Source organism: Sphingobacterium sp. B29 (assembly GCF_001952815.1).
Taxonomy (GTDB): domain Bacteria; phylum Bacteroidota; class Bacteroidia; order Sphingobacteriales; family Sphingobacteriaceae; genus Sphingobacterium; species Sphingobacterium siyangense.
In genome coordinates, this window is record NZ_CP019158.1 from 2,595,214 (window position 1) to 2,652,884 (window position 57,671).

Consider the following 57,671-nt stretch of genomic DNA (forward strand, 5'->3'; position numbering starts at 1 on the left):
ATTTAGGGACTTTTCTGGAAGGTAGTCTGGAGCCGCTAGCCAATCGATATTTTTGGATTAAACCCAATAAGCTACAGCCCAAAATTGCCGTCATTCAACCCGATGGTAATATTTTGGATGAAGGAATTGATCGGATTATAGTCTTGGATGGCTATCAAAGTATTGCCTATCTCAAAAATAAAAGATGGCAGATTTACTCGCTTGAACAGGGGGTATTTCGACTGATGGATAGCCTGATAGATAAAGTAGCTGTAGATAGCATACAGCAATACCGCAAAGATATTTTTGTCGTAAGCTGTGTTCAAGGACAGGGGATTTATGATGCTCATCGGGGGGAATGGTTACTTGAACCTGCTATTACCCATCAAAAAATCGAACATTGCTTTTTGGATTTTATGCGCATACACTGTCCTGTGGGAATGCGCTATTTCGATACGAAGCTTAACTTTTGCAGTGAGCTTTACGATTATATTTGTTCGCCTTTTCATTATCCAGCACCTGAGGCAATCTCAGGCGAACTCCTGTTGCTTTTTAAGGGAGAGAAGATCTTTCATCTCGACCTAAACCGGAATGTGATAGAGATACCCGAAACAGCATTCGGGCATTTATATACAGAACGTTATCAGCTACAGGGGCGTGATCAAAGCTATTTTGTGCAGTTTTATCAAGCCTGGACGAAACGCAAGGGTGATGGATATGAACAGTATTTCGATAATGACACACTGCTTGAAAGGGGGAAGAAGCTCGATGCTGAAGGGAAGGTCTCCGAAGCCATTCGGCTGCTCAAAATCGCGGCCGATCGGGGCAGTGCAGACTGCCAATATTTCCTTGGAAATATATATACAGATGCAGGCTACGATGGAATGGATATCGCAAAGGGAAAGTTCTTCTATGAACAGGCAATGGCGCAGAACCATGCTCAGGCATGGAATAACTGGGCCTTTCTATATGCGACAGCGCATGGTGTTGAATTGGATATTTCGAAGGCCTTAAAAGGGTATCAGCAAGCTGTTGCGCTTGGAGAGGCGCAAGCCATGACCAACTTAGGGAATTGGTATTACGAAGGAGCCTATGTGGAACAGGACTATGCCTTAGCCTTAGATTACTTTAAACAAGCTGAAAAAGCGGGTATCCCCAACGATGCGCAAATGGCAGAAATCTATTATCAAAAACAAGATTACGCGAACTTATTGCGTTATTTAAAAAGGGATACCACAAATCAATTTGCCGCTATTTATTATGGGATTTTGTATGAGGAAGGACTGGGCGTTAAACAAAGTTTGCCAAAAGCGATCCGTTACTATGAGCAAGCCAATGAAGAAAACGTGTATGCCTATGCTGTCAATCGTTTGCTGCAGCTGTATGCTGCGCATGGAGCTGCAGCAAACGTGGATAAATACGAGTTTTGGTTAAATTTTGCTAAAGAAAATGCTGTTGAAATTGATCAATAGTAAGAGAATTATTATCGCATAGAAAATGGCTCATCGCATATATATTTACAATACAGATAAGAAGGATCAAGATTACTTTCCGCATTATTTAGGGGAATGGAACTATGTGATTCCGCCGCTTTTTTTACCCTTATTTGCTGCTAATCCGAAGGCAAAAGGTACCTTAGTTTATTCCGAAAAGGAGCCTGGAATCCGTAAGCTTCGCGCTTTTTATGATTTGCTCATTCGTGAATATAGGTTAAATTCAGATGCGTTGGCCATGGCAGCTATCGGGAAACTGTTCGATTTTTTGGACGGTTTGCCCTTTGATTACTTCCAGCTGAACGCGAGTGATGTATTTAACATGAGCGATGTTAAACATAGTCAACAGGCAAAAGATTTTGCATTTGAAGTCTATGAGAAGAATTTGCCCTATGAAAAAGCAATCGAAAAACAGTCCATAGCTGAGCTCGAATATATTTTGCTTCCCGCTGGTTATACTTCTTTTTTAGCGATGCTCGAGCTGGAATGGGGCAACTATGGCTTGGGCTGGTGGAATAGCGAAGCGATTGATAGTCTGGATAATCAATTTTTTGAAGACCAGGGGCTTTGGGGGATACGCAATGCAAAAGGGGAGGTGAAGGTCGAAGCAAGCTATCAGGAAATTGGTGATTTTGACTATGAAGGGATCGCTGTCATAAAGAAAAATGACCTGTTCGGTTATTTGAATAGGGGCGGAGAAGAAACTATTCCCTGTATTTATTCATCGGCAGCACCAGCCCAATATGGAGTTGGATCAACCGTTGGTAAGGTGAGCTTAGCTAAAAAATACGGATTGATCAACGTCGGGAACGGAGAAATAATCATACCACTTGAATATGATGAACTCGAAGATTTTGCTTTCGGTTATTACCAGGGAAAGAAAGATCAGCAATACTACATTATCGACGCCCAAGGTCAGTTCTTCAATGTTTTTGGTACAGACAAGCCGTTTGACATAGATTATGATGGATTTATCTATCAAGATATTCCCGAAAATAAACTGCGTCATTATTATTCCAGCAGAGGCATTTTACTTGGTGCTTTTGCCAGTGGTACACTGAGCGAACTGCTGTTTGATTTTTATGCGGTCAATTTGAATAGCAAAAAGAAAAAATCTGTTTTGTCTCCCGATGGAACTTTCTTGGTCAAAGATGTTGATATACTCAATGCTGGAAACGGTCGAGCTGCATTGTTCTTTGCCAATTCCGGTAGCATTCGTTTGTTTGATCTGGAAGCCCGGGCCTATGTACTGCAAGACTTGGTAATGCAATCCATTCAAGGGGGGACTGATTTCGGTAATGGTGCCTGGGATTGCTATATCATCGAAACAGCTGCCGGAAGTGGGATCTATCAGGCCGCTGAAAAGGCCTGGCTGATCCCGATCTCAACGCACTATGTGAAGATTGTTTATGCTGCGGTGATGGATTATTTTATTCTGAAAGACCATGCGGGAAGATATTACTATTTTGACGCAGTGCAAAGGGCCGTCAGCTCCGCCTATGATTATGTCTGTGCAAGCGTTAATCACTATCAGGATCTGATGTTATTGCAAGGTGACCGCTTGTATAAAAAAGGCTACGATGGTGTGGAAGTAATTCAGGAAGAACAATATGGCCAATTTCTGAAGAAGCTGGATCAATTGTCAGGAGAAGATTTTGATGTATGTAGTCGTTTTTTTGAACGATGGAAGACTGCAAAGGGCGATAATTTTGAATCCAGCTATGATAGTTATACCTTGTATCATATGGCCTTAGACTGCTACCGGCAGGGCGATGTTGAAAAGGCGATGCGCTATTTTACCTTTTCTGCCGACCAGGGAAATGAAAGCAGCATGCATGAACTTGGGAATATCTTTACGGATACCGATAGCGAAGACAATCGTTTTTTAGATTTGGACAGGGGAATTCAATATTATGAACAGGCCGCCCAAAAAGAATATGCCCCTGCCTGGAATGCAATTGGCTACCTCTTTCAGTATGGAATCGGCTATAACAAAGACTTGAAAAAGTCATTTGATGCTTACATGAAAGGAGCCGAGTTGGGGAATGGCTATGCTTTGTCCAATTTAGGTTACTTTTATTCAAGTGGGATCTATGTTGAAGAAGATCTGGAAAAAGCCCTCACTTATTATCAGAAAGCGGAATTAAAATTAGTTGAAAACAACAGCAATATGGCCTCTATCTATTACAGTTTGGAAGATTACGATCGTCTATTGGTTTACTTGAAAAGAGATAAGGAAAATAGTTATTCCAATATTTATTATGGATTGCTCTATGATCAGGGACTGAAATTTAAAAAGGACAGTAAAAAAGCGATCCACTATTTTGAGCGTGCCAATGACTACGGCGTTTACGAAAGTGCCACAGCGCGCTTATTGGATTATTACAAGAATGATCCTACATTTAGAAATCAGGAAAAATTTGTCCATTGGTTAGGTTTTGCAAAAATCAATGAACTGGATATCGAACAGGATTTATTGCAATGGGATAATCAGTCCGATGATTCAAATGCAAGTTCTTCCTTTTTTAGTAAACTATTTAAAAAGAAAAAGTAAATCATGTTATCATCAGCAAATATAGATTTTAGTGGCATTCTGATCGACTTGATCATGATTGTTTTTTTTGGATTTGGAACGATTTATACGTTAACGGTAGGTATTGTTCATATCGTAAAGAAAAAAACACGAACCGCGGGGTATTATTTTCTGTCGTTTTTTCTGTCGGGTTTTATTGGACTCCTGATTGCAGGATTGCTAGCCTTTTTTTGGGCGATGTCATTGTCGTAAAGTGAAGGCAATAAAGTGAATTTAGCACAATGATCTTTTGACTGGCAGTCAAAAGATCATTATGCTATGTAATTCCATCAATGGTTTTTGGCGTTGACAATATGCATGAGGTGGTGGTTACAATGCCATGCATACAGGCCTATATTGACCTTTAAAGAAATTAGTCTTTTGGTAACGGGGTGAATAAAACCCCTTTCAAGTTGTTCGGCTGAAAGGCTTTTCAGCAGTATGACCCAACGTTCATGTAGACCTTCAAGCAATTTTACCGAACTTTCTATGGGAATTATTTTGGCGTCGGGAAGTTCGGCCCACAATTTTTCTTCATATAATTTGATGGTTGGATCTTCTTCCGTTAGGGCCAATTTGAACCGGACAAAGCTATTCATATGGCTGTCGGCACAATGGTGAACGACCTGACGTATAGTCCATCCGTCAGGACGGTAACGCTTCTCTAGCGCACTGTCCGTAAGGTCGCCGACTTCGGATTTTAACCGAGCCGGAAAATCTGCAATTGTCTTGATCCAGTCATTCAACAGGGAGCTGTCAATTACATCGGGTATCGCGAAACGACCTATGGGGTATCTGAGTTTTTCTAATTCATGTTGCATAACCTAAAATTACTTAAAATAGATGCAAGGTTCCTAATCTTTATGTTCATGTTTTCGATGAATATTTTTTTTCGATACGTTCTTGTGCAAGCTGTAATTTGGATGCGATAAAGAATTGTGTTAATTTCGGCAAAAATGCTAATATCAATGATCCTCCCGTTTTTGTGGAGGATCATTGATATTAGCATATAAAAGCACAAGAAATGAAAAGTCTAAAAGAACTGATTGATACAAGTAATTCGGGATGGAAGCTGGTTGAGGGCTGGTTGAAGGAAGCGACAAATTCATATGAAGTGCTTCCTCAAAACCCTAAGCGGGCTGATGAGGAACTTTTAAGGGCACAAATTACGACGAAATCTCCGATGGGGGCCATTATTCATCAAAGCGGTGGTATACTGATCGATGGTGGCTGGTTGCGAATTTTAGGCTCCGGTTCGCCAAAGCTGAACCGCGGAATTATGGAGTGGAATAAGGGCAAAAGTTTTGACAAGGAAGGCGAAAAAGGAGGATTTCTTCTTATAGCTGACGATGTTTTGGGTGGTTATTTTGCCATCAATGCCGGCGCTCTGGGAGATGCTATTGGACAGGTCTATTATTTTGCTCAAGATACCTTGCAATGGGAAAGTTTGGAATGTGGCTATTCGGACTTTGTTTTTTGGGCTTTGAAAGGGGATATCAGACAGTTTTATGAAACATTTAAATGGAAAGACTGGAGTGAAGACGTCAAATCGTTGAATGGTAATCAAGTTTTTTCGTTTTATCCTTTTCTATGGACTGAAGAAGCACGGGATTTTCGTAAAGTAGATCGCAAGCCAATGGCAATCGATGAGAACTACCATTTTACGATGGAATTTGCTGGCAGACGCTAATCGTTATTTTAATACGACAAACCCTTCAGCTTAATGCTTTAATAGGGTGATAGGACAATATGTATATTGTCCTATCACCCTATTAAAGCGAGAAAAATAACCCTGAATAAGATTTAAACGGATTTATTTTGAAGGCTAAAGCTAACTTCATTCAGTTTGATCAGTTGTATTTGTATTCCTTCTGCAAGACCAAGCTGCGTAGCGGCTTCTTTTCCCAGTTTAAGTACATGAAATCCTCTGCCTCGGTAGGTAAAATTGCATTCATATTCTCCGGCATTGATCATAATCCTTAATTTTTGGGATTTAGTGGGAAATAAAGGTTTAAATTCTTTTGTAATCCTTATTTGCGATTTCTTAACGTCATCTGCAGTAATCTTGTTGCCCTCCGAAGGAAAAAGCATGTTTGTCGGTGGTGTCTGTACTGCGGAGGCTTGGGACTCGGCGTTTTGCTCCTGAATTTCCTGAGCTTTTGGAGACTCATTTTGTATCGGTTCAGAACTTGTTTTATCCTGACGTTTCTTCTCTTGGCGCCCTTTCTTTCTATTGTTTTGATTTGCAGTTTTTGCCGCAGTTTCTGTAGGAGGTACGGAAGGAGTAGGAGTAGAAGGAGTTTTGTGCTCGGTTTCCGCTGCTGTAGCCGGACTAGTCATTGCTAAAGGCCGTTTAATGATATTGCGGATGTAGTAGTGTTTTATGCGCGATTTGTCGGTGTTCCGCTCTTCAATTTCAAAATCTTCCTTGTAGGCTTTAAAAAGGTGGGACATCTTGTCGTATCCGTAATTTCGCGCATCAAAATCAGGTTTCCTTTTATTGAAAAGACTTCCGATTTCACCTAGGAAAGCCCAGCCATTTTCATCAGCTGTATCATCGACAGTGTCTTTTAAAAGTTCCAGGGTTTCTTCATCTAGTACTGCTATACTTGCCGGGTTTTCAACCGGGGCAGGTTTGGGTTGATTTTGCTGTTTTTTCTTTGTGACTGTTTCTTTCTTTTGATTTTTCTCGAAAATTTCCACATAGATAAACTTGTCACAGGAGGCGATAAAAGGCTTAGGTGTCTTTTTCTCACCAATACCGATTACGAGTTTGCCTGATTCCCGGAGGCGCGTGGCCAAGCGGGTGAAGTCGCTGTCGCTCGATACAATACAAAATCCGTCCACTCTGTCCGAATGCAGAATATCCATGGCGTCAATAATTAATGCGGAATCAGTAGAATTTTTGCCTTGGGTATAACTGTATTGTTGTATGGGGGTAATCGCGTGGGTAAGAAGTTTGTCCTTCCATTTTTCAACATAAGGGTTGGTCCAGTCTCCGTAGATGCGTTTGATGGTTGGAATCCCGTATCTTTTGACTTCATTCAAAATCTCTTCGATCTTTCGATAAGATACATTATCCGCATCGATTAGTATTGCGATTTGCAAATCCCCATGTTCTGCCATATATGTTTAGATTATTTTTTCAATATTTGAACTCTTTTCTATTCGTGTGACCTTTCTGATCTGAATATATTCGTTAAAAATACAGTATTGTTAAAGAATTTCTTGAATTTTTTAGAATTAATTTGAATGCTATTTTTTTAGAACATGCGATCAGCTGCTTTTGTTTGGGTGTAGGGGGGGATTTATTATGTTTGTGGAGCGGTGAAATGATTTGAGGGACGGTGAAAATAAAAAAAGGTTTTCAAACGGGGAGAATGAAAACCTTAAATAACCAATTATAAACCTAAATTATGATGATACAAAGGTAGTGTAAATATTACACCTGTGCAACTATTCATTACTATTTTTTTTAACGTTCTGAATTTTGTAGCTGTTCAGCTACAAGTTGTCTGTAGCTGTGCTGAAACTAGTCCATCATGAAGCTCGAAGGTCTATATTTCATCACAGCATAAAAGCTATTGGTGAACGCTTGTACGCTTTTATAACCGACTTTATATGCAATTTGGGAGATGGTGAATTGTTTTGTGCTAAGAAGTTCCAAACTCTTGATAATGCGGAGTAACTGCTGATATTTCGCAAGTGTCATTCCGGTTTCCTTTTTAAAAAGGCGCTCAATAGTTCGGAGCGAAAGATTGGACAATAGGGCGATCTCGTCTAAGGTGCAGGCTTCTGTGTAATGGTCATGGAGGTGATTTAAGACGGCTTTAAGTCTATTTTCCTGAGGAAGGGTGATCCCAAGTTGGAGCAATTGTGCGGCGAAATAGGGGAGTTCATGGAGTAAAGCACCCAGGAAAACTTTTTCATGTTTATCTTCTTCAATCAATTTCGACCATTTTTCACAATACAAAATCATTTCCCGTAATACTTTAGGCGCCGAAAATAGCTGCACCTGACTGAAAAACAACTGGTCTTGTGCGCTGTCGAATTGTGGAGTATCAAAAAAAAGCACCATAAGCTTGATGCGCTCAGAGTGGGAGTTGGTCTTATGTAATGCACCAGAGGGAATCCAGGCAACGTGATTTTGGGGGAGTAAATACATTTTTCCTGCGACGGTAAGGTATTGGAAACCCTGTTCGACATAAATCAACTGGCCTTTGCGATGACTGTGCAGCTCGTTGTCGTGTATCCAGTTTTCTTCAAACCAGACAAAGGTTGATTTCTGGATGCGTTCAATTGTCAATGTATGATTTGTTTGATCCATGTCGTTTTAAATTAAATTAATGGCAAATTTAATTAAAATTTCAGGTATATCTTTGCAGGCGATCATTACATGTATAGCGCGATTTTATTATGAAAGAAAATATAAAAGTATCCACAGCTGTTTCTTGGACCTGGTTATCCATATTGGTTGTTGTTATGGTCTCAACCAATCTGCGGTCGCCAATTACAGCCGTTGGCCCGGTACTGGGGCAAATCAGTGAAGATTTACAATTAAATAGTTTTCAAAGCAGCCTATTGACGGCAATTCCCCTTTTTATGTTTGCGAGCTGTTCTGTCGCAGTAAGTCGATATTCGCATAAACTGGGCATGCATCGTTTTTTATTGTTTGGTTTAATGCTGTTGAGTGTAGGGATTGTGCTTCGGGTCTGGGGCAATATGCCAACGCTGTTTGTGGGATCTTTTTTAATTGGACTTGGGATCTGTGTGGGCAATGTCGTTACACCTGGCTATATAAAAACCAGTTTTCCAAAGCAGATTGGGCTGATGACAGGGATTTTTGCGGTAGCAATGAACCTGACTGCGGCTTTTGCTTCGGGTTTTAGTTTACGATTGGGTGAATGGACTGGTCTTGGGTGGCAAGGCTCACTGGGTGTTTGGGTGATTTTAGCCTTGTTATCACTTATAGTTGTTTTTTTTTGATGGTTTAGGCCGAAAGAAGGCTCCAGGTATTACTGAAAATAGACAAGCGACAAGTGGAATCGGGTATATCTTTAGGTCAAGATTGGCCTGGTATATCAGCCTATTCATGGGTATTCAGTCCCTGATTTACTACAGCTTGATTTCTTGGTTGCCCAACGTATTGGTCGATTATGGTATGCCAAAGGAGAATACGGGCTGGTTGCTGTTTTTGATCCAAATTGCCATGATTCCCATTATGTTCATTGGACCTATTTTGGCTCATCGGATGAAGGATCAACGTTTAATGGCAACTGCTGTTGCGATAGGCATGCTTGGAAGTATCTTTATATTTTGGCATTACAAGCTTCAGGGAATTTATGTTGCCGCCGTATTGTTGGGACTTTCCAATGGACTGTCTTTCAGTTTGTCTATTCTCTTCTTTACCCTGCGGGCTAGATCAACGGCAAATGCAATCAAAATATCGGGCATGGCGCAGTCTGTTGGCTATTTTATTGCGGCTTTTGGTCCGCCGGTCTTTGGTAGGCTGCACGAAATAGATGCTACCTGGAATTACTCGTTCTACTTTTTGGCGGGGAGTATCGTACTTTTATTATTTGCGGGATGGAAGGCCGGAGAAGCTACGTATGTAGCGGAAGATTAAAGATAAGGCTACATCAGGCATAGGTGTTTAGCTGATGTAGCCTTATTCAATTAGCTCTTAAGCGCTGGCTTTCGAATTGACCTGTTAATCTTTGAGGACAGAAAATTCGATGTATGTGGCATTGTTCACATCGTGAAAAATACGTTGGGTAGCTTTACGGAAGTCAGCTTTGGTGGCTGTATAAGACGGTAAAAATACCTGTGGATTTCGTTCTGCCAACGGAAACCATGAGTTTTGTACCTGAACCATAATGCGATGTCCTTTTTTGAAGGTATGCGCAACGTCTGGCATTTCAAAATTAACCTTTTCGACCATACCTGGAGTCAAGGCCTGTGCTTTATCAAAACCATTTCGGTATTTCCCCGCCATGATCTCACCACGTACCATCATTTGATATCCAGCCATTGTTTTTCCTTGATAACTTGCAGCATCGTTCGGGTATACATCAATCAGTTTGACAACATAGTCCGCGTCTGTTCCTGTTGAGGAGACTTTGAGGAAGTTTTTGATTGGGCCTACTATCGTCAGATCCTCCGTCAACGGTTCCGTTTGATAAACCATGACATCAGGGCGACTAGCTGCGAAACGCTGATCATCTACCATATACTCCCGTGTTCGGTTTTGAATTAACCCACCTTGATGCGGAACAGGTTTATTAGGGTCTGTTACATATTCATCCCAGGAATCTGTACGTTGAACTTTGTCAAATCCAAGTTTCCCCTGAGGTTGGAAGTATAGTTTTTTTGTCTCTACATTTTTTGGCGGCCATTGTTCGAAATGTTTCCATTCGTTGCTGCCTGAGACAAAAATGTTAGCTTCGGAAGGGGCGAAGTTTCCTTCATCTTTTAGGTAATATTTGAAAAACGGTTGTTCAAATTGCTCCTGATAAGTAATACTGGTTTTTTTCTCAAATTGGATATCACCTAAATAGTTTCCTTCTGCACGAACCCAGCCGCCATGATACCAAGGTCCCGCGACTAAAATCGAGTTGTTTTTTTTGCTTTTATCCTCAATCGATTGGTAAGTCTTAAATGTTCCATAAGCATCTTCCGCGTCAAAGAAACCACCAACCACCATCACAGCTGGTTTTACCTCCTGTAAAGAATTGGTGATCACACGCGATTTCCAAAAATCATCATAGTCGGGATGTTTAAACAGGTCATTCCAAAATTGTACGGAGTCACCAAAATACTTTTCTTTGAGTTCCCGCGCTGTTCCTGCTTCTGCAAAAAAGTTATATTTATCGGCTTCTTTGATTTGAATTTTGCCCTTAAATTGATCTGGTGTGATGGGTTTTGGACGTGGGACACCAAAGGTTGACATGAATGTAAATGCATCCTGAAGAAACAATACGCCATTATGGTGGAAGTCGTCGCCGATAAACCAGTCTGTTACGGGAGCCTGTGGGGAGACTGCCTTCAAGCTCGGGTGTGTTTTGACCAATCCGACGGTAGAATAGAAGCCTGGATAGGAAATCCCATAGAGCCCGGCTTTGCCATTATAGTTTTTGAGATTTTTCTGTAACCATTCAAGCGCATCATAGGTATCCGTACTTTCATCGATTGCTTTTTTATCTTTGCTGTAGGTGGTCGGACGAATATCTTCAAAATCACCTTCGCTCATCCACTTGCCACGGACATCCTGATAAACGAAAATATAACCTTCACGCATCATTTGGGGAAAGTTTCCCAAGCTTTTTTTGTATTCGTTCTGCCCATAAGGAGAAACCGTGTAGGGTGTTCTATTGAGTAAAACTGGATATTTCTTGGATTTGTCTTTTGGACTGTAGATCGCAGTAAATAATTTCTTCCCATCTCGCATGGGGATTGCTACTTCGGTCTTTTCATAATGATCTCTAACATAAGCCGAGTCGGCAGCTGTTTGAGCATGTAACTGGCTTGCGCTTAAAAGCGCTAAAGTTAGGCACGAAATTGTATTTTTCATTCAGATAATTATTTGTTCAGTACATTCTTTGGTGTAAATTATAATTTTACACTTGGGTTCATTTTTTGCAATGCTATGGATACTCTTATGCACCTTGGGCGCTATGCGATACAGTTAAATTCGTCATCGCGTTATCGTTTGGCAGACCATTTCTCCAGCTACAATGAGCGGATCAACAGCTGCTGGTTTATAAATTGAACGATAGATTCATTGCGTGTATTTAAATTTTAGGCTAAAGTTAGTGCTACTAAAACCATTTTCCAATTTTATTGTCATATTTATAGCGAATAGAAAAAGAAAAATTGACCAATTTTTGAGAAAGAAAAACTTTTTTTGGATTGAATTTGGATTAGTTTTCGAATCTTAATATATTGAGTAAAATTAAGGAGAATTATTTTTTGGGTTAACAGCTTTAGCTAAAAACGTTAAATTTCAATCAGATGGATTAGTAGAACACTAAATAATAATTCATTTTCAGATTATTTTTTTAGGTTTCGAATGGGGTTTGTATTGGTATTTGTCACGATTTTATAAATTAAGTGGGCAGTGGTATGAAATATGTTTTTTTAAGCTAATTTTAAGAATTATTTTATCATAATACATCAATTAAATAACAATTTAAGTATATAGAATTAATATGGGACAACAAGTGAAAGATGCCAATGGAAAATTGGGTATTCTTATTCCGGGATTAGGTGCTGTGGCTACAACATTAATCGCTGGTGTGGCATCTATAAACAAAGGTTTTTCAAAACCAATCGGATCTGTTTCTCAATTGAGCAGAATCCGTCTGGGTAAACGCACTGAGAACAGAAATCCATTAATTAAAGATTTCGTCCCTTTAGCAAAATTGGAAGATGTTGTTTTTGGTGGATGGGACGTATATGAGGATAACGTATACGAGGCTGCATCAAATGCACAGGTATTGGAGCAAGGCCAATTGGATGCTGTTAAGGCTGAATTGGAGGCAATCCAACCGATGAAGGCTGTGTTTGACCGTAATTTTGTGAAAAATTTGGACGGAACGCACATCAAATCTGAAAAAACTCGCCGTGAATTGGCAGATGCCGTACAACGTGATATTCGTGAATTTAAAGAGAAAAACGGATTAGACCGTGTTGTATTGGTATGGTGTGGATCTACTGAGCGTTATATTGAAACAAACGAAGCTTTTTCAACTTTAGCTAAATTAGAGGAAGCATTAGACAATGATGATCAACGTATTCCACCAAGTATGATCTATTGTTATGCGGCATTGAAAGAGGGAGCTCCTTATGTAAATGGTGCACCAAATTTAACATGTGACGTTCCTGCTATTGTTGAGTTGGCGCATGAAAACGGTGTGGCAATTGCAGGTAAAGATTTTAAAACAGGCCAAACATTGATGAAAACAATTGTGGCACCTGGTCTTCAAGCGAGAGCTTTGGGTGTTGAAGGTTGGTTTTCGACGAATATCTTAGGTAACCGGGATGGATTAGTATTAGATGATCCTGAAAATTTCAAAACAAAAGAGGTCTCTAAATTATCGGTATTGGAAGAAATTCTGGATGCGAAAAAGAACCCTGAGTTATACGGTGATCTTTATCATAAAGTACGTATCAACTATTATCCTCCACACGGCGATAATAAAGAATCTTGGGATAACATCGATATCTTCGGTTGGTTGGGTTACAAAATGCAGATTAAGATCAATTTCTTGTGTCGCGATTCAATTTTAGCAGCTCCGGTTGCGTTGGATTTGGCTTTGTTTATTGATTTGGCTCAACGTGCGGGTATGTCGGGTATTCAAGAGTGGTTATCATTTTACTTGAAATCTCCTCAAACAGCTCCGGGGTTACCTCCTGAACACGATATCTTCAAACAATTGATGAAATTGCAAAATACATTGCGCCACATTATGGGTGAAGATTTAATCACACATTTGGGATTGGATTATTACCAGGAGCTAGTAGATAGTATTCAATAAACTACCTTAATAAGAGAGGGGAAACAATTGTTTAAAAACAGTTTTTCCCCTTTTTCTTCAAAATCTTTACGATATTGAAGATTTGTGATATAACCCTCTGTAGACTTTTGCGCTTACGAACGCTGAGATAGTGACGGGGGTTTTGCTTTTTTATAAATGATTTTATTTTGCAATTAAAAGAAATGGAATTTGCAATTATAGCGGCGGGAGAAGGTTCTCGATTGCGAAAAGAGGGATTTAATTTACCGAAACCCTTGCTACCATTACATGGAGTTCCATTAATTGAGCGATTGATTCGCGTGTTTGTTAAAGAAGGGGCGCAAAGAGTTCATGTTATCATCAATAAACAATCTCCGGAACTGAAATTGTTTTTGGAAAAAACAACGTTTGAATTACCTATTGTACTTATAGAGGAAGATACTGCAAGTTCATTGCATAGTTTTGCCTTGCTTGTCAAAAATAACCCCGATTGGTCGTCCTGTTGTCTGACAACAACAGATACGGTTTTTAGACCACATGAATTTCATGCCTATTTGGAGGCATTCCAGCAACATCAACATGCCGATGCTTTTATGGCAGTCACTCCTTTTGTCGACGATGAGAGTCCGCTCTATGTGAACACAAATTCACAGCTTCGGGTGGAAGCTTTTCTGGATACAGCGACCGCAGAAACGAAGTATGTTTCTGGCGGAATTTATTGCTTCCGAAAAGCAGCTATGAATTGTGCATTAAGCTCCGTTGAAGCAGGTAATTCCAGAATGCGTAATTTTCAGCGTGCTTTATTGGAAAACGATTTACAAGTAGAAGCATTTGTATTTGACAAGGTGGTCGATATTGATCATTTAAAAGATCGTGTCGTCGCAGAACAATTTTTGAGTGAGGAGGTTAGTTAGTAAAATGAGCGATATGATTTCTATTTTAGGCGTAACTCGAAAAAATCGCTTTTCACCCAACCATGTGGGGAATGATGCCGCTATATTTAATGAAGTAGTTTTAAAACTGACTGAAAAAGGTGCTTCGGTGGAGGTGTGTAATGAAGATGAATTTTTGTCTTCACCATCCCTGAAGCAGGATAATATTCTGACTATGGGGAGAACAAAGACTTTAGTTAAAAAGTTGCAATCTCTTCAAAATAATGGGATCAATGTTTTGAATTCAGGATTTGGAATTGAAAATTGTTTTCGGAAAAACATGACCCTTAAGCTTTTAGAAGGTGGAGTCCCTTATCCGAAGAGTATCGTGATCTCTACCGTTGCAGATATTCAATCTATTTTCGAAAAACTGAAAGGAAAGGGTGTATGGATCAAGCGTGGCGATTTTCATGCGATTCATAAGGAAGATGTTACCTTTGCTGCAAGTCTGAAAGAAGCGCAACATATCTTGAATGAATATGCACTTCGTGGGATTAAAGAGGCTGTGATTTCTGAACATCTTGCCGGAGACTTACTCAAGTTTTATGCAGTGCGGGGAACGGATTTTTTCTTTTATTTCTACCCATATGAACACAATCATCACAAATATGATTTGTATGAACAAATTAATGACGAGGTAGTGCATTTTCCTTTTGATCTCGACAATCTAAAAGAAGTTGCCAATCGTGCTGCGGAAGTCCTGGATGTACATATCTATGGCGGCGATGTGATTATTGATGCAAATGGAGACTTCCATATTATTGACTTAAACGACTGGCCAAGTTTTGCGCCATGTCGGGCAGAGGCCGCTGAGGCCATTGCTCAAATGGTTTACCATAAATTTACTGAAAAGAACCACAATGCAGAAAGAACAAGTTAATGTAATCGAAGAAGATAATTTGAGTGCATTCGAACAATCTTTAAAATCTAATGATACAGAAGAGCGAATTGATATTTGGTTTTATCGACCTATAGGTTATCGTATCGCGCAAGTCTGTGCCAAAATTGGTATTACACCCAACGCTGTGACAATTATTAGTATTTTCTTTGGCGTTGCGGCGGGTATTTTATTCTATTACCCTGCATTATGGATTAATGTGATTGGCATGCTTTTATTGGTTTTTGCCAATTCTTTAGATAGTGCCGATGGACAGCTGGCAAGAATGACAGACAATAAAAGTCGCTTTGGTCGTATCTTGGATGGTTTTGCCGGAGATTTTTGGTTTGCTTCTATTCATATTGCGATCTGTTTACGCAGTATTAATGAAGGATGGCCACAATGGCTATGGGTATTCTGTGTACTTGCAGGTGTATCGCATATGCTTCAGTCGGCAATGGCTGACTATTATCGTAATGTACATTTGTATTTTATAAAAGGTAAAGCTGGAAGTGAGCTGGACAATACACGTGATTTGAAAGTTGACTATGATGCCTTGTCTTGGCGCAAGAATTTTTTCAGCAAATTTGTGCTGAATGGCTACATGGGCTATACACGTAACCAGGAAAAGCTTTCTCCAAAACTGCAAAAGCTGCTGCATATTGTGAAGAGTCGTTATAAAGATGAATTGCCAAAACAATTGATGGTCGACTTTAGAACTCAAAATAAACCATTGATGAAGTATACAAATATTGTACAGTTCAATACAAGGGTGATTTTCCTATTTGTTTGGTTGTTTATCGGTCAGCCTTGGATTTACTTTTTCTTTGACATGTTTGTCCTAAATCCGATATTGATATACATGTGTAACCGACAAGAAAAGGTAAGTGGTTATTTTGTTGATAAATTAACAAATGATCCAACCTATGGGTAATAAGATCTATAAAGTACTCTTTATGCTCATCGGTATAGGTACACTGGCCTATATGATTCAAGCAATGGGAATTGATGAGATTTGGAACAACCTCGAAAAAATAGGCTGGTGGTTTTTGCCCGTCCTCGGTAGCTGGGCAGTACTCTACTGGATGAACGCAATGGCATTTAAGGCAATTATTCAGGAACCCGAATTGCCACAGACGGACGTACCCTTTTGGAAGGTCTTACAGTTGACAATATCGGGGTATGCCATTAATTATATAACGCCATTTGTTGCGTTAGGTGGTGAGCCTTATCGTATTATGGAACTTAAAAACTATGTCGGTGGTTCAAAAGCAGGCTCTTCCGTGCTGTTATACGGTGTCATGCATATCTTGTCGCATATTTTATTTTGGGTCGCTTCTGTTTTTCTAATTCTTTGGTTCGTACCGGCAAGTACAATGGTTGATGTGGCCTGTGCTGTGATTTTTGTGATGGCTATCATTTGTACTTGGCTATTTACGAAGTTTTATAAGAAGGGAATTACAGTTTCACTATTGAAGGCTTTGTCTAAACTACCTTTGGTAGGCAAGAAAGTTGGTCATTTACTGGAGACGAAGCATGAAACGTTGAGTGACGTCGATCAGCAGGTGAAAAACCTCTTTCAAAATCGTCGCGATCGTTTCTATACGGCCCTTTTTTGGGAATTTGTAGCACGTGTTGTGGGCTGTTTTGAGATTTACTTTATTGGTTTAGCCTTAGATATCAATATTGATTTTATTGATGCTATGATCATTAGCTCCGGATCTTCCTTATTTGCCAATCTTGTTTTTTTCTTTCCAATGCAATTGGGAACGCGGGAAGGTGGGTTAGCAATGGCTGTGATGAGTATAGGATTGCCTGCGAAAGTCGGTATTTTTATGGGTGTTGTGACACGAATTAGGGAAATTGTCTGGATTATGATCGGTTTGGGGTGGATGAGTTTAGTAAAAAAGAAATAACATGAATAAGTTTAATATTAAAGGGATTATTTTTGATTATGGTGGAACCTTAGACACTAACGGGGGCCACTGGGGAGCTGTTATCTGGTCGGGTTATGAAAAATATCAGGTTCCTGTAAATTTGAACGCTTTTCAGGAGGCCTATACCTACGCGGAACGTCAGATGGCTTTACAGCCTATCATTAAACCGCAGTTTAATTTTTTAGAAGTACTTGAAGCAAAGCTCAATGTACAATTTGATTATCTTATTGCTGCGGGGTACGACCTAGATCGGTCATTAGCTCATAAAATAGCCTTTGACGGTTATTCGCTGGCAAAGAATACAGTAGAGCAGGTAAAACCACTGTTAAATACACTTCATGCAAAATATCCAATTGTCATGGTGTCCAATTTTTATGGTAATTTAAAATCAGTACTTGACGATTTTGGTATTCTGCCTTATTTTCAGTCTGTTGTGGAGTCTGCTGTCGTCGGTGTACGCAAACCTGACTCTGCAATTTATGCTTTAGGTGTGACTAAAATAGGTCTTCCTGCGCAAGAGGTATTGGTTGTGGGTGATTCCTATAGTAAAGATATGGTACCTGCCAAAGCCGTTGGCTGCCAGACCTTATGGTTGAAAGGGCAGACTTGGGGCGAGGATAAATTGCAAGATACTTCAGCTGCAGACCAACAATTTACAAGTATCTTTGATTTAATCGACTTTGTTTAAATAAAGATTCTGACGAAATTCTTTAGGCGAGATTCCAACATTTCGCTTAAAGAATTTACCAAAAAAGGATTGATCCGAGAAGTGCAATTTCATCGCAATTTCTCCGATGGAAAGCCCCTGGCAAAGTAACGATTTTGCTTCCTCCACTAAGACGTTCTGAATAAGTTCTATTGCTGATTTTCCGGTTAGTTCTTTCGTAATTACGGATAGGTGTTTTGCTGTGATACCAAGTTCCATCGCATAAAATTGCACCATGTGTTCTTTATGAAACGACTTTTTTAGGAGCAAATGGAAATTGGCAAGTATCTCTCTTTTTCGAGAGGGAATAGCTGGTGTATTTCGCATATTTTGGCTTCCTAGACGGGCTATTTCGCAAAATAATATTTCCGTTAATGACTTTATGATCTGATTCTTGAAAAGATAGCTAGCCCCTTGTCGATCGTAATGAATAAACTGTTTAAATAAGTTGGATAAGTTCGTCGAATCTTGGTTCGATAGCGACCAGATGTAGCTGTCATTTAAGGCAAGAGACTTCTTGGTGACCTCGAAGAAATCCTCCTGAAAATCCAGTTTGAAGCTAAAATCCAGCGTAAAGAAAATCAAATAAACCTCACAATCCCAAGATTTGACGACCGAAGAGCCATTAACTCGCGAAGAAGGATTGGTCAACAATAGATGATTTTGAGCAACTTGTACCCGTTCATTATTAATGATGAAGGAAGTTTCACCTTTTTTTATTAAACAGAGCGAATAGAGCTCACCTTTTGATAAAATGTGCTGCTGCTCGGAACTAAAGACGGGTTTTGATTTGTTGCCTTTAAAATGAAAGACATAAAAGCCCTTGTGTTCAATGGAAGTTTCCTTTACAGACATGTTTATTTTACGATAAAATCAAAATAGGTTTTACGATAGGGTTCATCTTGCAAGGTGTAATGCCACCATTCCTTATCATAAGCTTTAAAGCCAAATTTAGCCATCGCTTCTTTTAAGATCTTTCGGTTCTCTTTCTGTTGGGCTGTCAGATTCGCGTACTGATGATGTGAGACTGCGCCGAAAAAATCAAAAGGTCCACCCATGTCAATCTCTTTTTGATCTTTTAAGCTAATGAGCGTTAGATCTACTGTACTGCCCCGGCTGTGGCCCGATTTGGAGGCAATAAAGCCTAGATTGAACAAATTTTTCTTATTGATAAGCGGGTAGAATTCTTTTTTTGCGATCGTATCATTGGTGTTTAAGGACCATGTTTTAAAGTTGTCAACAGCACGTTGCGGGCGGTAGGCGTCGAATATTTTCAAGCCAAGACCTTTTTTATTTAAATGGTTCTCGACCTGCTGTAGTGCTAGCGCTGCGCGTTTAGTTAAAATAGCGACTGGTTTTTCATAACCTTTAATCGGCCTTCCGGTGAAGTTGTGACTGCCGAAATAACGCATTTCTAAGCTTATCGTGGGGATAATGTCCTTGACGTATACAAAATCTGAAGGCATGATCTTTTCCTGCCCACGGAGGCAAAGTGTGAAAAGGCTTAAGCCACATGTAAGACACAAGTTGAATTTCATGGAATGAAGATACAACTTGTGTCTTAATTAATATAATAAAAACGGTGATTCTCGTCTGTATCAATAGGTATAAAACCCAGTTGGGTTTATTGAGCAATTTGCTACCAGTCCGATAGACATGCGCTTAGTGATCAGCTAATTTTTTTTTTCAGGTAATTGTATATTTCTATCTGTGAACGACATGGTGCCTCTTTATTCTCGACGTAATGATTGCTCAGGGAATTATTGAGTATCCGCGCTTTGACATTATCTTTGAGCTGGATTTGAAGCATTTCTTTTAAATCCTCCTTGATTTTTTTTACTTGTTATTTTTACTGCGGCTTCGATACGATGATCCAAGTTTCTTGTCATCCAGTCCGCTGAGGAAATAAATAGTTGCTCTCGACCAGCATTATAAAAATACATCACACGTGCATGCTCCAAATATTCATCTACGATTGAAATGGCGTTCATTTGCAATTTAAACGTTTTTTGATTTGTTGCACAGTAGATTCCCCGGATAATAAGATCTATTTTGACACCAGCTGTTGCTGCGTCATAGAGCTTTTTAATCATCTCTTTATCGCTGAGCGAATTTACCTTGACAATGATGTATGCTTTTCGGCCAGCCTTTGCTTCGGTAATTTCCTGGTCGATGTAGTGTAGAAGTTCTCTACGCATATCCGTTGGGCATATCAAAAGGCTTTTGCAATTTTTGATAATTTCAGCCGGATTTGATTTGGGACGTCTTAGGTAATTGAAAACCTTATTTATATCGGCAATAACGTCCCTATTACTCGTTAAGAGGCAATAGTCTCCGTATAATTTCGCCGTTTTTTCGTTGATATTTCCTGTGCTGACAAAACCATATTGGATCGTTTTCATCCCAATACGTTTTTTTATCACACATAGTTTTGCATGGACCTTTTTATTTGGGATACCGGTAAGTACTTTAATGCCTTCGAGTTCAAGTTTCTCTTTCCAGTCCAAATTGTTTTCTTCATCAAATCTTGCACGAAGTTCAAGCATCACAGTGACTTCCTTTCCATTGCGGGCTGCATTAATCAAGGCATTTGCAATTTTGGAATTGGAAGCTAAGCGATATGCTGTAATTTGGATCGTTTTTACATCGGGATCCATTGCTGCTTCCCGAAGTAAATCGATGATCGGTCTAAACTCATGATATGGAAAGGAGAGCAGCACATCTTTTTTTTAATATAGTATCCGTTACACGTTCGTAGTTTTTGAAATAAGGATGTGGAAAGGAGGTTCGTTCCAAGGGCTGATTGTAGGATTTAAACACATTGGGAAAATCCATGAAGTGTTTGAAGTTGTGTATTTTTTGTCCTGGAATGATGCTGTCTTTTTTTGAAAGGTTAAGTTTCTTGATCAGGAATTCTACCAATTTATGGTCCATCTCTTGATCAAAAATAAACCGGGTCGGTTTACCTTTTCTTCTGTTTTTTACCCCTTTGCTTATCTTCTCAACCAGCGTCGTGTTGATATCATTGTCAATGTCAAATTCGGCGTCTTTTGTTACTTTAAAGACATGTGCATTGAATACATCAAAACCGAAATAGGAAAATATTAATGGAAGATTAAACTTGATAACATCCTCCAAAAGTATAATATGCTTTTCATCTTTTGGCGAAGGTAATTGTACGAAGCGTCCATTTTGACTGGTCGGGATTTCGATGAGTGCAAATTTGGTTTCATACTGCCATTCCTGTTTTCCCATGGCAATACCCAAGTAAAGGCTCTTATCCCGAATATAGGGCATAGGTCTTACATCGTCCAATATCAAAGGAATGACGTTCGATTCCACCTCATCCTGATAATAGTCGCTCACAAACTTTTGTTGTTCGGGATTCAGTTCCTCACTGGTCTTAATATAGACATTCTGTTTGGCCATATCTTTTTGGATACGATTCCACGTACTATCAAATTTCTTTTGCTGCTTGATTACCCGGATATTGAGCTCTTCCAATATGAGCTGTGGGTCTTCGTAGAAGGATTGGTTGGCACTTTTGTCTTTCAGGTCTATAGCCCGTTTTAGACCTGCAACACGTACACGGAAAAATTCATCGAGGTTATTGGAAAATATACCTAAAAATTTGATTCTTAAGGGTAAAGGGACAGTCTCGTCCGCAGCTTCCTGAAGTACTCTGCCATTAAAGCTCAACCAACTAACGTCTCTAGGAATAAATTTTTTCGCCATAGCTAAATATACGTAAATTTAAAAAGCAAAACTATAGCTCTACAGGGGATAATCGAACTTTTTTGTGTTAAAGAATTATTAAGTTATTTTTTGTTCATGTGTGTAGATCGTAGTTTTAAAGGTGCATTTTTGCCACTGCTCTTCTTCTCTGGAAATAACCGCTACAAGGTGTTGCACTGCATGGTAAAAAAAATCCCCCAAAGGTCTATTCAGACTTTGAGGGATATGTCATTATGTTTGGTTTCGTCTATTTCTTCTTTCCGTACTTTTTGGAAATTTGAATCGCTTTGTATTTCGTCGTGTCAAAATGTGGCGTGTCAATTGACAAGCTTGTCGGATAAGGAGCACTTCGATCGAAGAAATACACGGTTGTTGTACTTCCGTAATCATTAACAGGCATTAAATCAAGACAGGCAGAATAATCCGCATTCAACAGGTCGCCTACAGTAACGGCATAAATGCGTATGATACCACCTTTATTTTGTTCATTTCTGACGAAAGCGACTTCCTTAAAACCTCCCGGTAGATCTTCAATACTTTTTTGATTGAAGCTATCTTTTAAAATAAAACCCAACAGCACTAAAATCGGTATGACCAAAAGCCATAGCCTTTTATTCTTCTTCATTAAAAATACTTAAATTGTAATTGTTATACCTAATAATTTGTAAAACTCTTTTAAAATTGCCTGGTGTCCTGGCCAAGCAGGAGAGGTGACCAAATTGCCGTCTACCACCGCTTGATCCGCAGGGATGTTTTTCCATGTGCCGCCCGCTAGTTCAATGTCGGGACCCACAGCAACATAAGCTGTCAATGTGCGACCTGCGAGTACTTTTGCAGCTGTCAGTACTTGGATGCCATGACATATTGCTGCCACAGGTTTATTGTGCTCAAAGAAGTGTCTCGTAATTTCCAAAACACGTTTGTTGAGTCGAATATATTCTGCCGATCGTCCTCCAGCAATATATAAACCGTCATAATCTTCGACATTGACCTGGTCGAAATCTTTATTGATTGCGAAATTGTGCCCGCGCAGTTCTTTATACGTCTGGTCACCAGTGAAATCATGCACTGCTGTGGGAACTACATCTCCGCTTTTGCGGTCCGGAGCAATTGCATCTACCGTTAATCCTATTGAACCCATTGCTTGAAATGGAACCATTGCTTCGTAATCTTCTACAAAGTCTCCTACAAGTAGTAATATTTTTTTTGCCATATCAAAAAACCTCTTTTAATAGGTTTTCAATTTACATATTAAATGAGGTATTCGCAACGATTATTTGTTAATCTTTTGTTAACCTTGCACGGATAATTTTTCGGCAAGCGCACGTTTTGTTTTACGTACTTTAGCTTCTAATTGACTTCTTAAAGTGGGATCGATAATACCTTTACCTTCTTCAAAGTTTTTGTGGAATTCAGGAAGAGAGAAGGAGTCTAATATATCGGCGCCATCCCAAGTTATCCGGTTCACTGCGGTGTTCAATACCGTGGCACCTCCCATCGGACCAGGTGCAGTAGCCAATAAGAAAACAGGCTTGCCATTGAATAATTTGCGGTTAGGAATACGCGAAACCCAGTCAACAATATTTTTGTAAGCTGTAGTATATGACCCATTGTGTTCGGCCAAAGAAATCAAAAGGAAATCTGCTGCGTCCATTTTAGCAGCAAAGTCATGCGCCAATTGTGGAATGCCCAACTCAACTTCTTTGTCGTAAGAATAGATAGGCATTTCAAAATGGTTTAAGTCTAGCAATTCGATGATATCGTCTGCTTCTTTATAGTATTTGGAAGTACTTGTGACGAATGTTTTGTTGATTGAATTTTTGTTGCTTGTTCCTGCAAATGCTAATATTTTCATCTTTATATCATTAATTTATGAGGTGTTGAATAGGGGCAAAACTACCCCATACTGACCTCGTTGTTACCTTTAGAAAATCATGATTTTCGCATGTTTTCGCTATGTTTTATTTTAAAATCTGGTCAAACTTACGATATAATTGCTGAATAAATGTCAATCAAATGTCTCTGTACGGCGTTCTAGCGTATTTATTGATGTAGATCAATAAAATTGAAACGTTCGTACATACCAAGCAGGCCTGTAAGTCCGCCAGTATGAATAACTAGCACCTGATCTGCGGGGGTAAAGTAGTCCTTTTTGATCAGATCATCTACGGCATAAAGTAATTTGCCGGTATAGGTGGGTTCAATCATGATTCCTGTAGCCGCTATAAAATGCTGAACAAAGGCGAGTAAGTCTGTATTGGATTTTGCATAACCACCAAAATGATAATCAAGATGTAAAATAGGAGGGGTGATGTCGGGGTAAAGTTGATCGACTTCCTCCTGAATAAAACCTCCATTTTTTAAAACAGGTATGCCGTGTACGCGGGTAAATAGATCTCGTTTTTCTATCGCATTGGCTATTCCAGCTAATGTTGTTCCTGTGCCGCAGGCGGTAAAAATATGCTGGTATTCATGTTGGAGTTCATCAACGAGTTCGGAGCAACCTTTTGCTCCTAGCATGCCGTAACCACCCTCGTGTATATAGAACGTCGTTGGATCCTGACCAAAATAGGTGTTGTATAAATTTTCTTTATCTCGGTAAGATTCGCGGTCGACGTAAATGAGCTGCATCCCAAAAAGGCGGCACATTGCTAAAACAGGGTTGTTAACCCCTTCTTCACCTCGAACAAAAGCGGTTGTTTTAAACTTAAAGGTAGCTCCGGCGCAAGCGGTAGCTAAAAGATGGTTGCTCCATGCTCCGCCAAATGTAACAAGATGATTTTTCTGAAGCTGCAGCGCTTCTTCCAGATTATATTTTAACTTTCGCCATTTATTGCCTGAAATAAACGGATGTATGAGGTCATCGCGCTTAAGTGTTACTTTAATATGCTTCTTCTCCCAGGCTGGGAGGCACAATTCAGTTTCGGGGCTATGGATTTTGAAGGGCAACATAACATTAAATGAAAACAAATTTAACGAAAATTGTTTCATTTGGTTTATTTTTGTAGCATGACAGAACAAATTGGATCGCAAGATCAGGAAGAACAAGAATTATTTGAGCATCTACGTATTGAGGTGGATAAGGGACAAGCATTACTCCGCATTGACAAATACCTGATGAACAGGGTGGAAAATGCGACGCGGAGCAAAATTCAGCATGCTATTGAAGCAGGTTCTGTCATGGTTAACGGTAAGGAGATCAAGGCGAGCTATAAGGTTAGACCTGATGATGTGATTACATTGGTGCTACCTGATCCACCACGGGATAATGAAGTTTATCCAGAAAACATTCCATTGGATATCAAATACGAGGATGACGACGTGCTGATTGTGAATAAAGAGGCGGGTATGGTCGTGCATCCAGGATATAATAATTATACGGGAACCTTGGTAAATGCATTAACGTATCATATCCAGCAGCTGCCGCAGTTACCAGGAAACTCCGATCGCCCAGGTTTAGTGCATCGAATCGATAAAGACACTTCCGGACTATTGGTTATTGCTAAAAATGAAAAATCAATGGCCTTTTTGGCAAAACAGTTTTTCGATCACAGCATTACCCGTAAATATATTGCATTAGTTTGGGGTGATTTAAAGGAGGACGGAACAATTACAGGTTATATTGGACGTCATCTAAAAGACAGACGCATCATGGCGATGTATGATGGTGAAGACAAACGGCGTTGGTCAGTGACACATTACAGCGTTTTGGAGCGATTGGGCTATGTTACTTTAATTGAATGTCAGTTAGAAACAGGGCGTACACACCAAATTCGTACGCATATGCAGTCTATTGGTCATCCGCTATTTAATGATGCAATGTATGGTGGAGATAAGATTTTAAAAGGTACCGTGTTTTCAAAGTACAAGCAGTTTGTGGATAACTGTTTTTCATTACTGCCGCGACAAGCACTTCATGCGCAGGTATTGGGATTTATCCATCCTACGACAAAAGAAAATATGTATTTCGAGGTACCATTTCCAGAAGATTTTCGTTTAGCTTTAGAAAAGTGGCGCGGATATGCGGCAAATTCAATGGCTATAGAAAATGATTAAAATTTAGAACAAAATTAAGATGCCAACAAACTATATCAATTTCAATGGCAGTGTAGTGCCGGAAGATCAGGAAATATTTAGCATTGAGAATAGAGGTTTCCGTTATGGGGATGGATTATTCGAAACGATGCTGTATAAGGATGGTGATATCCGCTTTCTAAATTTTCATGTCGAGCGTTTACAGAAAGGAATGGAGTTGATTCATTTGGATGATGCGAATCTATTCGATGAATTTTTTATTCGTTCGAGATCCGAAGAATTAATCCGTAAAAACAATATGTTGGGGCAGCAGGTTCGTATCCGATTGATCGTGTTTAGATCTGGAGGCGGATTGTATAGTCCAACGACTAATAAACCTGGTTTTGTTTTGCAGGTGCAGCGCATAGAACCTAATCTTCGCGATAAGAAGGTCGGTTTGATTGTAGGACTTTACAATGAATTCAAAAAACCGTATAGCGATCTTTCAAAGATTAAATCTTTAAATGCGCAGATTTACGTGTTAGCTGGCATCTATAAAAAGAAAATGGCTTTTGATGATGTATTGATTCTAAATCAGGAAGGCTATCTATGTGAATCCTTGATTTCAAATATCTTTGTCTATTATGAAAAGGTACTTTATACACCAGCGTTATCCGAAGGATGTATTGAAGGAGTAATGCGCCGGGTAGTCATGGACATGGCACAGGATGAAGGTATAGAGGTGGTTGAGGCACAGATAAGCCCCGAAATCATGAAACGGGCGGATGAGATTTTCTGTACCAATGCTGTACAGGGCGTACAATGGGTAATGGGCTATAAGCAAAAGCGCTATTTCAATAAGATATCGCGGATCTTGCAGGAAAAATTACAACATTGGAACTATGACGTCAGTGATGAACAGGACTAGAATAATTTGATTATACATACAAAAGGTCAGGATTTAATCCTGACCTTTTGTATGTATAATTCGCTCAGCCCATTGCTCAAAGGCATTTTTAAAGCTGCGAAGAAAATCTTTGGTTTTTTGTGATTCAATAGCCCCGTTGGGTCCAATACATGTTGTTATATTGCCCAAATAAGCTTCGGGTTGCTGCATGGTTAAGACATTGACGAAGACCAGCGATTGACGTAAATGGTGGTTGGCGCCAAAGCCACCGTAAACTCCCGTTGATGAAGAAATTATTGCGCCAGGTTTACCATCCCATTTATTTTTTCCATAGGGTCTTGAACCCACGTCAATCGCATTTTTTAAAACTGCAGGAATGGAACGATTATACTCTGCAGTAATAAAAAGTACAGCATCTAGGGACGCGACCTCTTTCCGAAATCGCACGTAGTTCGGAGGAGGATTTCCTACATCGTCAAAGTCCTGATTATATAAGGGAAGCTCGCTGATATCGATTATGCGATAGCCAAATTTAGATTCCTCTTGCTCAAGAATAAACTGCGCAATTTTTTTTGTTGTAAGATTCCTTTCGTAAGCTACCAACCAATATTCCTACGTTATATATACTCATTGTGATTAGTTCATTAAAGTCTGTATGATCTGAACAATTGATCCTATTAAAAAGTTTGCGGTTTTTTATCAATCATATCGTAATTAACCTGTTTAAAATGAGGTTCTTATTGCTGTGTTAACAAAAATTAACATTTGAACATTAATCTTTTGCACACTGTTTGTTGTCGTATTGTAAAGAAGAAATTACAAACTAGAGGGAGGAGCTACTTATGAAAAAATTGTTTTACGCGGCGGCGATTATTGCAGGCCTTTTTACAGCGGGAGCTGCACAAGCGCAAGTCAGTATTAGTGTCAATATTGGGAGTCAGCCAAGCTGGGGGCCAGCAGGGTATGATTATGCCCGCTATTATTATATTCCAGAATACAATATGTATTACGATGTACCAGCGAGATGTTACGTTTATTATGATAATGGCGGCTGGATAAGAAGAGCAAGTTTACCGAGGAGATATAGACATTACGATTTTTATCGGGCTCATAAAGTGGTTATTAACGATCGCACACCATGGCATCACCACGATCGGTATAGAAGCCGTTATGGCGGTTACCGTGGAAGACAAGTATCTATCCGTGACAACCACCACGGTGGTAGCGGGTATTCATTTGCCAGCGAGCGTAGGGTAAGGCGTGAACATTCATGGGGAGAAAGCCGTCGATACGATAGGGGAAATGGACATGGCAATAACCAGGGGCATGGAAACGGACATGGGCGTGGTAAGGGTCACGGAGGAAGACATAGAGATTAATCGAGTAGTTGAATAACATGATAAAAAAGGAATCTATATACATATAGGTTCCTTTTTTTTGGCCAGAAATAACACGTTGTTTGCATTCGTAGCTTTGGGTGCTTGCAGAATCATAAAGCTTTTAGTGTACATGCACAATAAATTAAATAACATAACAGCTTGATTAATGAAAAATATATTAATTTTGCGCTACACGGGACTGAGATCAGCTTATTTTAGGTGATTTTGAGTTTATGGGAAATAATTGTAATGTGTAAGTTAATTTTTGTGATGAGAAAACTGGTTAATTCGGGTGTTGTATGGGTAGGGTTAAGTATATCTATTTTTGGATTTTACTCCTGTAATCAAAGTGGGACAAATAAGGTGCAAAATGTGGGAGCTGTTGACTCTATGCCGCCAAAAAAGGATAGTTTGCTTGCTGTACAAGATTCGATAAGTAAAGTGGATTCGCTGCGTAAAGACACCATTACAAAAATGGAAGAAAATGTGGACTACAAAGGGACTAAAGATACGACCGTATTGTTGACTGATACTGTCTCTCCACGTTATATTTATCTCACTTTTGACGATGGCCCACTGAATGGAAGCCAGCACCTTGATTCCATTGCGACAGCGAAAGGCATCAAAATTAATGCTTTTCTGATTGGCAATCATGATAAAATGAGTAAAAAATTACACAGTTTTACAGAACGTTATAAGAATAATCCTTTAGTGGATTGTTACAACCACAGTTACTGGCATGCGCACAATAAATACAGTACTTTCTATTCGAATCCGCAGACGGCTTTTGAAGATTTTGAACTTGCTGAGCAATCGCTGGGATTAACACATAAAATAGTTCGCTTGCCGGGACGAAATATCTGGTATATCGGAGACCGTAAAAAGGTTGATTTGAAAAGTGGGGCTTCGACTGCCGAGTTACTACACCAGAATGGTTACAAAGTAATTGGTTGGGATTGTGAGTGGAAAATAAATGGTGTTACAGGGAAGCCAGACCTATCGGTGAATCAGTTGTATACCCAAATGAAGAATTTACTCCGTAAAGGTACCTCTTATACGAAAAACAATGTTGTGCTATTGACACATGACAATATGTATCAAACGAAAAAAGGACAGCGGTTGTTATCGGATTTGATCGATAGTCTTAAACAACATCCAAACTATCGTTTTGAATTTGTACGGAATTATCCGCAATAGTGATAGCTATCTCTCTAAATAATAAAGGCTTAAACAGGAGTGAACCCAAGTTTAAGCCTTTATTATTTAGACGAAAAGTCTAGTTTAATTTTGTTTACGGAGATATTTGGTCAGTATAACGATTGTTTGACCTTCAATCTTTCCTTCAATTTGTTCGATATTGTCTGCTACTAGTCGAATATTCTTAACCACGGTGCCTAAAGTCGCTTTTAAGGAGGAACCTTTCACGTCAAGCGTTTTTGTCAGAACAACAGTATCGCCCTCCAACAGTCGTTGCCCGATGCTATCTTCATGAAAAGAAACATAGCCATCATTTTCATGATCTCCAGTTTTCTTAGCTTCCAATAGTGTTTCATCGTCGAGATAGAGGATATCCAGTGCTTCAGACGCCCAGCCTTCATTTTTTAATCGGTTTAACATACGCCAGCATACAATTTGCACCGATGGATTTTCGGACCACATCGCATTTGGAAGGAATTTCCAGTCGTCTGGATTTAATTGCTCCGTTTTGTTGAGCTGATTGACCAATGTTTCTGAAATCAGTAAAGTATTGTCCAAATTTGATGTTATTTCCGGTGGTAATGTGTAGGCAATTAAAGTAGCATCTTCGCCTGTCAGCTCACATTTCCCGCCAGCTCTCGCTTGTAATTGTTCTTCTAATTTCATGTCAGTTTTTTTGAAAGCCCAAACTTAGCCAAATTTGCTTTGATGTGCAATGACGAATATCACGACTTAAGGAAATAATTCCCGTTTTTACTCTTATAAAGCATTGTTTTTGCTTATGACTTTCATTTGTTTGCCGGTAAATTTATTTATGGGATGCGGGCTATGAGGTAAAGTGAAGTAGATTTTTTCTTCAAATAAATTTACTTCATGTAGAACATTGGTACCGAATTTGTGTTTAACCAACATTAGAAAAGATTATTAACTGTAATATAGAAATACTATGAAATGGCAAGGAGGCAAGCAAAGTGGTAATTTTGAGGACCGTCGTGGAATGTCGGGGGGAGGAAAAATTGCTTTAGGAGGAATTGGTGGAATTATTGTTTTGGTCATTGGATTTTTGATGGGTGGAGATCCGATGCAACTCTTACAGCAAGCCCAAAATATGGGGGTGCAAACTGAACAGTCGGGACAGCCGCGTGAGTTAAATCCGGAGGAAAAAAGACTAACTGAATTTTCATTAACTGTGCTTCAGAGTACCGAGGATGTTTGGGCAAAGCTCTTTAAAGAGCAGATGCAGAAAAATTATACTCCTACAACACTCGTATTTTACGATGGGGGAACACAAACGGATGGTTGTGGTATGGGGCAGGCTTCTTACGGACCTTTTTATTGTCCGGGTGATCAAAAGATTTACCTGGATCTGAGCTTTAGTAAAGAACTGTCGGATAAATTCGGTGCAAAAGGAGAGTTTGCCATGGCGTATGTAATTGCGCATGAAGTCGGACATCATATCCAACAATTGGTGGGATTATTGCCAAAGACCAATCAAGCCCGTGGGAAACTGAGCGAGCGTGAAAATAACAGGATCTCCGTTATGACCGAGCTGCAAGCGGATTTTTATGCTGGTGTATGGGCGCATTACATCAATGAATTAACCGATATAAAAATTGATTATAATGATATAATGGACGGGATGAAAGCTGCAGCTGCTGTTGGTGATGATAAATTACAGACTGAAGCACAGGGCTATGCTGTTCCTGAGTCATTTACGCATGGTACATCCGCGCAACGTATGGAATGGTTTAAAAAAGGATATGATTCGGGGGATATGCGATCGGGCAATACCTTTGAAGATTCGAGTCTGAAATAAGGATCGTAATTCGAATGAAAAAACACCTGGCCCTGCATCATGTCCGGGTGTTTTTTTGTGGTATAGGCAATTTGCCTTTAGGGAACCAAGCCGTTTGGCAAATGCCGCGCTGGTCATATCAGATCATTACTGAACCAACAGATTACAACCACGAATATCACTTTGGTCAAAACGTCCCAATATTTCAAAAGAGCCGTCCTGATATACTTTACCTAAATCTTGGGTGGCTATAAATGAACAGGAGTAGCGATTGGCGAGGTCGATTACATTGATGCCGCCAGTTTTATTCAACGGAATCAGGCTTAAAGGATCATTAGTATCTCGGATCAGGATTTTCATCCATTTGGGAAGATAGAATATTCCCTGACCTGAAGAGTAGCCTTGTGAGAGTAATTCTGTCATGCCATATTCAGAATGGATACCATGCACAGAAAAGGCTTCTTCCAGGAGTTTATGGATTTCCTGTTTCACCATTTCCTTACGCTTACCTTTCATTCCGCCGGTTTCCATAATGATCAGTTCAGGAAATTCAAAGGCATATTGTTCAATGAAGTCGAGTAGGGCATACGTTACGCCAAAGAGGATGGTCTTTGTGCCTTTATTTTTGAGTTTAATAAGTGTATCGTAAAGCTCTTGGTGGTTATAGAGAAAATAATTGCTTTCCGGTTGCTCACTTTGTTTCATGAGATCATCAATCATATAGATCAACGACGAACCACTTCGCTCTAGGTAGGATGGGAGCAATGCAAGGACGGCGATGTTGCCGAGCGGACCATAAAAACTTTCGAAAATCTTCCGAAAAGTTCGCTCATATATACTTCGGTCAGCGACCAGATGTTTTGAGGTGACCATACCTGTTGTACCCGAACTCGAGAATACGATTTCAGCCTCCATCCCTTCAGCAATAACCTGTTGGGTCTTAAAAAATTCGATGGGCATGAAAGGAATATCGGTATAGTGCTGAATAAGGTGTTTTTCTCGTCCAAGGAGCCTGATATAGTCACGATAAACTTTGCAATGCTGGCTTTGGAATTGGTAGGTATCTAAACAATGCTGATTAAAATCATCCTCGGTTTTAATGTCAAAAAAATCCTTCCAGTTCGTCATAGCATTTAAAAATTTGATGGACAAAATTAACTAAAATTTGGAAAAGAAAACCGTTAATTGTGGCGTGCATAGGTGTTTCGTAGAAATAGATCAGGATAGGCCGTGAAATAGAACTAGAGAACAGGCTTAGGTCAAGTTTTCTTAACTCAACCTAAGCCTGTTTATTTTATAACATACCACCATCAACGGGAAGAACCTGTCCGGTTACGTATGCTGATAAATCAGATGCTAAATAAAGACATGCATTGGCAACGTCTTCTGGTTCGCCAGCACGTTTCAAAGGAATTCCGGCTTCCCATCCAGCCACAACTTTAGGATCCAGTACGTCAGTCATTTCGGTACGTATAAAACCTGGAGCAACTACGTTTGCACGGATATTACGAGAACCTAATTCTTTAGCGATAGATTTTGTGAACCCGATAATACCAGCTTTTGATGCGGCATAATTTGCCTGACCAGCATTTCCTTGAACTCCAACAACTGAAGACATATTGATAAATGAACCTTTACGGTTTTTCATCATAATTTTCGAAGCGGCTTTTGTAACGTTAAAGACAGATTTTAAGTTGACATTTAATACATCATCCCAATTCTCTTCGGTCATACGCATTAACAAGCCGTCTTTTGTGATACCGGCATTATTTACAACGATATCTAATCCTCCAAAATCGGCAACGATCGCGTTGATTAATTGTTCTGCTTCTTCGAATTTTGAAGCGTCAGAGCGATAACCAATCACTTTGGTGCCGAAAGCCTGAAGCTCCTGTTCCAGTGCCTGTCCTTTTTCGACAGAAGAAAGATATGTAAAAGCGACGTTAGCACCATGTTGTGCAAACACTTCCGCAATTTTCCTTCCGATTCCTTTTGATGCTCCTGTTACTAAAGCAATTTTTCCTTCAAGTATTTTCATCTGTATAAGTTATTTGTTCTTCAATTATGCACACTCAGGCATTTATGTCCATTTTCCACGCGCTGTCTTTCTCTCACAGCCCGTCTGTTACTGGAATTCAATACGAAACATGAACTCGTTTCCATTTGGTTTATCTTGGTTATGGCACAGTGCTTATGTTTTTTCGATGCCGTCGTATTAGCGAATAAATGATCTTGTTTTTTAGCTATTGTGTACACTAATGCCTTTCGATGTTCTGCAAAAATGTTAAAACTATATTATAACACAAAATCTTTCGATAAATAACGGTTTAAAATAGAAAAACATTGTGTGCTGACCTTGTGTTTATCTTGGAGTGGAGGAGTATTTTCAGGAAGCAATTTTAGAATTTTACGGTAAGCGATCGCTCACTTAGGATTATTTTAATAAATCAATGGTATTTTTGAATAAGTGGTTCTAAAAAGTACAGTTTTTTGACAAAAGACTTGGACGTTTACCAAAAACTATATTAAATTTGCATCAATCACAAAAACATGAGCAAAAAATCAAATAAAGAAGTTGACGTTGTTCTGATCGGCGCCGGTATTATGAGTGCTACTTTGGGTACTCTAATCAATGAATTAAGCCCAGACGTTAATATTGAAATTCTTGAGCGTTTGGATGTTGTGGCTGCTGAAAGTTCTGACGCTTGGAATAATGCTGGCACGGGTCACTCTGCCTTATGCGAGTTAAATTATACCCCCGAACAGAAAGATGGTTCTGTAAAGATTGATAAAGCAGTTAAAATTGCTGAGCAATTTGAAGTGTCTAAGCAATTTTGGTCCTACCTCGTTGATAAAGGCATTATTGCCCAACCTGAAAATTTTATCCGTAGTATTCCACACATGAGTGCGGTTTTTGGTGAAAAAGATGCTAAATTCCTAAAGACAAGATGGGAAACATTGACGACCCAAAACTTGTTCAAAGGGATGGAGTATACCGAAGATACGGCATTGTTGAAATCGTGGATTCCATTGATGATGGAAGGACGCGAGGCCGACGAAAAAATCGCTGCAACAAAAATGGATCTGGGCACTGATGTTAATTTTGGGTCGTTGACACGTGATTTGATCGCTAATCTCGAAAATAAAGAAAATATTTCGATCTCCTTAAACCATGAAGTAATCGACATCGAACGTGAAGACGATGGCCGTTGGGAAGTGGAGGTCAAAGATTTAAAGACAGGAACAAAGAGAGAAATAAAAGCAAAGTTTGTATTTATTGGGGCCGGGGGCCACTCGTTGTTGTTGTTGGAAAAATCTGGAATACCCGAAGCGAAAGGCTATGGCGGATTTCCTGTAGGGGGCCAATGGCTACGTTGTGTAAATGAAGAGATCATTAATACACATCATGCGAAAGTGTATGGAAAAGCTTCTGTTGGAGCTCCTCCAATGTCTGTACCGCACTTAGATACACGTTATATTGATGGCAAACAAGCGTTATTGTTTGGACCATATGCAGGTTTCTCAACTAAATTCTTAAAACAAGGGTCTTACTTCGATTTACCTGCTTCTATCAAATTGTCCAATATCCGCCCGATGTTATCAGCCGGACTTGACAACTTACCTTTGACGAAGTATCTTATTACTGAAGTCATGAAGTCACCAAAAGATAAACTAGAGTCTTTAAAACAATTTATGCCTACAGCTAAATTGGAGGACTGGGTTATCGAGAAAGCAGGACAACGTGTTCAGGTCATCAAGAAAGATGAGAAGAAAGGTGGAATTTTAGAATTTGGTACAGAGGTCGTTTCTAGTGCAGATGGTTCTATTGCTGCGCTATTAGGAGCTTCTCCTGGAGCTTCGACTTCAGTTGCTATCATGATCAGCCTATTGAAGAGATGTTTCCCTGAACGTGCGAAATCAGATGAATACCGTAAAAAACTACGTGAAATGATTCCTTCACACGGGAAATCATTGAACGATGATGCGCAACTATGTAAAGAAACGCGTACGCGTACGCACAAAGCGTTGAAATTGATTGATATAGAATAATCAATTCGACAGAAAATATACTTATGGGGTGCTTGGAATGACCATGGTCATTCTCGGCTGAGATTATACCCAATAAAAGCGATTGTACCTCCTTGTACGATCGCTTTTATATACCTGATCCAGGTAATGCTGGCGTAGGGATTTAATTTCAATAAAAAACGTCCGTTTTTCTCCCATAGGTTTATTATGAATTACACGAAATAATAAACAAGGCGATGACTTCTGAAACAATTTTCGAAGCTTTTATAAAACAGATTCAACAGGCCACCATCGCGGAATGGCTAGGGGTATCCTTTGGTGTTTTACAGGTTTGGTTTTCCCGGCAAAATAAATCGATCAATTACATTTTTGGGATTATTGGTATCTTAATTTCTGTTTACGTATTATTCCATGCGAAACTATATGCAGAAATATTACTACATCTCTATTATTTGGTCATGAGCATCTATGGCTGGATCTATTGGAAATATAGTAGCGATGTTGCAGCTCCCATAACGCATTGTGAGCCGAAAGAATGGTGGATAGTAGGGGGAATCTGCGCTCTCGGTTTTCTGTTGTTTTATTTCGGATTGGTCCATTTAACGGATTCTGATGTACCGCTTTGGGACTCTGCAGTTTCCTGTACAGCTTGGGCAGGGATGTGGTTATTGGCAAAACGGAAGATAGAAAATTGGATATTGTTGAATATCAGTAATCTGATGGCAATTCCTTTACTGATCCATAAAGGGTTATTTCTTTATTCGGGCTTGACTTTGTTTTTATTTGTTATGGCATTTAGTGGATATTTTAATTGGAGGAGAATAATAAGTGAAGAAAGATATGCAACTCAGTAGCGAAGATATCGCCATTCTGAAAGATAATCAGGCTAAGGGAATCCATCAGAAAACATTGTCGGATGGACAACTGGACCTTATTTTTCTTCGGAAATGGTTTAAGATTTGGGTTCCACCTGCATTGGGTGGATTGGGGTTAAGTCTACCTGAAGGGCTCAATTTATTGGCTGATCTAGCTTATTGGGATGGGGGATTAGCTTGGACAGTAACGTTATGCTCAGGAGCAAATCTCTTTGTCGGTTTTATTGATCCGGTTTTAGGAGATCAGATTTTCAAAACGGATCGGGTTTGTTTTGGCGGCAGTGGACAGGCATCAGGTACAGCTACACGTGAAGGTGAACATTATCGGCTCCGCGGTTTTTGGAGATATGCTACTGGAGCTCCTCATTTAACCCATTTTACCTTAAATGCTGCAATTCAGGAGGCAGGAAAACCCTTGTTGGACGAAAAAGGTGAACCACTGATAAAATCATTTTTTGTGGATCGTGACCATGTACTGGTGCATTACGACTGGGATACATTTGGATTGGAGGCTACAGCTTCGCATTCCTTTTCGCTGGAAGACATACTCGTTGATGGTAGGCAGTCTTTTGAGATTGATGCGGCAAAAAGTACACGTAGCGAGCTGTTGTATCAATATCCCTTTATGCCTTTTGCGGAATTGACTTTACTGGCCAACTTTACGGGAATGTATAAGCGCTTTTTGGATTTAATCGAAAAACTATTTGTGTTAAAAAGCAATCAATCCAAATGGGAGAAGACTGAAAGTAAAGAAGCATTTAGGGTACTCGATGACTTTCAGCAAGATTATGTTAATCGGAGGGAAGCAATAATGAATTTGGCCGCTCGTTCTTGGGTAAATCTTCATGATGGCAATGATAATGCAGCAATTTATGAACAGATAGGGATACAAAGTCGAGATTTTGTGGAATCTATCTTGACAAATACAATAAGACTCTATCCACATACCGGAATTTCGGGGGCCGCCATTGATCATGAAATCAATATAATCTTCCGGAATATTTTTACGGCTTCGCAGCATAAGTTACTACAGAAGAGTTTATAACAAAAAAGACTATCATTTGATAGTCTTTTTTGTTATAAAAGAACGTGTAGATCGCCAGACTTGGTTAGAAGTTTTGCTACCGTAAATAATTTCTTATCGGCCCAACAGTTACAAGATAGTTTATGTTCATTATCAAACCCCGGTTTTCGGGGATTAATTATTGATTTACGATTGAATATGGGAGGGACATTGTGGATACATTTAGGTGCTTTGACCCCCTTATTAAAGGATGGAACTTTATTTACCATGCAATATGCCGATGGTTCCAATATCAAGTTTAGTCGGTTGGGCAATACTATTTATCAAGATAGAGATACAATAGTTACAACGCACGCTCATTGCGGTTTTGATAATAAAAAAGTTGTGGTGCTTGTGGGGCCCTTAACAGGGAGTGCAGGTGAGCAGACCGCACTAGCCCTTAAGTCCAATCTTCATGCGCTGATAATAGGTGAAGAGACTGCTGGATATTTGAGTATGAATGAAACAAAAGTATTTGAAGAGAATGCTATACTAAGTTACTCTAAAGGTATATTGAAGGATAATCGAGCTAAATCATACCCTCACAGTTTGCATCCTGGTCTTCTTGTTATTGGTGGGGATAATTTTAAAAACCTAGTGAATGATGCTAAAATTAAGGCTGCTATAACGCAACTTAAAAAGTAGACTTATATTCATTTGATTCTGTGTTGATAATATCTTATGAATATAGAGGATTAATAAATTATCTTTCATATATAATTCGATTATGGAATAGGTGGATAGAATTGATACAGTCAATCACGAAATCAGAAAATTTCTCGTCGGGTATATCAGTGTGTTTGTCTTATTACTATTAGGTTGCCATATATACTTAGATTGGGCAATACCTGCATATCATATTTTTGAGATCGTTTGCGTAGAAAATATAAAGTAATACGTGAATAAAAAGCTACTTTTAGGTAGTAACCAAATTTTCAAAAAGAGAGGGGTAAATCTAATCTTCATTATGATAAAATTTAGTGGTTCGTGGATATTTTTATTAGCGGTAGTATTCGCTTATATACCCACCGTTCTAGGTCAGGAAAGTTTTAGATTGGATCATTTTGGCGGAGATAAAGGTCTTTCTCATGGTAATCTGACAGGACTATTGAAGGATAAGGATGGTTTTATCTGGATTGGCACATGGAACGGAATTAACCGGTACGATGGTCAGCATTTCAAAACCTATAATTCTACAGAATCCAAGAAGTATGATGTCGCAAGTCGTCGAGTTATTCAGATGATCGATGGTAATAAAAACGACATCTGGTTTCTTACTTATGATATGAAACTTTATCGTTTTGACAAGGCTACCGAAGAGTTTTGCTCGATATCGGAAAAGGTGGAAGCTACACAAAAAAAATCAGTACAGTTTAACAAAATTTTAGCAATTGATGCACAATCTATATGGGTAGGCAGCACAGACGATGGTTTATTTTGTATAGATACGAAAAGTGGAAATTCTGACTATTCAATCTTTAGCTCAGACAATAAAGCTGTAGATAATCATCTATCGTCAAATCAATTGACTTTCTTCCATAGGAATGTCGAAGGACAGGTATGGATTGGGACAAAAGATGGTCTTCATTTGCTTCAATTATCTTCAAAAAAAGGGAATAAGCCACATGTTATTCAATCTTTTGAATTGGCTTCAAATGGTATCTTTAAGATTGCTGAATCTTCTGATTTCATGTTTTTTTCTACCGAAAAAAACAACCTTTTGGTGTATAATAAACAAGGGCGGAACTTGCAGAAGTTATCGGTAACAAAAGGACGGATCAATGAAATGCGTATGTCACGCGATCAAAAGCAGCTTTTCCTGTCGACCTCCTTGGGTGAACTTATTGCATTTGATGTCGTAAGGCATACAATACAGAAACTATATCAATTTCGAACTAGCCTTACTGGAATTTATGAAGATAGTAAGCGACGATTGTGGCTTGAACCAGAAGGAAATGGCGTGGTCCTGCTGAATTTGAACGATCTTAAAAGCAACTATTTTAGTTCTCCTTTCTTTAAAAAGAGTTCAACCGTGAGTTTTAAATGTTTTGAGGATGCATCGCAAAGAGTCTGGATCAGTATGCGAGGGGGCGGATTCGGTTTTTTTGATGAACAGAATGCCCAGCTCAGCTTTTCTTTCAAATCAATCAATGGTCAACAGATAGACTTTCCACGCTTTGTCCATGATATTCTATATGACCCTGCTGGTGTAATTTGGTTTGCCGTAGAGGGGGAGGGAATGGCACGGATAGTCTTTTACAATAAAGGGGTGTCATTCCAACCTTTTGGTAACGAAGAGGTGAAAGCAACGGACCCTGAAGTTCGTAGCCTTCTATTTGATCAGTTGGGAAGGTTTTGGGTTGGCAAAAAATTGGGACGCATATCAGTTTTTGATCAGGGGAAAATTTTGCCAATTTCTTTTAGTGGCGTGGATTCAGAAGCACTTTCGTCCGTCTATAGTCTATTGGAGGATCGTAAAGGAACAATGTGGATGGGTACTAAGAAGCATGGGCTGTTAAAGGCTGTACCACAAAATAAGGAGCGAACTTCATATAGACTTGAACAATTTAATACGATAAACAAAAAATTAATTAGCAACCAAGTTTATTCGTTATTGCAGGATAAACAGGGGGCTATTTGGATAGGAACTTATGGAGCGGGTTTACTTCGAGCTACTGAAACTAATGGAGTAACGAAATTTGAACAAATAGCATTGCATAAATCTGGTTTGCGGAAGGATGTATTTAACAGAGTTCGGCAATTAACTCTCGATGATAAGGGAATGGTTTGGGTAGCGACAACCCATGGTGTTCTAGTTGTTAATCCAATCAATAAAAAGGATAATTTTTATTTTGTGTATTATGATGGAGATCATATTGGCGATAATGATGTGCAATATCTGTACAAAGATCATTATGGAGCCATGTGGATATGTACGTCAGGGGGGGGATTGACAAAATGCAGTGGCGATCCTTTTAATGCTCTTCGATTTGAACATTATACCGCCAACGAAGGACTTTTTAATGATTATGTTTTAAGTTGTATCTCAGATGAAGAACATAACCTTTGGTTAGCAACAGAAGGTGGATTGTCGAAGTTTGATCGTCAAAAAAAGAGGTTCGTAAATTTTAATGCAAGTGACGGTTTTGGTAATATGCGATTTTCAGAAAAGACGGTAGTACAGAGAAAGCAAGGAGTGATTTTTTTTGGTACAACAAAAGGAGTACTTTGTCTCGACACCAAAGCCTTTCAACAGAAATACAGCAAACCGAATCTTCTGCTGACTGGACTTTTGATTAACAATAAGGAATTTGTAATTAATACCCAAAAAAAAGGACAACAAGTCGGAGTACAATATACTGATCGGCTTATATTAAACCATAATCAAAATAACCTATCTTTTGATGTAACAGTTTCGGATCCGCGTTATATGCACCCTAATTTTCAATATCGTATAAGACAGATTGATACTAGCTGGCATCTTAATAACCAGATTACACGCATTACCTACACCAATTTAAATCCCGGCGATTACACCCTTGAGATAAGGGGGGAAGATGATCTTTATGAAGGAATCCCTTATAGAAAGGTTGAATTTATGATTAATCCACCATGGTGGAAGACACATATGGCATATATAGTCTACGGTTTTTTGATTCTCGGGATTTCCTATGCAGTTTTTAAAATATGTCTGCAAATGATACATTTAAAACAGAAAGTACTTCTCGAACAGCATCTTGGTGCACTTAAAATGGAGTTTTTTACTAATATTTCTCATGAATTGCGAACACCATTGACACTTATTATAAGCCCGGTCAAGAAATTGATACGTGAAGAGACCGATTCAAAAAAAAAAGGTATATATGGATATTATTCATCGGAATGCTGCGCGAATGGAGCTTTTTGTCAATCAATTGTTAGACTTGCGAAAGGTACAGGAAAGTAAGCATCAATTGCATCTTACGCAATTCGACATCGTGGTGTTGATCTCTGACGTATTGTTCGCGTTTATTGCATCTGCCGAAGCAAAACAGGTGAATCTTAAATTTGTTACAGCTTTTAAAGAACTGATTGTTCAACTAGATCAGACGAAAATTGAGATAATCCTTTTCAACTTGTTGTCAAATGCACTCAATTATGCACCCGAAGGAAGTAGCGTGGAAATCCAGTTAAACCTGGAGCAAGAGAAAATGTATATCCATATCATTGATGAGGGACCTGGGGTTCCAAGTGCAACAATGCCTTATATTTTTGAATTATTTTACACAGAAAATAACCCTAAAGTGCATAAAAGAAAAGGTACGGGAGTAGGCTTAGCGCTTTCAAAAGAATTTACATTATTACACGACGGAAACATTTATGCAAAAAACAGGGAAACCCAAGGACTCCATGTTAGCGTTGAAATTCCAATTCACAATAATGCAAATGTACCGCAAAATGTTCAAGAATTCCGTAATTTTAATTCTTTTGACCTTCCTCCGTATTCCGATCCCAATAAGCATAGCATGGTATCTTTCGATACAGACAAAAATGAAACTTTATTGTTAGTTGAAGACAATGCGGATTTACGAATATTTTTAAAGGGGCAATTAGACGCTCATTATCACGTTGAAATAGCTACAAACGGTAAAGAAGGGTTGGAAAAGATTCACTCCATGATGCCTGATTTTATATTAAGCGATCTGATGATGCCAGTAATGGATGGCATTGAAATGTTGAAAGAAGTTCGGCGGGATGCGCGGGTTTGCCATATTCCTTTTGTGTTGTTGAGTGCTAAACACGCTGTTGAAACGCAAATTGAAGGATTGCATTATGGCGCTGATTATTATATCACAAAGCCATTCGAACCTGCTTTTCTATTAACAGCTATTCATAATTTACTTCAAAAAAGAAGATCCTATTTTAAACAGGTTACTGAGCGGAATGCTCCTGTAATTCAGGTATCAGAAGTTCAAATTGACGACAAGGATAAGAAATTCTTGGATACGGTAGTTGAGGTGGTGGAACAGCATATGAACCAATCTGACTTTAATATTGATTTGATTGCCGGACAGCTGAATTTGGCCCGCAATACCTTTTACAAAAAATTTAAGAGCCTGACAAATATAGCTCCAGTTGAATTCGTTCGGGAGTTGCGCCTGAAAAAGGCTAAATTATATTTTGATGCGGGGCTGGAAAACGTATCCGATGTAGCTTATCGCGTAGGATTTAATAATCCCAAATATTTCAGTACTAGTTTCAAGGAAATGTTCGGGATCTCTCCAAAAGAATATACTATGCGAAATAAAAATAAATCATCTTTATCATAATTTTTAAATATAAATCACTGATAATTAATTTTTTATAAAAATTAAACCTTTTTTGTCAATTATTGAACCTTTAATTTGTTGTGCTCCATTAGCTTTGATTATTGCTGACGACAGTCTTGCAAACTTAATGTTAAACGAACCAATTATAGACTTCTAATGATTAGACAAATTCTTGTATCTATTCTATTGACCTATGTTCAATTTTGTAGTCCCTTTTTTTGCTGTGCCAGCATAATTAAAACGATAGCACTAGAGGGAGGTCACAATGTGGTCGTGTCAGCCGATGGGACCGGTGATTATAAAACTATACAAAAGGCAATTGATAGTGCGCCAAAACATTGCGGTGAACCTTACCGGATTTATGTGAAAAATGGAGACTATAATGAAGTAATCACAGTACCCATAGAAAAAAGATTCATCCATTTAATTGGTCAAGATAAGCAGCAAACACGTGTTCATTTTAAGTTAAACGTACAGTCTTTACCTAAGCCGGATTCTAAATGGTATCAAACGGACACTGCAGCTTGGGAATTTTCCGTTCACAATCCCAAAGCAGCGGTTTATCGCTATCCCGGGGCAGTGGTGTCAATCTATGGGGATGATTTTTATGCCGAAAATATCAGTTTTATAAATGATTGGGGACTTGAACGGCAAAGCGGCCCACAGGCTTTGGCAATACGTATCCACGCGGATAGGGTAGCATTTAGTGGTTGCATATTCAGATCTTTTCAAGATACCTGGATGACTAGTACACGCAAGCCCAATGATCGGCTATATGTATACAATTGCTGGATAGAAGGGGCTGTGGATTATTTTTATGGGGGCGGTAATGCATATGTTGAGCATTGCACCTTGTATAATGTTCGCAGCGGATCGGTGATTGTGGCTCCGAGCCATAAGGAGGAAACTAAATGGGGTTACGTGTTTAAATATTGTACAATCGATGGAAATACCGCTGCCGCAGATGGAAAAGTAAAATTAGGACGACCATGGCACGATCAGCCTAAAGCTGTTTTTCTTTACACACGAATGAATATCCCGGTGGCCAAAGAAGGATGGACAGATATGGGGGGAATTCCCAAAATATTTGCCGATTACAAGAGTATAGATGCGTCAGGAAATGCGATAGGCACCGACAATCGTAAGACACGATTTAAAAACAGCAATAATGAGATGGGTGTGTCAAAAGCAATACTAACTGATGCGGAAGCTGCTAGTTATACTTATGATACGGTTATTGTGGGGAATGATCAATGGAATCCTCGCAAATTTATCTGCACTAAACCCCAAGTATGGAAGTGATTTCGCAGAAATCGAGCGATATAGCCAAGCAATTATAAATCAAATCTTATGAGAAATAACAAATTGAAACCATTTGACGGAATAAAGTTTTCTTTGTTTCGTTCTACGCAGCTGCGTAAAAATTTGTTGCATTCAGATGGTGTTAGGGATGTACCTTATTACAATTGGCGGAGCCGGGTGAATATTGGCTTCTTGCTGGTGTTCGTTTCAACTACCATTCAGGCAAACGATAGTTATGCGACCACGACAGTGCTTTTGGATAGCCCCCGTAAGCAGGTTCGATGGATATCTCAAAAGTCTATTGCTGTCGTAGGCAAGGTGTTGGATGAAAAAGGAGTTCCGATAAAAGGGGTAACTGTGCGAATAAAATCAAGCAGTATGGTGACATCAACTGATCAGTCGGGAAGTTATGCATTTAAGGATGTTCCCGAAAATGCTGTTCTTGTATTTGCTTTTGTTGGAAAAAAAAGCCAAGAAGTTCAGGTCAATGGACGTATGAAAATAGATGTTGTTCTTGCAGATAATACGTTAATGATGGATGAAGTTGTAGCCATCGGCTATGGTACTACAAAACGGAAAGATCTGACAGGTTCAGTAGCCTCTATTAACGCCGAACAATTGAAAGATCTACCCACAGTATCTGTCCTTCAAGCCATATCCGGTCGTTTACCGGGGGTCAATGTCACCATAACGGAAGGTTCGCCTGATGCCCAGATAAAAGTCCGTGTCCGCGGTGGAAGTTCCATTACCCAGGACAATTCGCCCTTATATATTGTCGATGGATTTCGTGTAGCCAATATCAACGATATTCCGATGGCAGATATTGAAAATATAGATGTACTGAAAGATGCGGCCTCAACTGCAATATATGGTTCTGAAGGAGCCAATGGGGTTATCTTGATTACGACTAAATCTGGGAAAGGCGGAAATCCAAAAATTACTTTCAACTCCTATCTGGCAGCAAGTAAAGTGTACAACCTTACTGAGGTACTGTCCCCCTATGAGTATGTATACTGGCAGCGGGAGCTCGATCCTTCTATGGCTGCGAATAACAGTTTTAATTCCATGTATGGACTCTGGGAAGATGTGGATATCTATAAGTCCAAAGATGGACTTAATTGGCAGGATAAATTATATGGTAATACGGGGCTGCAGCAAAACTATAGCTTGGGAATGACGGGAGGTGACAAAGATGGAAGTCTGACCTATAACTTAAACTATACACACGACAATGAGGATTATATTATGTTAAACTCGGCTTACCAGCGGGATTATGTGAGCGCAAAGCTCAATAAAAAGATTAGTCCTAAGCTTTCCTTTGAGTTTAACTCGCGGATGTCAAACACAAAAATCACGGGCCCCAGTATCTCTGACGGGCGCAAGTTGCGGGAAGCTGTAAAATATGCGCCCGTTCGCAGTCTTGCATCGCTGACCGAAGGAGCCCTTGGTGGAGCGGAAGATATTACTTCAGCTGAAGCGCTGAGCTCACTCAACGACCCCGTTGTAAATGTTGTGAATGAGTATAAAGATCAAAATCGCTTTAATTTAATTTTTAATGCCGGGCTGAATTGGAAAATCGCCAGAGGATTGAGTTTTAATGCCAAAGGTTCTTATGGTTTCAATAAAAATTTTACGGATAATATCTGGATAAATGGTACGGGGCAGTCCAGCGCTAACGGTGGTCAACCCGTAGCGCGGCGAGAAGATCAAAAAGGGGCGCTGTGGTCATTTCAAAATGTGCTGACCTACGATTTCAAACTGCAAGAAAATAAACATCGTTTTACAATCGTTGGGGGGCAGGAGATGACAAATAGCGAGCAAAACGATATGCTGTTGGAGTCTAAATTTTATCCCAAAGATTTCTCAACCGATGACGTGTTAGCGATGTGGAATTATGGTATTCCATCGCCTACCTACACCACCATTCGCGAACCGTCACGGACGACCTCCTTCTTCTCGAGGGTTAACTATACTTTTAGCGATCGCTATATTCTGACATTGACGGGTAGGGCAGATGGTAAAAATGTATTTGCGCCCGGCAATCAATGGGGATTTTTTCCAGGTGCGGCTTTTGCCTGGAGATTTTCGGATGAGTCTTTCATGTCAGGTACCAAAGCTTGGCTTTCTGATGCAAAATTGCGCTTGAGCCACGGCTCTGTCGGTAACGCGCGCGTGGGATCTTATTGGCGGCAGGACTATGATTTTATTAATGCGGCAAATCAATTGTATTATATTGGAGAAACTCCACAGAGTGCGTTACGTACGAAGACCACGCTGAAGAACGAAAATCTAACATGGGAAAGCACAGTTTCTAGCAATATAGGTTTGGATCTTTCCTTGTTTAAGAACCGGTTGAACCTTACTGTTGATGCTTATAATAATATTACAAACGATTTAATCCTTCAGGTACCGTTGCCGTCGAGCTCGGGATATGCCAACCAGTATCAGAATGTAGGTAGTACTTCCAATAGGGGAATTGAGTTTTCGGCATCTGCAGTATTGGTGGAAAAAAAAGATTTTCGTTTATCAGCAGACTTTAACATTGCTTTTAATCGCAATAAGATTCGTAAGCTGATTGATGGTCTGAATGAAATGACAACGCCAGCCTCTCCATGGCTGGATTTTGGACGTGATGATTTTAGGGCCATTGTTGGACAGCCACTGGGATTGATGTATGGTTTTAAACAAGATGGTTTCTATTCTTTTGATGATTTTACTTTTGATGGTACGCAAAATAGATGGCTATTAAATGAAGGAGTGGTGGATGCTTCGAAAGTAATGTCCAGAGGGGGGAATTATTTTGGCCCAGGTCATATTAAACTTGAGAAGTTGGGCGGAGAAGGTCAGGTAATTACATTGGAGGATGACAGAGCGGTGATTGGCCAAGCACAACCAAAACACACAGGTGGTTTGATGTTGAATGTGCAGTACAAAAGCTTTGATCTGGCGGGTATGTTTAACTGGTCTTACGGCAACGACATATATAATGCAGATAAAATAGATTTCATGGCTTATGAAGGTTCTAAACGGTATCAGAATATCAGTAATGATATGAGGCTTTCACAACGTTTTACCACGATAAACCCTGCCACTGGTGCCAATATCATGTTTGGAAATGATGCCAATCCCGAGCTTTTCCGTGCGCTCAATGAAGGAAAGACGATGTGGAATCCTATGGCAGCAAATGGTCGTATTTTAACCGATTGGGCCATCGAAGACGGCTCCTTTCTCAGACTGAGCAATGTGACACTAGGCTACACCTTGCCGACACATATTGCTAAGCGGCTTCTTATGCAGAATTTACGCATTTATGTCGCTGGCTATAACCTGCATGTCTGGACAAAATATAGTGGACAGGATCCAGAGGTTGACACACAACGTAATCCATTGACTCCCGGGGTAGGATACTCTGCCTATCCGAAAGCGAGAAAGGTGTTGTTTGGATTAAATGTTACATTTTAAACACAAGAACATGAAAAATATAATCATCATTGCTGTTGTCATACTGGCCTGTATGAGTTCATGCAAAAAATATCTTGAAACCAGTTCTCCTTCTTCCCTAAGTGGAGAGACTGTATTTAAGACAAGTTCTATGACTAAAGCTGCGGTTATGGGACTGTATGGGAAAATGACCGATACCTATATCTATGGGCAGAAATTATCGGTCAACTGGCAAGGAGTATCGGATACGGAATCCAATGGGTCATTTAGCGAAACCGGATATATCTCTCAGACAGACGATTTTGGCGCCGGAAATTATTTCGGACACGCCAACAATTCTACGACAAGGTGGCAACGTTTGTTCGAGTTTGCAGAAATGGCAACCGCAGTCGTCGATGGTATCCGCAATTCACCGATTCTCGCGAGTGAAGCAAATAGCATGAAACCTCTTCTGGGAGAAGCGCTCACACTTAAATCGCTCGCATTTTTTGAGCTTGCGCGGTATTGGGGTGATATTCCGTATAAAAAAGAAGCTTCCAAGTCCGACCTATCTAATGTGTACTTGCCAAAATCCGATAAGGATACGGTGTATCATTATTTGGTAAAGGACTTGGAAGAAGCACAGTCCTATCTTCCATACAAAGGCGGAAATAGTGAGTATGGTACAGTAGAACGTGTAACCAAAGGTTTCGCAAAAGGGCTGTTGGCACGTGTCGCATTATTTGCTGGCGGCTGGTCTCTCAGAGACAGTAAAGCATTTCCTAATTCAACTGCTGAGAAGCATCCGACAATACCTTCCAACAATGGCTATTATGTAGGTCGGCCTCAAAACTGGAAAGAATATTACCGTATCGCAGCAGAACAGGCCGCAGAATTGATCGGATCAGCAGATAACCCGCATCGTTTGGATCCAGATTTTGAGAATATATGGTCTTCCGTATGTGGTAATCGTCCAAATGCTTCAAATGAAAATTTGTTTGAAGTAGCATTTGGCATGGGTAACAATGGAGATATTGGCTCCTTGATGGGCTATGCTGTGGATGGAAATTCAAAGTATGGCTCCCGTGGATTCGGTGGTAGTTATGTAACCTCAACCGCATATTATTTTTATTCCTTCGACAGAGAAGATAAAAGGCGTGACGTGACGCTTAGCTGGATTGGCTATGGAGCTGACAATAAAGAGAAGGTGAGTAATAATCCGAATGATGTAAAATTTGGTAAATGGAGGATTTACTGGATGTCTAATTCCTATCTTGCTATGCACAAGACCGCGACAGGGCGTATCGCTACTGGAGTCAATTGGATACTAATGCGATACTCCGATATTTATCTCATGTATGCCGAAGCTCAAAGTCAGATTGAAAATCCTGATGCAGTACATGAAATGGCCAAAATATCACCGAGACAGGCTTTGGAAAAAGTTCGTGAAAGAGCATTTGGCGTCGGGTCTTCCAAAATACATGCGTATGATGCTAACTTTTTAGATGCAGTAATTAATGAACGTGCTTGGGAGTTTGGCGGTGAGTCTGTCCGTAAACAAGATCTGATTCGTTGGGGATTGCTTTATAAAAAAATTGAGGATATGAAAATGGCGCTATGTATTATGTATGATCATAGCAAACCAGTGAAAATATTTGATAAAACCTATCAGCCAGCACAATTTCCTTCGACAGTTTATTTCCGTTATAAAGATAACGAATATATTGATAAGGCTTCATTAAATTATTACGGTGATTTGCCTGCGGCTCCAGGTGGGGACTACATTTCTGTCAGATGGTTTCCTCAGGATGCTGCCAAGCCAGAAAAAGTAGAATCCGGAAAAGTATACAATTATACAATTTGGCCGATCAGAACATTATTGGCTGGAACAGGATTGATGGCTACGTACAATTATTCGGAATTTTTATCCACGTTGACCTATGGCGCGGAAATTCAAGCGCAGCTTAACCAGTATAAAATGGGCAATGGCGTCTGTAATTATCGGTACGTTTATCCGATATATATCGACGATATTCGGGAAGCAAGAGGATACCTGAGTAATGCCTACGGTTATTAACATCAAGCAAATAGTTTTATGAAAAAGATACTTTTAAATAGCATAATGTTGCTGGCTCTAATTTTAAACCTCTTTAGTTGTAAGAAAGCTAACGATTGGGAAATGGATCCTTCACATCAGCGGCTTTTTAAATCACTAAAGTTTACTACTGGTGTAGTCGGTGCAACTTCAGTGGAAATTAACTATACAAAAACAGTAGCTGCGCAGAAATATATTTTTGAATTTAGTAAGGATAGTTTGCAGTTTGCCGAAATTGTTAAGACAGTGGAAATATTAGCTGATACGTTGACTCCCTTCGCACCCTCCACCATTCCTGCAAGGGTTGAATATCGGACTTTATTTGATAATCTGGATGGCCTTACGGAGTATTCTGTCAGGATGAAAGGAGTAAATACAGAAACAGGTGAAGAATCAAATTATTCGCAATTATATTTTAAGACAGCTGCAGAGCAGTTATTCAGTAAGCTGAATATTGGTGTGGATCATATTGAGCTCTATTGGCCTGTAACAGATCGTGTAACTCATGTTAGTGTTTTTGAACCAGTAAAGAATACTGAACTGCAGAAGATAACTTTGTCCCCTACTAATAAAGCCGATGGTCATCTCAAGATTGAAGGTTTACGGCCAGGAACAAGCTATCGTGTCGCAATTTTTAACGAGGAAAACGAGCGAGGAGCAAAGACAGTTAAAACCTTAGGTATAGCTGGAGGAGAGATGATAACAGTAAACCCTGGAGACGATATCCCTACGCTGATAAGCTCAGCTGTTGCCCAAGGAAAAACCAATATCGTGCTGGTATTTACAGGTGGTAAGACTTACGATTTGGCCAATTTACTGATACCTGCAGGAATCAGTAACCTAAATCTGACCGGCACCTCAGATGCCGGCGGCAATTATCCTAAGTTAAATCTTTTGGGGCTGCAATTGACCGATCTTGTCTTGGGTGAGGTCGTGTTTGAAAATCTCGAAATTTATGCAAACGGTAGCTCTTTTTTGATCTCTCAGGATAAAAATGGTGCAAGTGTAGCTGCCTACACTTTTAAAAATTGTTATATAGAAAGACTAGGTAGTGGGGTGGTACGCCTTAACAATGCTGTGACCGTGAAAGGGATAAACTTTGATCATTGTAGAGTCGATAAAATCGGAGGATATGGTGTGGTAAATATCGGTGGTAGCACCGCAAGTGTGGATTCGATCTCAATAACCAACAGTACCTTCACCGATCTGACAACGCAGTTGATGGACGTTCGCGTCGCTGTCGGAAAGATAGTTGTTGGCAATTGTACTTTTTATAATCAAAATGCAGCAATGACTCAATTGCTCCGCTTTGATACCGCTCGATTGCCTTTTTCCTTTGTTGGAAGCAACAATATTATTGCCGGAACGAACAGTGGTGGGCGTATAAACGCAACGAGCTACGATCATGCTGGTTTTGCGCTTAACGTATCGTTTGCTGGGAGCTATCGTACAAATGAATTGCAGATAGAGCGTACTTCCCGGGATTTTTCGGAGATCACTATTTTCAGCGGAACCGCGGAAGACTTATTTGTAAATCCGATGAATAAAGACTTTCGTATTAAAGCTGGTAATGGATTTGGTGGACGTGGTACTGCTGGAGATCCACGTTGGTTTGAATAGATTGAAATATGCATAATGTTAAATCAGGAAAGGTAAGTATGAACAAACTGATATGGTGCGGAATGTTGTGTTTGATATTTTATAACACACGAGTTTCTGCTCAGCATATTGCAGCTTTTCCGGGAGCTGAAGGCGGCGGAATGTTTACAAAAGGAGGTCGGGCTGGTACAGTCTATTATGTGAATACATTGCGTGATGACGACCAGGGTGATGCACAACTAAAAGAAGGCTCGTTACGCTGGTGCCTACGACAAGATGGGGCAAAAACAATTTTGTTTAAAGTAGGGGGGACAATATGGCTCCAACAACGATTGTCAATAAACAAGGGTGATTTGACGATAGCTGGGCAATCTGCTCCCGGTGAAGGAATTACGTTAGCGGGAAATCCTGTTTCAGTAGATGCGGATAATATAGTTATCCGATTTCTGCGTTTCCGTATGGGGGATCTGCAGCTCGCTGGCCGCGATGCTGACGGAGCGGATGCTCTTGGAGGACGCCAAAGGCAGCATATCATCATCGACCATTGCTCCATTAGCTGGAGTACGGATGAATGTGCTTCATTCTATGACAATAAAAATTTCACGATGCAATGGTGCATTATTTCTGAGAGTCTGCGTCTTTCTGGACATTCCAAAGGTCCACATGGTTATGGCGCTATTTGGGGGGGAGTTCATGCAACCTTTCACCACAACCTCCTTGCTCATCATGATAGTAGAAGCCCTCGATTGGGCCCAGGAGCCCTTTACGCAGGAAGCGATACGACAGATATTCGTAATAATGTAATTTACAATTGGAATGGCAATGGAGTATATGGCGGTGAAGCCATGTATGTTAATATCGTTAATAATTTGTATAAACCTGGGCCTGCTACGAATAGTAACATTAAGGATAGAATTATAGCCATTAATGCCAAAACAGAAGAGCACCCTTTTCCAAAGATCAAAGATGTATGGGGTAAATATTTTGTGAGCGGTAATCTACTGACCCACAATTCCAGCATTTCCGCAGATAATTGGCAGGGTGTGCGGATCGTCGGCGAACAGATTCAGTCGGGAATCAGATTAGATAAGGAGATACCTCTACAAGGAACGATCCATACCCACGACGCACAAACAGCTTACGAAAAAGTACTGACATATGCAGGTAACTCCTATGTACGTGATGCTGTCGATCAGCGCATCATTAACGAAACACGTAGTGGGAGTGCTACTTTTCAAGGAAAGAGCCCTCACAATGGCGAAGGGGGAAAATGGAAAAGCCTACAGTATCCCCGTAAAGGTTTGATCGATTCACAGCAGGATATTAATCCAGATCCTGTGGGTAATCGATATGGGGCCTGGCCATCGTTGGAGGCTGGCACAGCCATTCAAGATCATGACCGGGATGGAATACCAGATGGCTGGCTTAAAAAGAATTACCCCGAAAAACAAGCAACCGATCTAACCAAATCAGGCTATACATACCTAGAGGTGTATCTCAATAAATTGGTAGCTTCCATAACAGAGGGGCAGATCTGATATTTTATAGATTTTGTATAACAGATGAGTAAAACTAAAATAGATGTTTAAAAAAAATAAGAAAAAAGGGCTAAAGCTGGCATGCTTTTGTTTAGCACTCGGAGTATGCCAGCATATTAGCGCTCAGTCGGTAGATAGTCCATATCATTGGAATAATCTTCCTGAGGTGGAACGACCTCAATTTCGAAATGATACGATTAGTATCGAGAGGTTTGGAGCGAAGGGAGACGGCTATACCTTAAACACAAGTAGTATAAATGCGGCTATTCGTTCTAGTAGCAAAAGCGGTGGCGGTGTTGTCTTGGTGCCGGCCGGCTATTGGCTTTCAGGGCCAATAATATTACAGAGCAATGTGAACCTTCATTTGGAAGAAAACGCTTTTTTGCAGTTTACAGATGACTTCAACCAGTACAAAATTGTAGCAGGAAATTATGAAGGAAAAGTTTCGGCACGAAACGAATCACCCATCAGCGGTACAGAACTTGAGAATATTGCTATAACAGGCAAAGGTATTATCGATGGCAATGGAGATGCTTGGAGGATGGTTGGTAAAGGAGCATTGACAGAAAGCGAATGGAAAACTAAAGTTGCGTCCGGTGGTTTAATCAGTGCAGACGGCAAAACATGGTACCCCAGTGTCAAATCGAAGCTTGCGCATGAAGAAAGACGTTCTTTCTTGTTAGCTGAGGGCAAAAAATTGACTGACTTCGAGGATATCAAAGATTATTTAAGGCCTAACTTGTTAGTTTTGACCAAATGTAAGAACGTATTACTTGAAGGTGTGACCTTCCAAAATTCACCTGCCTGGAATTTACATCCCCTTATGACGCAGCATCTGACCATAAGAGATGTGAAAATCACAAACCCGGATTATGCCCAGAATGGAGACGGTATTGACATCGAATCATGTTCGAATGTACTAATAGAGCATTGCGTCCTGGATGTGGGTGACGATGCGATTTGTATTAAATCAGGTAAAGATGAAGAAGGACGCAAACGTGGGATTGCGACCGAACGCGTTATTATTCGCCATAATAAAGTCTATAAAGGACACGGTGGCTTTGTGGTGGGTAGTGAGATGTCCGGTGGCGCACGAGATATTTTTGTAGAAGACTGCACTTTTATGGGGACTGACAAAGGCTTGCGTTTTAAGACCACACGTGGTCGAGGCGGGATAGTGGAAAATATCCACATCCGCAATATCAATATGAATAATATTGTGCAGGAGGCTATATATTTTGATATGTACTATTGGACGAAGCCTCCACAGGCCAACGAAGTTCAAGAGGTCCCGCCTGTAAGTATTGAAACCCCACGATTCCGTAATATATCAATCGATGCAATTACATGTAGGGGGGCTCATGTTGGCATCTTTGTTCGGGGATTGCCAGAGATGCCCGTGCAGCAGGTTAGCATGACCAATCTAAACATTGTTGCCAACAAAGTGATTGAGCTTAAAGATGCAATGGGTATTGTTGTGAAAAATGCATTCTTGCACTCGAAAGATGCTAAGATACCAACTATTTATATTGAAAATGCTTCTAACTTACGGTTTGAAGGTTTGAGATTTGACAAGAACTTCTCTCCAGAATTAGAAGTAAATGGACTCAACTCAACGAATATTGTATTTAATAATTCGAACATAGATAAAAAGAAATTAAGTTTTAAACATGGCGCAAAAACTAATGCTGTCAAAATTAATTAGTCTATGAGATTGTGTAGAGATTTTAAGTACTGGATGTACAGACCTAACATTAATTTTTTGACTTAAATCTCCGTGTAAATGAAAAAGTTATTGACAATTCTCTTATCTTTTGCATATCTACTGACCCAGGGTCAAGAATCAATTCTGTTATACGATACAACAATGCCAAATAGTAAAGGGTTGAAGCTTTTAGATAGTATTGCTAACGAACGCGTGTATCAAGTTGCTGAGCCTCGGATTATTCCTTTTTTTGTTTCAAAACAAGAAAATTCAGGAACTGCAGTATTGATTATTCCTGGAGGAGGTTACGCCCGTTTGGCTTATGTGATCAGTGGCACACAGTTGGCCAAATGGTTTAATACAATTGGTATCAATGCGTTTGTGTTGCTTCATCGCTTGCCAAACTCGCCTGATGTGATCGATCGCTCGCTGGCTCCCTTGCAGGATGTACAGCGGGCAATCCGTGTTATTCGGTCTAAGACGGCTGAATGGCATATCGATCCCGGTCGTATTGGTGTGATGGGCTGTTCGGCCGGAGGACATCTTGCTGCTTCCTTATCGAGCATAGAACGGCCGATCAAAGTTCTGGGTGATGCGATAGATCAATTAAGCAGTAAACCCAATTTCAGCGTTTTGGTGTCACCCGTAATTACAATGAAGGGTGATCATGCCCATCAGGGAAGCGTGGATAATCTATTGGGTAAGGTCGCTGATGATTCTCAAAAAGAGTTGTTTAGTTTGCAGGCTCAGGTGACAGAGCGTACGCCGCCCACATTTTTGGTGCATGCTCAAAACGATAAGACTGTTTCTGTACAAAATAGCCTTTTATATTATCAAGCTTTACTAGAACATAAGATTACAGCCTCTTTGCATATTTTTCCACAGGGAGGACATGCCATCGCACTGGTCAACAATCCAGGGTCGACAGCAACTTGGCCAAGCATATTGGCAGCTTGGCTTCATGAAATTAAAATGATTAAACCATAAATCTATATCTTGATATGAATATCAAATATCTTATATTTTCTAGTGTTCTATTGCTGTTTTGGAAGTTTAGTTCATCGCAAGAATTGAAGTTACACTATGATAAAGCGGCTAGTAACTGGAACGAAGCATTGCCTTTGGGGAATGGGCGTATCGGTGCCATGGTATACGGTGGAGTTTCCCAAGAAGAGATTCAACTGAATGAAGAAACGATCTGGGCCGGACGCCCTGGAAACAATGTGCCTGAAGGCAAATACACGGATATTGTAAAGATTCGTCAGTTTTTAGTTGAGGGCAGGAATAAAGAAGCGCAGGAACTGTCGAATCTCGCTTTTCCAAGAGCTGCACCAGCAGGATTGGACTATGGCATGCCTTACCAAACTTTCGGTAGTCTATTGCTTGGATTTCCGACTCACCGTCACCCTGTTCAATATCGACGGGAGTTGGATTTAAATAAAGCGATAAGTACTGTTTCTTATCAAGTCGATGGCGTCCATTATCGAAGGGAAATGTTTACGTCACTGGTCGACAGTTTGCTGTTGATCCGCATCACTGCTGATAAAGCGAAAAGTATTTCAATGGATCTAAACTGGAAAAGTCCACATCAAAATATTGGCCTAGGCATAAATAATGGAGCATTATTTCTGCGGGGAAAAGGAGGTACGGTGGATTCTAAAGAAGGGCAGGTGGCATTCTATGGATTTGTTTATCCGCAGGTTAAAGGTGGTCAAATTAATCATCATGGTGAGCAGATTACAATTAAAAATGCAGATGAAGTAATTCTTTATGTATCCATTGGAACAAACTTCAAAAATTACAAGGATCTCTCCATCGATCCTGAACGAAAGGCCATACGAATTTTTGAAAAATCAAAAGGAATTTCTTACGCGAAAGCATTGGAGCAGCATGTGAGAAAATACCAGCAGTTCTTCAGTCGGGTGAAATTGGACCTTGGTAACAATGCGCAGGCAAAAAAAACAACGGATGTGCGGATTCGGGAATTTGCGACAAATTTTGATCCACAATTAGTTGCTCTTTATTTTCAATTTGGTCGTTATTTGTTGATTTCTTCTTCACAACCTGGAGGCCAGCCTGCCAATTTACAGGGGATTTGGAATGCCAAACTTTCTCCTCCTTGGGATAGTAAGTATACGATAAACATCAATACTGAAATGAACTATTGGCCGGCCGAGGTAGGGAATTTAAGTGAAATGCACGAACCATTGTTTAGTATGTTAAATGATCTTGCTGTTACAGGTCAAGAGAGTGCACAGAAAATGTACCATGCCAGAGGGTGGAATGCTCATCATAACACTGATTTATGGCGCATTACGGGGGTTGTAGATGGCGGTTTTTACGGTATGTGGCCAATGGGCGGAGCTTGGTTGAGCCAACACATTTGGCAACATTATCTGTATAAAGGAGACATGCAATTTTTGAAGGATTATTATCATGTATTGAAAGGAGCGGCTTTATTTTACCTGGATGTTTTGACGAAGGATCCATCTGGGAAATGGCTGGTCGTAAGTCCTTCCATCAGTCCTGAAAATAGCTATGAAGCAGGTAGTGTTGGGGTTTCAGCAGGCACGACAATGGATAATCAACTTGTGTTTGATGTCTTTAATAATTTTATCCGTGCATCCTACATTGTGGATGCTGATGTCGTATTGCGGGATTCTGTCAAACAAAGTCTGGCACAGTTGCCACCAATGCAAGTTGGTCAACATGGTCAGCTTCAGGAGTGGCTTAAAGATTTGGATAGAAAAAATGATCGTCACCGTCATATATCGCATCTATACGGATTGTTTCCATCTGGTCAGATTTCACCTTTTCGCAACCCTGAACTTGCTCAGGCAGCAAAAAACTCATTGATCTACCGCGGAGATAAGTCGACTGGTTGGTCTATGGGCTGGAAAGTAAATTGGTGGGCACGTTTGCTGGACGGTAATCAATCGTATAAATTGATCAAAGATCAATTGAGCCCAGCCCCAGAGGAACGGAAAGGACAACATGGTGGTACCTATCCTAATTTACTGGACGCCCATCCACCTTTTCAGATTGATGGTAATTTTGGCTGTACATCTGGAATCGCAGAGATGTTGGTGCAATCATATGATGGGAGCATATTTTTATTACCTGCTTGGCCAGATGAGCTACCGAATGGCGAAGTGAACGGTTTAGTCACTAGAGGTGGATTTATTATAGATATGAGCTGGAAAAATCGAAAGTTAACGAAATTAAAGGTCAACTCGACCTTAGGAGGCAATTGCCGTATTCGTATTAACTCTGGGAGTACACTCTATTTAGAAGGGAAGCGGTTGAAAAAAGCGAATGGAAAAAATACGAACTCCTTTTTTGACCTAGATGAAATCAAAAAACCATTGGTAATAACACAAAATAGTTCATTTGAAATTCCCGAAACAGTGCTTTATGATCTTTCTACCACGAAAGGTAAAGTTTATGAAATTGTTGTGAAATAAAACTTAAAATTCGAATTTATGCTAAATACCGATAAAAAAAAATGGAAATATGTTTGCCTGATGACCATTATGAGCTTCTGTAGTTCTTCATTGACTTTCGGACAAAATTATAATTCTCAGGTCTGGAGCCCGGATCTTGGAAATGGAAAATTCAAAAACCCTATCATCAATGCAGATTATTCCGATCCCGATGCTATCCGTGTAGGTGAAGATTATTATATGATTGCCTCAAGT

General features: G+C 39.8%; 49 protein-coding genes (2 of these 49 only partly in view). 32 read left to right on the forward strand and 17 right to left on the reverse strand.

What is annotated here, in order from left to right; translation table 11 throughout:
* The 3 genes in view from BV902_RS10700 to BV902_RS10710 are tightly spaced (at most 25 nt apart) and all read left to right on the forward strand, a layout consistent with a single transcriptional unit that may run on beyond the window.
* A protein-coding gene (locus BV902_RS10700) for an SEL1-like repeat protein (RefSeq protein ID WP_083663560.1) crosses the window boundary here: on the forward strand, positions 1–1,451 show its 3' portion. It extends 1,087 nt beyond the left edge of the window; only the last 1,451 of its 2,538 coding nucleotides appear in the window; its start codon lies beyond the left edge, outside the window; its stop codon occupies positions 1,449–1,451.
* A gap of 25 nt (positions 1,452–1,476) precedes the next feature.
* Entirely contained in the window at positions 1,477–4,026 is a 2,550-nt protein-coding gene (locus BV902_RS10705) for an SEL1-like repeat protein (RefSeq protein ID WP_075991916.1), read from the forward strand.
* A gap of 3 nt (positions 4,027–4,029) precedes the next feature.
* Positions 4,030–4,257 (forward strand): hypothetical protein, encoded by a 228-nt coding sequence (locus BV902_RS10710; protein WP_075991917.1) that lies wholly within the window; start codon positions 4,030–4,032, stop codon positions 4,255–4,257.
* A gap of 77 nt (positions 4,258–4,334) precedes the next feature.
* Here the strand turns inward: BV902_RS10710 and BV902_RS10715 are convergent, their stop codons facing one another.
* Positions 4,335–4,865 (reverse strand): YfiT family bacillithiol transferase, encoded by a 531-nt coding sequence (locus tag BV902_RS10715; RefSeq protein WP_075991918.1) that lies wholly within the window; start codon positions 4,863–4,865, stop codon positions 4,335–4,337.
* A 203-nt stretch (positions 4,866–5,068) separates the two neighbouring features.
* Here BV902_RS10715 and BV902_RS10720 point away from each other — a divergent pair, with 203 nt between their 5' ends.
* Positions 5,069–5,734 carry a DUF2625 domain-containing protein gene (locus tag BV902_RS10720; protein WP_075991919.1) on the forward strand — a complete coding sequence of 222 codons (666 nt, stop codon included), beginning with the start codon at positions 5,069–5,071 and terminating at the stop codon, positions 5,732–5,734.
* Positions 5,735–5,847: 113 nt separating this feature from the next.
* Here the strand turns inward: BV902_RS10720 and BV902_RS10725 are convergent, their stop codons facing one another.
* Entirely contained in the window at positions 5,848–7,170 is a 1,323-nt protein-coding gene (locus tag BV902_RS10725; protein WP_075991920.1) for an NYN domain-containing protein, read from the reverse strand.
* A gap of 406 nt (positions 7,171–7,576) precedes the next feature.
* Complete coding sequence (locus tag BV902_RS10730) at positions 7,577–8,371, reverse strand: helix-turn-helix domain-containing protein (RefSeq protein ID WP_075991921.1); 795 nt, start codon at positions 8,369–8,371, stop codon at positions 7,577–7,579.
* Between the two features lie 89 nt (positions 8,372–8,460).
* On the opposite strand from BV902_RS10730, the gene BV902_RS28360 reads away from it, so the two are divergent.
* The gene (locus BV902_RS28360) at positions 8,461–9,030 is read left to right on the forward strand and encodes an MFS transporter (protein ID WP_216640454.1); all 570 of its coding nucleotides are present in this window, start codon (positions 8,461–8,463) and stop codon (positions 9,028–9,030) included.
* Positions 9,017–9,670, forward strand: coding sequence for an MFS transporter (locus BV902_RS28365; protein WP_216640455.1), 654 nt, complete (start codon positions 9,017–9,019; stop codon positions 9,668–9,670). The genes BV902_RS28360 and BV902_RS28365 overlap by 14 nt, the downstream gene beginning before the upstream one ends.
* An 84-nt stretch (positions 9,671–9,754) precedes the next feature.
* Here BV902_RS28365 and BV902_RS10740 read toward each other — a convergent pair whose 3' ends face one another.
* Complete coding sequence (locus tag BV902_RS10740) at positions 9,755–11,614, reverse strand: CocE/NonD family hydrolase (RefSeq protein WP_075991922.1); 1,860 nt, start codon at positions 11,612–11,614, stop codon at positions 9,755–9,757.
* Positions 11,615–12,251: 637 nt separating this feature from the next.
* Between BV902_RS10740 and BV902_RS10745 the strand changes: the two genes are divergently transcribed.
* The 6 genes from BV902_RS10745 to BV902_RS10770 all read left to right on the forward strand — a co-directional run bounded on the left by BV902_RS10745 (position 12,252) and on the right by BV902_RS10770 (position 17,993).
* Positions 12,252–13,580, forward strand: a complete 1,329-nt coding sequence (locus BV902_RS10745) for an inositol-3-phosphate synthase (RefSeq protein WP_075991923.1) — start codon at positions 12,252–12,254, stop codon at positions 13,578–13,580.
* A gap of 182 nt (positions 13,581–13,762) precedes the next feature.
* Positions 13,763–14,473, forward strand: a complete 711-nt coding sequence (locus BV902_RS10750; protein ID WP_075991924.1) for a nucleotidyltransferase family protein — start codon at positions 13,763–13,765, stop codon at positions 14,471–14,473.
* Between the two features lie 13 nt (positions 14,474–14,486).
* The gene (locus tag BV902_RS10755; protein ID WP_237242093.1) at positions 14,487–15,371 is read left to right on the forward strand and encodes a hypothetical protein; all 885 of its coding nucleotides are present in this window, start codon (positions 14,487–14,489) and stop codon (positions 15,369–15,371) included.
* On the forward strand, positions 15,352–16,302 hold the full coding sequence (locus tag BV902_RS10760; RefSeq protein WP_075991926.1) for a CDP-alcohol phosphatidyltransferase family protein: 951 nt from the start codon (positions 15,352–15,354) through the stop codon (positions 16,300–16,302). Before BV902_RS10755 ends, BV902_RS10760 begins: the two co-directional genes overlap by 20 nt.
* Positions 16,295–17,284, forward strand: a complete 990-nt coding sequence (locus BV902_RS10765; RefSeq protein WP_075991927.1) for a lysylphosphatidylglycerol synthase transmembrane domain-containing protein — start codon at positions 16,295–16,297, stop codon at positions 17,282–17,284. The genes BV902_RS10760 and BV902_RS10765 overlap by 8 nt, the downstream gene beginning before the upstream one ends.
* Position 17,285: 1 nt before the next feature.
* The gene (locus BV902_RS10770; RefSeq protein WP_075991928.1) at positions 17,286–17,993 is read left to right on the forward strand and encodes an HAD family hydrolase; all 708 of its coding nucleotides are present in this window, start codon (positions 17,286–17,288) and stop codon (positions 17,991–17,993) included.
* On the opposite strand, the gene BV902_RS10775 is transcribed toward BV902_RS10770, so the two are convergent.
* The 9 genes from BV902_RS10775 to BV902_RS10805 form a co-directional block, all read right to left on the reverse strand.
* Complete coding sequence (locus tag BV902_RS10775) at positions 17,976–18,866, reverse strand: AraC family transcriptional regulator (protein ID WP_075991929.1); 891 nt, start codon at positions 18,864–18,866, stop codon at positions 17,976–17,978. The two genes, BV902_RS10770 and BV902_RS10775, sit on opposite strands and share 18 nt — an antisense overlap.
* Before the next feature lie 2 nt (positions 18,867–18,868).
* The gene (locus BV902_RS10780; protein ID WP_075991930.1) at positions 18,869–19,477 is read right to left on the reverse strand and encodes a M15 family metallopeptidase; all 609 of its coding nucleotides are present in this window, start codon (positions 19,475–19,477) and stop codon (positions 18,869–18,871) included.
* 203 nt (positions 19,478–19,680) lie between these two features.
* Complete coding sequence (locus BV902_RS28670) at positions 19,681–19,821, reverse strand: hypothetical protein (protein ID WP_216640456.1); 141 nt, start codon at positions 19,819–19,821, stop codon at positions 19,681–19,683.
* Positions 19,796–20,731, reverse strand: coding sequence for a phospholipase D-like domain-containing protein (locus BV902_RS27715; protein WP_216640457.1), 936 nt, complete (start codon positions 20,729–20,731; stop codon positions 19,796–19,798). Before BV902_RS27715 ends, BV902_RS28670 begins: the two co-directional genes overlap by 26 nt.
* Positions 20,706–21,746, reverse strand: coding sequence for a hypothetical protein (locus tag BV902_RS27720; protein ID WP_216640458.1), 1,041 nt, complete (start codon positions 21,744–21,746; stop codon positions 20,706–20,708). The genes BV902_RS27715 and BV902_RS27720 overlap by 26 nt, the downstream gene beginning before the upstream one ends.
* Before the next feature lie 247 nt (positions 21,747–21,993).
* A complete protein-coding gene (locus BV902_RS10790) occupies positions 21,994–22,371 on the reverse strand; it encodes a hypothetical protein (RefSeq protein ID WP_075991931.1) in 378 nt (125 codons plus the stop codon).
* Positions 22,372–22,380: 9 nt separating this feature from the next.
* Positions 22,381–22,959: a DJ-1/PfpI family protein gene (locus BV902_RS10795; RefSeq protein ID WP_075991932.1), complete on the reverse strand. Its 579-nt coding sequence runs from the start codon at positions 22,957–22,959 to the stop codon at positions 22,381–22,383.
* A 78-nt stretch (positions 22,960–23,037) separates the two neighbouring features.
* Complete coding sequence (locus tag BV902_RS10800; RefSeq protein ID WP_075991933.1) at positions 23,038–23,601, reverse strand: NADPH-dependent FMN reductase; 564 nt, start codon at positions 23,599–23,601, stop codon at positions 23,038–23,040.
* Positions 23,602–23,789: 188 nt separating this feature from the next.
* The gene (locus BV902_RS10805; protein ID WP_075991934.1) at positions 23,790–24,737 is read right to left on the reverse strand and encodes a 1-aminocyclopropane-1-carboxylate deaminase/D-cysteine desulfhydrase; all 948 of its coding nucleotides are present in this window, start codon (positions 24,735–24,737) and stop codon (positions 23,790–23,792) included.
* 18 nt (positions 24,738–24,755) lie between these two features.
* Here BV902_RS10805 and BV902_RS10810 point away from each other — a divergent pair, with 18 nt between their 5' ends.
* Positions 24,756–25,802: an RluA family pseudouridine synthase gene (locus BV902_RS10810; protein WP_075991935.1), complete on the forward strand. Its 1,047-nt coding sequence runs from the start codon at positions 24,756–24,758 to the stop codon at positions 25,800–25,802.
* Positions 25,803–25,821: 19 nt separating this feature from the next.
* Positions 25,822–26,688, forward strand: a complete 867-nt coding sequence (locus BV902_RS10815; RefSeq protein ID WP_075991936.1) for an aminotransferase class IV — start codon at positions 25,822–25,824, stop codon at positions 26,686–26,688.
* A 33-nt stretch (positions 26,689–26,721) separates the two neighbouring features.
* On the opposite strand, the gene BV902_RS10820 is transcribed toward BV902_RS10815, so the two are convergent.
* Positions 26,722–27,270, reverse strand: coding sequence for an NADPH-dependent FMN reductase (locus BV902_RS10820; protein WP_237242095.1), 549 nt, complete (start codon positions 27,268–27,270; stop codon positions 26,722–26,724).
* 239 nt (positions 27,271–27,509) lie between these two features.
* Here BV902_RS10820 and BV902_RS10825 point away from each other — a divergent pair, with 239 nt between their 5' ends.
* Positions 27,510–28,046 (forward strand): hypothetical protein, encoded by a 537-nt coding sequence (locus BV902_RS10825; protein WP_075991937.1) that lies wholly within the window; start codon positions 27,510–27,512, stop codon positions 28,044–28,046.
* 270 nt (positions 28,047–28,316) lie between these two features.
* Positions 28,317–29,243 (forward strand): polysaccharide deacetylase family protein, encoded by a 927-nt coding sequence (locus BV902_RS10830; protein ID WP_075991938.1) that lies wholly within the window; start codon positions 28,317–28,319, stop codon positions 29,241–29,243.
* Between the two features lie 84 nt (positions 29,244–29,327).
* On the opposite strand, the gene BV902_RS10835 is transcribed toward BV902_RS10830, so the two are convergent.
* Positions 29,328–29,909: a PhnA domain-containing protein gene (locus tag BV902_RS10835; RefSeq protein ID WP_075991939.1), complete on the reverse strand. Its 582-nt coding sequence runs from the start codon at positions 29,907–29,909 to the stop codon at positions 29,328–29,330.
* Between the two features lie 280 nt (positions 29,910–30,189).
* Here BV902_RS10835 and ypfJ point away from each other — a divergent pair, with 280 nt between their 5' ends.
* Positions 30,190–31,059: a KPN_02809 family neutral zinc metallopeptidase gene (gene ypfJ, locus BV902_RS10840; RefSeq protein WP_075991940.1), complete on the forward strand. Its 870-nt coding sequence runs from the start codon at positions 30,190–30,192 to the stop codon at positions 31,057–31,059.
* Between the two features lie 126 nt (positions 31,060–31,185).
* Here ypfJ and BV902_RS10845 read toward each other — a convergent pair whose 3' ends face one another.
* Both BV902_RS10845 and fabG read right to left on the reverse strand, forming a co-directional pair.
* Positions 31,186–32,166 carry an acyl transferase gene (locus BV902_RS10845; RefSeq protein WP_075991941.1) on the reverse strand — a complete coding sequence of 327 codons (981 nt, stop codon included), beginning with the start codon at positions 32,164–32,166 and terminating at the stop codon, positions 31,186–31,188.
* Positions 32,167–32,332: 166 nt separating this feature from the next.
* Entirely contained in the window at positions 32,333–33,076 is a 744-nt protein-coding gene (fabG, locus tag BV902_RS10850; RefSeq protein WP_075991942.1) for a 3-oxoacyl-[acyl-carrier-protein] reductase, read from the reverse strand.
* A gap of 512 nt (positions 33,077–33,588) precedes the next feature.
* On the opposite strand from fabG, the gene BV902_RS10855 reads away from it, so the two are divergent.
* The 15 genes from BV902_RS10855 to BV902_RS10925 form a co-directional block, all read left to right on the forward strand.
* On the forward strand, positions 33,589–35,088 hold the full coding sequence (locus BV902_RS10855; RefSeq protein ID WP_075991943.1) for a malate:quinone oxidoreductase: 1,500 nt from the start codon (positions 33,589–33,591) through the stop codon (positions 35,086–35,088).
* A 215-nt stretch (positions 35,089–35,303) separates the two neighbouring features.
* Positions 35,304–35,921, forward strand: a complete 618-nt coding sequence (pnuC, locus tag BV902_RS10860) for a nicotinamide riboside transporter PnuC (protein ID WP_157626009.1) — start codon at positions 35,304–35,306, stop codon at positions 35,919–35,921.
* A complete protein-coding gene (locus tag BV902_RS10865) occupies positions 35,908–36,987 on the forward strand; it encodes a hypothetical protein (RefSeq protein WP_075991944.1) in 1,080 nt (359 codons plus the stop codon). The genes pnuC and BV902_RS10865 overlap by 14 nt, the downstream gene beginning before the upstream one ends.
* A gap of 60 nt (positions 36,988–37,047) precedes the next feature.
* Positions 37,048–37,650 (forward strand): S41 family peptidase, encoded by a 603-nt coding sequence (locus tag BV902_RS10870; RefSeq protein ID WP_075991945.1) that lies wholly within the window; start codon positions 37,048–37,050, stop codon positions 37,648–37,650.
* 322 nt (positions 37,651–37,972) lie between these two features.
* Positions 37,973–40,951: a ligand-binding sensor domain-containing protein gene (locus BV902_RS10875; RefSeq protein WP_075991946.1), complete on the forward strand. Its 2,979-nt coding sequence runs from the start codon at positions 37,973–37,975 to the stop codon at positions 40,949–40,951.
* Entirely contained in the window at positions 40,869–42,314 is a 1,446-nt protein-coding gene (locus BV902_RS10880; protein WP_083663561.1) for a hybrid sensor histidine kinase/response regulator transcription factor, read from the forward strand. The genes BV902_RS10875 and BV902_RS10880 overlap by 83 nt, the downstream gene beginning before the upstream one ends.
* Before the next feature lie 156 nt (positions 42,315–42,470).
* On the forward strand, positions 42,471–43,616 hold the full coding sequence (locus BV902_RS10885) for a pectinesterase family protein (protein WP_075991948.1): 1,146 nt from the start codon (positions 42,471–42,473) through the stop codon (positions 43,614–43,616).
* Positions 43,617–43,664: 48 nt separating this feature from the next.
* Positions 43,665–47,078, forward strand: a complete 3,414-nt coding sequence (locus BV902_RS10890) for a SusC/RagA family TonB-linked outer membrane protein (RefSeq protein ID WP_075991949.1) — start codon at positions 43,665–43,667, stop codon at positions 47,076–47,078.
* Between the two features lie 10 nt (positions 47,079–47,088).
* The gene (locus tag BV902_RS10895) at positions 47,089–49,113 is read left to right on the forward strand and encodes a RagB/SusD family nutrient uptake outer membrane protein (RefSeq protein WP_075994718.1); all 2,025 of its coding nucleotides are present in this window, start codon (positions 47,089–47,091) and stop codon (positions 49,111–49,113) included.
* Between the two features lie 18 nt (positions 49,114–49,131).
* A complete protein-coding gene (locus BV902_RS10900; protein WP_083663562.1) occupies positions 49,132–50,751 on the forward strand; it encodes a DUF5123 domain-containing protein in 1,620 nt (539 codons plus the stop codon).
* A gap of 38 nt (positions 50,752–50,789) precedes the next feature.
* Positions 50,790–52,268 carry a pectate lyase family protein gene (locus BV902_RS10905; RefSeq protein ID WP_157626011.1) on the forward strand — a complete coding sequence of 493 codons (1,479 nt, stop codon included), beginning with the start codon at positions 50,790–50,792 and terminating at the stop codon, positions 52,266–52,268.
* Positions 52,269–52,434: 166 nt separating this feature from the next.
* Positions 52,435–53,973 (forward strand): glycoside hydrolase family 28 protein, encoded by a 1,539-nt coding sequence (locus BV902_RS10910; RefSeq protein WP_237242097.1) that lies wholly within the window; start codon positions 52,435–52,437, stop codon positions 53,971–53,973.
* 78 nt (positions 53,974–54,051) lie between these two features.
* Positions 54,052–54,960, forward strand: coding sequence for an alpha/beta hydrolase (locus BV902_RS10915; protein ID WP_075991953.1), 909 nt, complete (start codon positions 54,052–54,054; stop codon positions 54,958–54,960).
* Between the two features lie 14 nt (positions 54,961–54,974).
* Complete coding sequence (locus tag BV902_RS10920; RefSeq protein ID WP_075991954.1) at positions 54,975–57,437, forward strand: glycoside hydrolase family 95 protein; 2,463 nt, start codon at positions 54,975–54,977, stop codon at positions 57,435–57,437.
* 18 nt (positions 57,438–57,455) lie between these two features.
* Positions 57,456–57,671, forward strand: partial view of a glycoside hydrolase family 43 protein gene (locus BV902_RS10925; protein ID WP_083663563.1) — the beginning only. The gene runs 1,431 nt beyond the window's last position; the window shows 216 of its 1,647 coding nt (coding positions 1–216); it begins with the start codon at positions 57,456–57,458; its stop codon lies beyond the right edge, outside the window.

What these genes read in the sequence shown, in the direction of transcription:
- BV902_RS10705 (WP_075991916.1), top strand. Translation starts at nt 1,477, where the DNA reads ATGGCTCATCGCATATATATTTACAATACAGATAAGAAGGATCAAGAT.
- BV902_RS10710 (WP_075991917.1), top strand. Translation starts at nt 4,030, where the DNA reads ATGTTATCATCAGCAAATATAGATTTTAGTGGCATTCTGATCGACTTG.
- BV902_RS10715 (WP_075991918.1), bottom strand. Translation starts at nt 4,865, where the DNA reads ATGCAACATGAATTAGAAAAACTCAGATACCCCATAGGTCGTTTCGCG.
- BV902_RS10720 (WP_075991919.1), top strand. Translation starts at nt 5,069, where the DNA reads ATGAAAAGTCTAAAAGAACTGATTGATACAAGTAATTCGGGATGGAAG.
- BV902_RS10725 (WP_075991920.1), bottom strand. Translation starts at nt 7,170, where the DNA reads ATGGCAGAACATGGGGATTTGCAAATCGCAATACTAATCGATGCGGAT.
- BV902_RS10730 (WP_075991921.1), bottom strand. Translation starts at nt 8,371, where the DNA reads ATGGATCAAACAAATCATACATTGACAATTGAACGCATCCAGAAATCA.
- BV902_RS28360 (WP_216640454.1), top strand. Translation starts at nt 8,461, where the DNA reads ATGAAAGAAAATATAAAAGTATCCACAGCTGTTTCTTGGACCTGGTTA.
- BV902_RS10740 (WP_075991922.1), bottom strand. Translation starts at nt 11,614, where the DNA reads ATGAAAAATACAATTTCGTGCCTAACTTTAGCGCTTTTAAGCGCAAGC.
- BV902_RS10745 (WP_075991923.1), top strand. Translation starts at nt 12,252, where the DNA reads ATGGGACAACAAGTGAAAGATGCCAATGGAAAATTGGGTATTCTTATT.
- BV902_RS10750 (WP_075991924.1), top strand. Translation starts at nt 13,763, where the DNA reads ATGGAATTTGCAATTATAGCGGCGGGAGAAGGTTCTCGATTGCGAAAA.
- BV902_RS10755 (WP_237242093.1), top strand. Translation starts at nt 14,487, where the DNA reads ATGATTTCTATTTTAGGCGTAACTCGAAAAAATCGCTTTTCACCCAAC.
- BV902_RS10760 (WP_075991926.1), top strand. Translation starts at nt 15,352, where the DNA reads ATGCAGAAAGAACAAGTTAATGTAATCGAAGAAGATAATTTGAGTGCA.
- BV902_RS10765 (WP_075991927.1), top strand. Translation starts at nt 16,295, where the DNA reads ATGGGTAATAAGATCTATAAAGTACTCTTTATGCTCATCGGTATAGGT.
- BV902_RS10770 (WP_075991928.1), top strand. Translation starts at nt 17,286, where the DNA reads ATGAATAAGTTTAATATTAAAGGGATTATTTTTGATTATGGTGGAACC.
- BV902_RS10775 (WP_075991929.1), bottom strand. Translation starts at nt 18,866, where the DNA reads ATGTCTGTAAAGGAAACTTCCATTGAACACAAGGGCTTTTATGTCTTT.
- BV902_RS10780 (WP_075991930.1), bottom strand. Translation starts at nt 19,477, where the DNA reads ATGCCTTCAGATTTTGTATACGTCAAGGACATTATCCCCACGATAAGC.
- BV902_RS28670 (WP_216640456.1), bottom strand. Translation starts at nt 19,821, where the DNA reads ATGCTTCAAATCCAGCTCAAAGATAATGTCAAAGCGCGGATACTCAAT.
- BV902_RS27720 (WP_216640458.1), bottom strand. Translation starts at nt 21,746, where the DNA reads ATGGCGAAAAAATTTATTCCTAGAGACGTTAGTTGGTTGAGCTTTAAT.
- BV902_RS10790 (WP_075991931.1), bottom strand. Translation starts at nt 22,371, where the DNA reads ATGAAGAAGAATAAAAGGCTATGGCTTTTGGTCATACCGATTTTAGTG.
- BV902_RS10795 (WP_075991932.1), bottom strand. Translation starts at nt 22,959, where the DNA reads ATGGCAAAAAAAATATTACTACTTGTAGGAGACTTTGTAGAAGATTAC.
- BV902_RS10800 (WP_075991933.1), bottom strand. Translation starts at nt 23,601, where the DNA reads ATGAAAATATTAGCATTTGCAGGAACAAGCAACAAAAATTCAATCAAC.
- BV902_RS10805 (WP_075991934.1), bottom strand. Translation starts at nt 24,737, where the DNA reads ATGAAACAATTTTCGTTAAATTTGTTTTCATTTAATGTTATGTTGCCC.
- BV902_RS10810 (WP_075991935.1), top strand. Translation starts at nt 24,756, where the DNA reads ATGACAGAACAAATTGGATCGCAAGATCAGGAAGAACAAGAATTATTT.
- BV902_RS10815 (WP_075991936.1), top strand. Translation starts at nt 25,822, where the DNA reads ATGCCAACAAACTATATCAATTTCAATGGCAGTGTAGTGCCGGAAGAT.
- BV902_RS10825 (WP_075991937.1), top strand. Translation starts at nt 27,510, where the DNA reads ATGAAAAAATTGTTTTACGCGGCGGCGATTATTGCAGGCCTTTTTACA.
- BV902_RS10830 (WP_075991938.1), top strand. Translation starts at nt 28,317, where the DNA reads ATGAGAAAACTGGTTAATTCGGGTGTTGTATGGGTAGGGTTAAGTATA.
- BV902_RS10835 (WP_075991939.1), bottom strand. Translation starts at nt 29,909, where the DNA reads ATGAAATTAGAAGAACAATTACAAGCGAGAGCTGGCGGGAAATGTGAG.
- ypfJ (WP_075991940.1), top strand. Translation starts at nt 30,190, where the DNA reads ATGAAATGGCAAGGAGGCAAGCAAAGTGGTAATTTTGAGGACCGTCGT.
- BV902_RS10845 (WP_075991941.1), bottom strand. Translation starts at nt 32,166, where the DNA reads ATGACGAACTGGAAGGATTTTTTTGACATTAAAACCGAGGATGATTTT.
- fabG (WP_075991942.1), bottom strand. Translation starts at nt 33,076, where the DNA reads ATGAAAATACTTGAAGGAAAAATTGCTTTAGTAACAGGAGCATCAAAA.
- BV902_RS10855 (WP_075991943.1), top strand. Translation starts at nt 33,589, where the DNA reads ATGAGCAAAAAATCAAATAAAGAAGTTGACGTTGTTCTGATCGGCGCC.
- pnuC (WP_157626009.1), top strand. Translation starts at nt 35,304, where the DNA reads ATGACTTCTGAAACAATTTTCGAAGCTTTTATAAAACAGATTCAACAG.
- BV902_RS10865 (WP_075991944.1), top strand. Translation starts at nt 35,908, where the DNA reads ATGCAACTCAGTAGCGAAGATATCGCCATTCTGAAAGATAATCAGGCT.
- BV902_RS10875 (WP_075991946.1), top strand. Translation starts at nt 37,973, where the DNA reads ATGATAAAATTTAGTGGTTCGTGGATATTTTTATTAGCGGTAGTATTC.
- BV902_RS10880 (WP_083663561.1), top strand. Translation starts at nt 40,869, where the DNA reads ATGGATATTATTCATCGGAATGCTGCGCGAATGGAGCTTTTTGTCAAT.
- BV902_RS10885 (WP_075991948.1), top strand. Translation starts at nt 42,471, where the DNA reads ATGATTAGACAAATTCTTGTATCTATTCTATTGACCTATGTTCAATTT.
- BV902_RS10890 (WP_075991949.1), top strand. Translation starts at nt 43,665, where the DNA reads ATGAGAAATAACAAATTGAAACCATTTGACGGAATAAAGTTTTCTTTG.
- BV902_RS10895 (WP_075994718.1), top strand. Translation starts at nt 47,089, where the DNA reads ATGAAAAATATAATCATCATTGCTGTTGTCATACTGGCCTGTATGAGT.
- BV902_RS10900 (WP_083663562.1), top strand. Translation starts at nt 49,132, where the DNA reads ATGAAAAAGATACTTTTAAATAGCATAATGTTGCTGGCTCTAATTTTA.
- BV902_RS10905 (WP_157626011.1), top strand. Translation starts at nt 50,790, where the DNA reads ATGAACAAACTGATATGGTGCGGAATGTTGTGTTTGATATTTTATAAC.
- BV902_RS10915 (WP_075991953.1), top strand. Translation starts at nt 54,052, where the DNA reads ATGAAAAAGTTATTGACAATTCTCTTATCTTTTGCATATCTACTGACC.
- BV902_RS10920 (WP_075991954.1), top strand. Translation starts at nt 54,975, where the DNA reads ATGAATATCAAATATCTTATATTTTCTAGTGTTCTATTGCTGTTTTGG.